Here is a 55576-nt window from a genome sequence, read left to right as displayed (position 1 = left end):
CCGCGCCCGTCGCGAGAAGACCATGACCGAGCGTCTGCTCAACGAGCTCCTCGACGCCAGCAACGGCCTCGGCGCCGCTGTGAAGAAGCGTGAGGACACGCACAAGATGGCCGAGTCCAACAAGGCCTTCGCGCACTACCGCTGGTAGTCGCAGACCCCATCGAGACCGAGAGAAGACTGAAGCCTTATGGCTACCACTTCGCTTGACCTGGCCAGGGTCCGCAACATCGGGATCATGGCCCACATCGACGCGGGCAAGACGACGACCACCGAGCGGATCCTGTTCTACACCGGCGTTTCCTACAAGATCGGTGAGGTCCACGACGGCGCTGCCACCATGGACTGGATGGAGCAGGAGCAGGAGCGTGGCATCACGATCACCTCTGCTGCCACCACCTGCCACTGGCCGCTGGAGGACGTCGACCACACCATCAACATCATCGACACGCCGGGTCACGTCGACTTCACCGTCGAGGTGGAGCGTTCCCTGCGCGTGCTCGACGGTGCCGTGACGGTGTTCGACGGCGTCGCCGGCGTCGAGCCCCAGTCCGAGACCGTGTGGCGTCAGGCGGACCGCTACGGCGTTCCGCGCATCTGTTTCGTCAACAAGCTCGACCGCACCGGTGCCGAGTTCCACCGCTGCGTCGACATGATCTCCGACCGCCTGGGTGCGCAGCCGCTGGTCATGCAGCTGCCCATCGGCGCGGAGGCCGACTTCAAGGGCGTCGTGGACCTGGTCCGCATGAAGGCGCTCGTGTGGTCCGCCGAGGCCGCCAAGGGTGAGATGTACGACGTCGTCGACATCCCGGACACCCACACCGAGGCTGCCGAGGAGTGGCGCGGCAAGCTGCTCGAGGCCGTCGCGGAGAACGACGAAGAGCTGATGGAGCTGTACCTCGAGGGCACCGAGCCCACCGAGGAGCAGCTGTACGCGGCGATCCGCCGTATCACCATCGCCTCCGGCAAGGGCGGCGGCACCACCGTCACCCCCGTGTTCTGCGGCACCGCGTTCAAGAACAAGGGTGTGCAGCCCCTGCTCGACGCCGTCGTGCGCTACCTGCCCTCCCCCCTGGACGTCGAGGCCATCGAGGGCCACGACCCCAAGGACGCGGAGAAGGTCGTCGCCCGCAAGCCGTCGGACGAGGAGCCCCTCGCCGCGCTCGCGTTCAAGATCATGAGCGACCCGCACCTCGGCAAGCTCACCTTCGTCCGTGTGTACTCCGGCCGTCTGGAGTCCGGCACCCAGGTGCTGAACTCCGTGAAGGGCAAGAAGGAGCGCATCGGCAAGATCTACCGCATGCACGCCAACAAGCGTGAGGAGATCGAGTCGGTGGGCGCCGGCGACATCGTCGCCGTCATGGGCCTGAAGCAGACCACCACCGGTGAGACGCTGTCCGACGACAAGAGCCCGGTCATCCTGGAGTCCATGGACTTCCCGGCGCCGGTCATCCAGGTCGCCATCGAGCCCAAGTCGAAGGGCGACCAGGAGAAGCTCGGCGTCGCGATCCAGCGGCTCGCCGAGGAGGACCCGTCGTTCCAGGTCCACTCGGACGAGGAGACCGGCCAGACCATCATCGGCGGTATGGGCGAGCTGCACCTCGAGGTGCTGGTCGACCGCATGCGCCGTGAGTTCAAGGTCGAGGCCAACGTCGGTAAGCCTCAGGTCGCGTACCGTGAGACGATCCGCAAGTCGGTCGAGAAGGTCGAGTACACCCACAAGAAGCAGACGGGTGGTACCGGCCAGTTCGCTCGCGTGATCATCGCGATCGAGCCGATCGAGGGCGGCGACGCCTCGTACGAGTTCGTCAACAAGGTGACCGGTGGCCGCGTGCCGAAGGAGTACATCCCTTCGGTGGACGCCGGTGCGCAGGAGGCCATGCAGTTCGGCATCCTCGCCGGCTACGAGATGACCGGCGTCCGCGTGACGCTGCTCGACGGCGCGTACCACGAGGTCGACTCGTCCGAGCTCGCGTTCAAGATCGCCGGCTCGCAGGCCTTCAAGGAGGCCGCGCGCAAGGCTTCGCCCGTGCTCCTGGAGCCGATGATGGCCGTCGAGGTCACCACGCCCGAGGACTACATGGGTGACGTCATCGGCGACATCAACTCCCGCCGTGGCCAGATCCAGGCCATGGAGGAGCGGGCCGGTGCCCGCGTCGTGAAGGGTCTCGTGCCCCTCTCGGAGATGTTCGGCTACGTCGGCGACCTGCGCAGCAAGACGTCCGGCCGTGCCAGCTACTCCATGCAGTTCGACTCCTACGCCGAGGTTCCGCGGAACGTCGCCGAGGAGATCATCGCGAAGGCCAAGGGCGAGTAAGGGGCTCCGTTTAACGGACTCCGTAACAACGCTTTAGGCTTGACCCCGGAGCCTGCAAGTGGTCATTCCACCGTCACCCGGTGGAATGACCCGGGCCCGGGTTTCCCAGCAAAGATCACCTGGCGCCGATGAAGTAAGGCGTACAGAACCACTCCACAGGAGGACCCCAGTGGCGAAGGCGAAGTTCGAGCGGACTAAGCCGCACGTCAACATCGGCACCATCGGTCACATCGACCACGGTAAGACGACCCTCACGGCCGCCATTACCAAGGTGCTGCACGACGCGTACCCGGACCTGAACGAGGCCTCGGCCTTCGACCAGATCGACAAGGCTCCCGAAGAGCGCCAGCGCGGTATCACCATCTCCATCGCGCACGTCGAGTACCAGACCGAGACGCGTCACTACGCCCACGTCGACTGCCCCGGTCACGCGGACTACATCAAGAACATGATCACGGGTGCGGCGCAGATGGACGGCGCCATCCTCGTGGTCGCCGCCACGGACGGCCCGATGCCGCAGACCAAGGAGCACGTGCTCCTGGCCCGCCAGGTCGGCGTTCCCTACATCGTCGTCGCCCTGAACAAGGCCGACATGGTCGACGACGAGGAGATCCTGGAGCTCGTCGAGCTCGAGGTGCGTGAGCTCCTCTCCGAGTACGAGTTCCCGGGCGACGACGTTCCGGTCGTCAAGGTCTCCGCCCTGAAGGCCCTCGAGGGCGACAAGGAGTGGGGCAACTCCGTCCTCGAGCTCATGAACGCCGTCGACACCGCGATTCCGGAGCCGGAGCGCGACGTCGACAAGCCGTTCCTCATGCCGATCGAGGACGTCTTCACGATCACCGGTCGCGGTACGGTCGTCACCGGCCGTATCGAGCGTGGTGTCCTGAAGGTCAACGAGACCGTCGACATCATCGGCATCAAGACCGAGAAGACCACCACCACGGTCACCGGCATCGAGATGTTCCGCAAGCTGCTCGACGAGGGCCAGGCCGGTGAGAACGTCGGTCTGCTGCTTCGCGGCATCAAGCGCGAGGACGTCGAGCGCGGCCAGGTCATCATCAAGCCGGGCTCGGTCACCCCGCACACCGAGTTCGAGGCCCAGGCCTACATCCTGTCGAAGGACGAGGGTGGCCGTCACACCCCGTTCTTCAACAACTACCGCCCGCAGTTCTACTTCCGCACGACGGACGTGACCGGCGTGGTGACCCTCCCCGAGGGCACCGAGATGGTCATGCCGGGTGACAACACCGAGATGAAGGTGGAGCTCATCCAGCCCGTCGCCATGGAGGAGGGCCTGAAGTTCGCCATCCGTGAGGGTGGCCGGACCGTGGGCGCCGGCCAGGTCACCAAGATCGTCAAGTGACGTTCTGACCTGGTAGCTCCTGCTGCGAGCACCTGAAGGGGCCCGCACGACTTCGGTCGTGCGGGCCCTTTCGTCATGCGGGCGGCGTCCTCCGGGAGGGCGAAGGCCCCGCCCGCGTGCGGTGGATCCCGAGCGGCAGCCCTCGTTCGAGGCGCGCGGCGAACGATGTCAGCGTCCGGCCGTAGCCTGCGGGCGTGAGTACAGAACTGATCCAGTCCTACGCCTATGCGGACGCTTCCGCACTGCGGGAATCCCCCTCCGGCCGCAGCCTCGCCCTGGAGACCTCGGGCGGTGCCACACCCGGCGGTGAGCCGGAGCGTCCCCGCTTCTTCGACGGCTTCCTGACCGCCCCGACGGCAGCGGCCGCCGCACTGCTCGTGGTCGCGGACGTCGCGGCCGGCCGCTACCACCGTCCCAGCTCCGCCGCCTCGCTCGACCCGGTGATCACCGCCAACGGGGACCGGTTACGGATGGAGTCCTTCTCCGGCTGCTGCGGTGTCCACGCGCGCCTCGACATCCTCGCCCCCGGTCTCGACGGGGACGACGTCGGACACGGCACGACCAACGTCGACATCAACATCCCGCTGCGCCGGGCGCTCGCCGGGCTCGGCGGCCTCGACCCGCTCCATCTGCGGGTGGGCCCCGAAGGGGTGGAGGCGACCACCTTCGAGGGCCGCTTCGTGGAGAAGAAGGTCCCTCTCCCGCAGCGCTGGCTGCGCGGCTTCGCCGAGTCCCAGGTCCTCGCGGCGGGCTTCGCGCTGCGCGCCGAGGTGCCGCCCGCGCAGGCGGCCGCCGTCGTGCGCTCCCTGCCTCGCCTCACCGGCGGCTCCGGTGCCCGCACCACGCGCTGGGTGGTGCCCGCCGGGGGCACCCTGCGACCGGTGAGCAGGCCGGTGCCCGGCGCGGTGTGCCTGCCCGGCGCCGAGCGCCTGACCGTCCTGACACCCGTGCTGCGGCACGCGACCGGCGTGCGGCTCTACGCCCCCGAGACCGCCGGACCCGCGGCCACGGCCGTGGCCTGGGAGGTCGGGCTGCCCGGCATGCGGCTGACGCTGCTGCTCTCGCCCAGCGCCTCGCGCGGGTTCTCCGGCGAGGGAGGCGTCCTCCACGACCTGGCCACCGAGCCCGCGGCGCGCGACGCCGAGCGGGTGGCGGAACTCCTCGCCTGGGAGCCGACGCTGGACGTCGCCGTACTGGCCGCCCAGGCCGGCCTCGCGCCCGAACGGGTCCGCGCGGCACTCACGGTGCTCGGAACCTCGGGGCAGATCGGTTACGACCTCGCCGAACAGGCGTACTTCCACCGCCACCTGCCCTGGGCGGCCGGCGACGCGGAGGCCCGCAATCCGCGGCTGCGCGGGGCGCGGGCCCTGGTCGCGGAGGGAGCCGTGCGGCTCGACGGAGCGCTTGCCTGGGTGGGGCAGGACTCCCACACCCACATGGTCCGCGTGGACGACGGCGGGCGGGCGAGCTGTACCTGCCTGTGGTGGGCCAGGTACCAGGGCGGACGCGGACCGTGCAAGCACGTGCTCGCGGCGGGCATGGTGCGCGGCGCCGGCACGCGCGAGGCAGCCGCACCCACGACGGAAGCCACACCCACCACTGACGCGACGACGGCGGTCACAGCATGAGCGGAGACAGCATGACGAGCCTGGTCCACCTCGCGGAAGCGGGCGATGTCGAGGGAGTGGTCAAGGCGCTCGCGGCCCTGACCCCGCAGGAGCGCGCGGCACAGGCCGTCGCCCTGGAGGAGCGGCGCGCGAGGATACGGGCCGGCTGGGGGGCCTGCTCCGACGAGCTGAGGAATGCCCAGATCGCCGCCGAACTCGGCTGTCTGACCGACCCCGAGGCCGCGGCCGACTGTCTCCTGCAGGGCGCCAACCTCTGGGCGCTGTCGTCCCGCAGCATCCCGTGGCTCCTCGACGTCGTGAATCTCCAGCCCGTCGCGTGGCGGGCCGAGCTGGTCACGCGGCTCGCCGAGCGGCTGAGACCCGAGGAGACCGTCAGGTTCGACTTCCTCGAGCATCTTCTGTACGACGCGGGCTGCCCCGTCCCGACCACCGACGGCTTCATCGCGAGCTGGCTCTGGTGGCGCCGAGGGAGCACCACGCCTCCCCTGCGTCTGCGCGACGGGTTCCTGCACGGCGACAGCTTCCTGGAACGGCTGCGCGCGGACGCGCTGACACCGGTGCTCCTCCCCGTGGCACTGCGTCGGCCGGCGGTCCCGCTCGGCCTCGTGGAGGTCTTCCGCTCGACCCTGAAGCGGCACGGCCTGCGGCACGTACTGGAGAACACCAACGTCGGCGCGCTCATCCTCCTCTCCACCGAGGACGAGCGCCTGGTGGACCGTGCGACGCTGGTCCGGCGCTTCTTCGCCGCCCACCTGGCCGCCGACCGGGTGTGGTGGCCCGACGCCGCCGTCGCGCTGACGTCGCTCGCCCTCACCCCCGAGGAACACGCCTCGGTGTCTCGCGAACGCCTCCTGCTCGCCGAGCCCATGATCGCGTCCCTGCTCCAGGACAACACGCATTCCCTCGCCTTCCTGCGGGCCCTCGCCCTCACCCCGGCCGAGAACGCGCCCCTGCTCCGTGACCACGTCGCGATGCTCGATCTGTCCTCCCAGGTGGCCGCCTACGGCCAGGACGTCCTCATCGGACTCGACGCGGCGGGGCTCCTGGAGGACGACGTCCTCACCGAGATCTGCGAACGCGTCCTGCTCCGACCGGAGAAGAAACTGGTGCGCGCCCAGCTCGCCTGGCTGGACCGGGCGGCCAAACGGGATGCCACACGCGCCGGCCGGATCGTGGGCGGGGCGGCGCTCACCTTCCAGCATTCCGACGTGGACCTACAGGAACGCGCTCTCAAGCTGGTGGCCCGCCATCTGCCCGCGGTGGCGGACGCGCAGGTGCTGTCCGGCCTGCGTGAGGCCGCGGCCTTCCTCAACCCGGCTCTGTCCGCGCGCGCCGACGAACTGTTCGGCCCGGCGGTGCGGGACACCGGCGGGCCGTCCGCGGGGCCGTCCGACGAGGCGCCGCCCGACCTCCTGCCGGAAGCGCCCGAGCCGGAACCGGTCCACGCGATCGCCTCGGCCGCCGAGGTCGCCCCCGAGCTCGCGGTGCTCCTCGCCGACAGTGAGAACGTCGTCGCCTTCGAGCGTGCCCTCGACGGCCTGGTCCGCCACGCGCGCCTCGACCGCGGCACCCTCTCCAAGGCGCTGGAGCCGGTCATGCGCATCCGGCCGGGGTTCGACTGCTGGTGCTCCAGGGCGGACGTGACACAGCGCGACCTGTACGACGTCGCGACCGCGGTGCGCGGCGACGAGCCGAGGGACTGGCACATCCACCGGCGCGACGAGCTGTTCGAGGCGCAGGGCGCCGACGGGAGGATCACCGAACCGGGCGCCATGCTCAAGGCGCGGCTCACCGAGGCCATCGGACTGGTCGAGTCCGGCGCTCAGCCCTACCTGCTGGCCCTGCCGACCCGGGCCAACGGGGCGGTGGACGCCGCCACCCTGGTGGAGCGGATCGCCGAGTTCGAGAGCCTGGGTGTCACCCCCGCGCCGATCGATCTGGCCCAGGCCCTGCTGCGGGTCACCCCCACGGACGACGAGCGCGTCCGGGAGGCGGCGGGCGCACTCCGCTCGGACGCCGGACGGCGACTGGCACGGTGGCTGCACCGGGGCGGCGCGCCCCACTGGGACACGACCCCCGACAAGTGGCCGGCCGGGGACCCGACCGGCGCGAGACCCGGCGAGTGGGCCCCCGCGAACCCCAGCACGGGGCACGACCTGCCCCTCCCGCCGGTCGCCGCGGCCCTCCTGGGCCCCTACGGCTGGAGTCACCCCCACCCCGGTACGTTCATGCTCGCGCAACTTCCGCACCACCGCGACGAGGTCGCCGCACGCTTCGGGGAGCAGACCAATCGCCTGCTGCTTCCGCGGCTGACGGAGGCGTACGGCATCGCGGGCTACGCGACGCACTGGCAGATCACGCGGCGGCTCGGCGACCCTAAGGAGGCGGACACGGCGGTGGACGCCCTGCTGGTCCTCGCCGCGCAGCGGCAGTTGGACGCCAGGCTGCTCGCCGGACAATGGCAGGCACTGACACGGTGCGGGCTGCTCATGCCCTCCCGGGTCACCGCCGCACTGCGCGCGGCGGCCGAGACCGGCGCCTGGGCGACCGTCTGGTCGATACTCGAAGCCGCCCTGCCCGCCCTGCTGCGCGACAGGCCGGTCAATGGAGCGGGGGCGCTCCTGGCGCTGGCCGTCGAGTGCGCCGTCCGTTCCGGGGCCAGGGGCTCCGTCCCCGAGGTCGACGAGCTGGCCGCGCGCAAGGGCTCGAGCCAGACCGTGAAGAACGCCAGGCTGCTGCGCGACGTTCTGCGGGGCTGAGACGGCGGGGGCCGCACCGACGTGATTCCCGGCGGCCGGCCGAGGGCCCGGCGGCCGCCGGGGATCAGCGGGTGCGGCAGAGGCCGTCGACCAGGACCCCGGCGAGCCGGCGGGCGTCGTAGTCGGGGTCGGCCTCCGCGCCGATGCAGAGGTTGCCCACGCCGCGCATCAGCGTGAGGGCGGGGATGTCCTCGCGGATCTCACCGGCCGCCCGCGCGGCGTCGAGCAGCTGGGTGCAGACGGGGACGAGGCGGTCGAGGAAGTACGCGTGCAGGCCCTCGAATCCCGACTGGTCGGAGCGCAGCACGGCGGCGAGGCCGTGCTTGGTGACCAGGAAGTCGACGAACAGGTCGATCCACTGCCGCAGGGCGTCGTGCGGGGTCGGGGCGGACTCCAGGAGGGCCGGGCCGGCCTCGGCACAGGCCTCCACCTGATGCCGGTAGACGGCGATGATCAGGTCCGCCCGGGTGGGGAAGTGCCGGTAGAGGGTGCCGAGGCCGACGCCGGCCCGGGAGGCGATGTCGCGCACCGGGGCGTCCACGCCGGACGTGACGAAGACCGCGGCGGCCGCCTCCAGCAGCGTCTCCTTGTTGCGCCGGGCGTCCTTGCGCCGTGACGCGGTGTCGCCCGCGTCGCCGTCCCTCTCGTTCACCGTGCCTTTTCCTCCGTCTCCCGCATGCCTCCGCATGGTCTCACGCACGCCGAGGGCGCCCCCGCACGGCCGAGTCTCCCGCCACGGCTAGCTAAACGGAACGTCGTTCCGTATCGTTGGCGGCGTAGCGGAACGTTGTTCCGTTTCCCTACCCGTGAGGAGACCAAGGCATGCAGTACCGCACCCTCGGCCGCACCGGCGTCCAGGTCAGCACCCTCGCTCTGGGCGCGATGAACTTCGGCGCCATCGGGCGCACCACGCAGGAGGAGGCCACCGCCGTCGTCGACGCGGCGCTGGAGGCCGGCGTCAATCTCATCGACACCGCCGACTGGTACGGCGAGGGCCAGTCGGAGGAGATGGTCGGCAAGGCCATCGCCGGCCGCCGCGACGACATCGTGCTGGCCACCAAGGCCACCATGCCGATGGGCGGGCGCAACCGCCAGGGCGGCTCGCGCCGCTGGCTGTTCACCGCCCTCGACGACAGCCTGCGCCGCCTCGGCGTCGACCACGTGGACCTCTACCAGATGCACCGCTGGGACCCGACGACCAGCGACGAGGAGACCCTGTCGGCCCTCACCGACCTCCAGCGCGCCGGCAAGATCCGTTACTTCGGCTCCTCGACCTTCCCCGCGTACCGCATCGTGCAGGCGCAGTGGGCCGCCCGCGAGCACCGGCTGAGCCGCTACGTGACCGAGCAGCCCAGCTACTCGATGCTGCAGCGCGGCATCGAGGCCCACGTCCTGCCGGTGACGGAGGAGTACGGCATGGGCGTGCTGGCGTGGTCCCCGCTGGCCTCGGGCTGGCTGTCGGGCGCGGTGCGCAAGGGCCGGGACGTGGCCACCCACCGCTCGGGGGTCCTGCCGGAGCGCTTCGACCCCTCGCTGCCGCACAACCAGGCCCGCTACGACGCGGTGGAGCGTCTGGCCGAGGTGGCCGACGAGGCCGGGCTCACGCTGATCCAGCTGGCGCTCGGCTTCGTCAACGCGCATCCCGCCGTGACGGCCGCGCTCATCGGCCCCCGCACGGTGGACCACCTCCGCTCACAGCTCGCCGCCGCGGACACCGTGCTGCCGGCCGACGTCCTCGACGCGATCGACGAGATCGTCGCCCCGGGCACCGACCTGGCTCCCGGCGAGAAGTTCGACACCCCGCCCGCGCTGCTCGACGCCTCGCTGCGCCGCCGTCGCTGACCACCGCCACCCGACCCGGAAGGGGCCTTGACCATGCTCGACACCGCACGTCGGACCGCCCGGCCGGGGCGGCCCAGCTTCGGCGTCATGACCGCGCCCTCGCAGGTCGCTTACGACGACATCGTCCGCGTCTGGCGCGAGGCGGACGAGGTCCCCGAGATCGAGCACGCCTGGCTGTTCGACCACCTCATGCCCATCTTCGGCGACCCCGACGGGCCGACGTTCGAGGGCTGGACGCTGCTGTCGGCCCTCGCGGCGCAGACGCGGCGGCTGCGGCTGGGCGTGATGGTCACCAGCAACCGGTTCCGGCCGCCCGCCCTGCTCGCGAAGATCGCGACGACCGTCGACGTCGTGTCGGGCGGACGGCTCGACTTCGGCATAGGCGTCGGCTCGCGCCCGCGTCCGCCCGAGGCGTGGCGCGAGTACCCGGCCCACGGGCTGCCGTTCCACGACCCGGCGCAGGCGGTGGCGAGCCTCGCAGAGGCCTGCGTGCTGATCAAGCGGCTGTGGACGGAGGAGAAGCCGTTCGACTTCCACGGCGAACACCACCGTCTGACGGGGGCCTTCGGCAACCCGAAGCCGGTGCAGCGCCCGCACCCGCCGATCCTCGTCGGCGGCCGGTCGTCGGCGACGCTGCGCGTGGCCGCGGCCCATGCCGACCTGTGGAACGTCCCGGGCGGCGACATCGACGACGTGGTGCGGCGCAGCGCCCTGCTGGACCGGTACTGCGCAGACATCGGCCGCGACCCCGCCTCGGTCGTCCGGTCGATCCACCTCCCGGTCGACACCGGCCGGCCCGACGCCGTACGGGACGCCGTGGGGGAGGCGCTGGAAGCGGGGTTCCGGCACGTCGTCCTCGGGCTGCCCGCGCCGTTCCCCGAGGGCATCGCCCGGTGGGTGGCGGAGGAGGTGATCCGCCCGTCGGTGGGGTGAGGCGGCTCGAAGGCCCGGTTCGTGCACGGGTATTGACGCGCCACTCGGCCGGATCGTACCGTCCGCCCATCCCTAATGTTTCGGCTATAGCTTCGAAACATTCGAGAACACGACGGGAATGAGAGCCCCCGCATGAGACCGTTCCGTTTCGCCACCGTGGCCCTCGCCACCGCAGCACTGGCCCTGCCGCTCCTCGGCGGTTCGGCGTCCGCCGCCTCGTCAGCCGGCCCTCGGCCGCCGCAGCACTCCCACGCCCAGTTCGACCGGCTGCGCGCGGCCGCCCCCGAAGGTTTCGTGATCGGCACCGCCGTGGCGGGCGGCGGCCACCACCTGGAGCAGGACTACCCGGACCCCTTCACGTACGACAAGGAGTACCGGAAGGTCCTGGGGCGGGAGTTCAGCTCGGTCTCGCCCGAGAACCAGATGAAGTGGGACTACATCCACCCCGAGCGCGACCGCTACGACTTCGGACAGGCGGACGCGATCGTCGAGTTCGCCCGGAAGAACCGCCAAGTGGTGCGCGGCCACACGCTGTTGTGGCACAGCCAGAACCCGGCATGGCTGGAGAACGGCGACTTCACCAAGGAGGAGCTGCGCGGCATCCTGCGCGAGCACATCACCACGGTGGTCGGCCGGTACAAGGGCAAGATCCAGCAGTGGGACGTGGCGAACGAGATCTTCGACGACCAGGGCAACCTGCGCACGCAGGACAACATCTGGATCCGCGAGCTCGGCCCGGGGATCGTCGCGGACGCGTTCCGCTGGGCGCACAAGGCGGACCCGAAGGCGAAGCTGTTCTTCAACGACTACAACGTCGAGAGCGTCAACGCGAAGAGCGACGCGTACTACGCCCTGGTGAAGGACCTGCGCGCACAGCGGGTGCCGGTGCACGGATTCTCCGTGCAGGGCCACCTGAGCACGCGCTACGGCTTCCCCGGCGACCTCGCCGACAACCTGCGCCGCTTCGACGCGCTCGGCCTGGAGACCGCGGTTACCGAGCTGGACGTCCGCATGGACGTGCCGGAGGGCTCGCTCCCGACCCCGGCCCAGGAGAAGCAGCAGGCGGAGTACTACCAGCGGATGCTGCAGGCGTGCCTGGAGGTCGACGGCTGCAACTCGTTCACCATCTGGGGCTTCACCGACAAGTACTCGTGGGTCCCGGTGTTCTTCGAGGGCGAGGGCTTCGCGACGGTCATGACGGACGACTTCGACCGTAAGCCGGCGTACTACGCGCTGCGCGACACCCTGAAGGACGCCCGCCACGACGACTGCGGGAAGGGCGGCCCGAAGGGCCCGAAGCACCGCAAGCACTGAGCGTTCTCCCGCATGTCCCCCACATCGCCGCCCCGGCCCGGTCGCCCGTCACCGGTCCGGGGCGGTTCCATGCTCAGGCGGGAGCAGCGAGGGCTTCCGTGCGGCAGTCGCGGCAGTGGGTCTCCGTTTCCGGGGCGCGGAAGGCGCGGTCGCAGCCGTCGCAGCAGGGAGGCACGGGGCAGTCGGTGTCGGCCGGGCGGCGGCGGTGGCCGGGCTGGTTGCAGGAGACGGTGCGGGTGATGATCCGGCCGGTGGCGGTGCGGACGCGTTCGCGGCGGAGGTAGCCGTGGGCCTCCAGCTCCCGCAGAGCGGCGGCGATACGGGTCGCGCCCTCCTTGAAGCGGGCGGCCAGCGACTTGATGTCGGTCGGGGCGCCGGTGGGGAGGGACTGGATGTGGCACCCGAGCCCGATGGCCAGCAGCGAGAGTTCCTTGTGCTGGGTGAGGTGGTTGCCGATCACGGTGAAGCGGGTGGTGTGGCGGGTGTTCTCGTGGATGACACCGCCGGTGTGGTGACGCGGACGGGTGGGATTGCCCTCGGCGGCTGACTGGGCGCGCAAGGGCGCGCTAGGGTTCTGAGTATCCATCGGGAAGGTGCTTCTTCCTTGGTGGTCAGGCCCTCGCACTGGGACGGCAATCCCGGCGGGGGCCGAAGCTTTTTTCGGGTTGTGTTGCGCTGAGCGTAGAGGTGCCAAGGGCTCGAAAAGCCAGCTGAGCAGCGAATGTTCACCCGCCCGAGTGATCACGCCCTGCGGGCGGGAGGGGTGGGGCTTGGTGGGGTGATTTCCCCCGAGTTCTTGCTTGGGGGACGGCTGGGGGCACCGGAGCATCAAAGTTCGCGTCACGGTGGCGCATTCACCGTTCGGCAGCCTGCACGGTCGAAGATCAGTTCGTCTGTCGTGATCGTCCACGAGTTGTCCAGTGCTGTCCACGCTGTCCGGCTCGTTGGCAGGGGGAGGTGCCGGTGTGTGCGGTGCCGCGGACGACACGGAGGGGTGGTGCGGGATGACGGTGGACGGTGAGGTCGTACGGGGTGCGGGGGAGGCGGACGAGCCCGGGTGGGAGGTGGACCCGGACGACGAGTGGGGCGTCGCCGTCATCACCACCGTGGGGCGGCAGTTGAGGCTGCGGCGTGAGGCCGTGGAGATGCGGGTGTGCGACTTCGCCCGGGCCGTCGGGTACGGGGAGGACCTCGTCTACAAGGTCGAGGCGGGCAAGCGGATTCCGCGGCGGGAGTATCTGGAGCGGGCCGACGAGGTGCTGAGGGCCGGCGGACTGCTCGCGGCGGCGTGGGAGGACGTCAGGCGCGTCCGCTATCCCAAAAGTGTGCGGGCTCTGACCGAACTGGAGGCCAAGTGCGTTGAGCTGGGTGTGTATGTCGGGCTGAGCATCCATGGCCTGTTGCAGACGCCCGAGCACGCGCGCGCCCTGTTCGACGCCTGGCAGCCGCCGTACACCGAGGAGGAGACCGAGAGCCTGGTGGCCGCGCGGATGGCACGCAAAGCGATTTTCGAACGGTGCCCCGCCCCGGCCCTCAGTTTCGTCCTGGAAGAGACGACCGTGCGCCGGCCGGTCGGAGGGACAATGGTGTGGCGTCGGCAGCTCGAACACCTGCTGGAGGTAGGGCAGTTGCGCAATGTGACGCTCCAGGTGATGCCCACGGGCGCCGGGGCCCATCCCGGACTGAACGGCAGGATCGAAATTCTGAAGTTCGCCGACGGTACGGCCGCGGGCCGGTCCGACGGCGCGTTCAACGGCCGACCGACCTTCGATCCGAAGCAGCTACGGATCCTGGACCTGCGTTATGGGACGATCCGGGCGCTGGCTCTCACACCGCGGGAGTCGCTGGACCTCATCGAGCACATGCTGGGAGAGACATGATCCACAAGGCATCGGCCGGGGACGTTTCCGAGCCGGTCTGGTTCAAGAGCAGCTACAGCGACGGGCCGGACGGCGATTCCTGCGTCGAGGTCGCCATAACCCCCCGCACCGTCCACGTCCGGGACTCCAAGACCCCCGCCGGCCCCCGTCTCGCCCTCACGCCGGCCGCGTGGACCCGCTTCGTCGCGCACGCCGCCGCGGATCACTGACGCGCGCGACGTCACGTCCACACTCCGTACACGGCGTCCAGATGGCGGACAATCCGACTCGCCCCTTGGTATCCGCTTAACGCAGGAGTAACACTGGAGGGGTTGGGCTGCCTGTCGTATACAAAACAGGCGTCCTACGTCCCGCGCGCGGCAACGGCGCCGAGCGCTCCTCACCGGTTCCCCGCCCGTGGATCTCGTGCGCGCCCGCGAACCGGTTGCCGGCCGTGCCAGAAAGGGACCCCGTGACCCCCGTGACCTCACGCCCCGACCCCAAGATCTCGCTCGAGCAGCTCCGCGCCGAGGTGGAGCGCCGCAACCCGGCGGAGCCGGAGTTCCACCAGGCGGCGCGTGAGGTGCTGGACACGCTCGCCCCCGTACTCGCCGCCCGTCCGGAGTACGCCGACCCCGGCCTCGTGGAGCGGCTGATCGAGCCCGAGCGGCAGATCATCTTCCGGGTGCCGTGGACGGACGACAACGGCCGCGTCCACGTCAACCGGGGCTTCCGCATCGAGTTCAACAGCGCCCTCGGCCCGTACAAGGGCGGCCTGCGCTTCCACCCCTCGGTGAACCTCGGGATCATCAAGTTCCTCGGCTTCGAGCAGATCTTCAAGAACGCCCTCACCGGGCTCGGCATCGGCGGCGGCAAGGGCGGCAGCGACTTCGATCCGCAGGGCCGCAGCGACGCCGAGGTCATGCGCTTCTGCCAGTCGTTCATGACGGAGCTGTACCGGCACATCGGCGAGTACACCGACATCCCCGCCGGTGACATCGGCGTCGGCGCCCGCGAGATCGGCTACCTCTTCGGCCAGTACCGGCGCATCACCAACCGCTGGGAGGGCGGCGTGCTCACCGGCAAGGCCGCAGGCTGGGGCGGCTCGCTGATCCGCCCGGAGGCGACCGGCTACGGCAACGTGCTGTTCGCCGAGGCCATGCTGCGCGCCCGCGGCGAGGACCTGGAGGGCCAGACGGCCGTCGTCTCCGGCTCCGGCAACGTCGCGATCTACACGATCCAGAAGCTCGCCGCCCTCGGCGCCACCCCCGTCACCTGCTCCGACTCCGGCGGCTACGTCGTCGACGAGAAGGGCATCGACCTGGAGCTGCTGCGCCAGATCAAGGAGGTCGAGCGCGGCCGGGTGAGCACGTACGCCGAGCGCCGCGGCGGCTCCGCGCGGTACGTGCCCGGCGGGCGCGTCTGGGAGGTCCCCGCTGACGTCGCCCTGCCGTCGGCCACGCAGAACGAGCTGAACGCCGTCGACGCCGCGACCCTCATCCGCAACGGCGTGAAGGCCGTCTCCGAGGGCGCGAACATGCCCACCACGCCCGAGGCCGTCGACCTGCTCCAGCAGGCCGGTGTCGCCTTCGGCCCCGGCAAGGCGGCCAACGCGGGCGGGGTCGCGGTCAGCGCGCTGGAGATGACGCAGAACGCGTCGCGCATGTCCTGGAAGGCGGACCACGTCGAGGCCGAGCTGGCCCGGATCATGACCGACATCCACACCACCTGCGCGGAGACCGCCGAGCGCTACGGCGTCCCCGGTGACTACGTCGCCGGCGCGAACATCGCCGGGTTCGAGCGGGTCGCGGACGCGATGCTGGCGCAGGGCATCATCTGACGCGTACGGCTTGCGGGCCGGGGGCATCGCGCCCTCGGCCCCGCCCGCGTTCAGGGCGTGGGGATGCCCGCCGGGCGGGCCGGGCGGCCGAAGCGGGCGGGGACGCCCGGCGAGTACAGCACGCTGACCGGCGCACCGGCCGGAGCGGGCAGCCCCGCCGCCGCGACCAGGTCCTCCGCGCACTCCAGCAGCTCGGCCCGGTACAGCGGCCAGCGCGGATGGGCGTTCGGCAGGTACACCGGCCGCCCGAAGAACACGCCGTGCATGCCCCAGCGGGCGGTGAGGAAGTGCTCCAGCTCCGTCGGCTCGGTCACCGCCTCGCCCCGCCGCACGGTGAGCCGTGTACCCGCGCCACGCGGCCCCGGCCAGCGCCGGGAGGCGGTGTACGTGACGGTGCGGTCGTCGACGTGCCGAACGCGCATCCGCGACCAGACGTACGGCATCCCGAAGCCGAGGCGGCCGACCAGCACCGGGAGCAGCCGGGCAGCGTCCAGGGACAGGAACACCACCCCGCGCCGGCCGTGGTCGTCCACGGAGTACAGGCGGACGTTGGTCTCCGGGAAGTTCCCCAGGTACGGCACGCCCGGCAGCCGCAGCCACCCCACACGGTGCATCCGGAACGCGACGAGACCGACGTACGTCACGCCGTCGAGGGTGTCGGGCCTGGCACCCGGCGGCAGCAACGGGGCCACGTCGGCCGGGTCCGCCGCCCAGTGCACGAACGTCAGGTCCAGCCAGGACTGCGTGAGCAGCGGACGCGGGATCGGCTCCGGCGGGTCGGGCGTGACGGGGTGCGGGGTGGAGGGCACGGCGCCAGTATCGCGGAGGGAGGGCCCGGCGCATGTGCGGCCGGTTTCCTCGCGTACGAACGCGGGCTGACGGGTGACCTCGACGACTGACGGGCCCGCGCCCCACGCGGTGACGGTGCGATGGCACGATGTCGGAACGTCATCGACCGAAGGGGGACGCCGGCGACATGGCCCGTTACATGGAAGCGCTGACCGTCGAACGGGGCGGTTTCCGGATCAAGGTGCCGGAGTCCTGGTGGGAGTTCGACGTCCGTCCCGAGTCGAGGGACGACGCGATCCACCGCATGGTGACCGAACGCCTGCGTGCCCACCCGGAGCTGGCCCCGCACCGCGACACGTACATCTCCTTCCTGCGCAAGGCGGCGGCGGACGCCTGGAAGTCGGGTGCGCTGTACTGCGGCTGCATGGCGGAGAGCTTCGGGGGCGACACCCCGATCACCGGCTCGGTCACGGTGTCGCTGGTCGGCGGCCGCACCAGCAAGGGCGACCCGCTCCCCACCGACCCGGAGGCGGTCACCGCGCAGCTCGCCGTCAAGGAGGCCAGGCGGGAGGGCGACTCCTGGCGCAAGGTGACCACGGTCGACATCCCGGGCGTGGGCCCGGCGGCCCGGACGTACGGCATCGAGGACGTACCGGTACCGGGGGACGAGCTGAACCGCACGATCCGGGCGGTGCTGATGCAGACGTTCATCCCGGTGCCGGGCCAGGAGGGCAAGGTCGCCCTGGTCGCGGGCAGCAGCCAGGTCCTGGACCTGGCGGACTCCTTCTTCGACATCTTCGACGCGATCACGTCGACGTTCCGGTTCGCGGACTGAACGGGGCGCTGACGCCGGAGCTGTACGAGGTGCTGCGCGCGGCGGGCCTCGGACGCAAGAGCATCGCCGTGAACGCCGTGGACGACACCCTGACCTTCGTACCGTTCCGCGACCTGCCGCCGTGGCTGAAGCGGTGGGCGGTCTACGTAACGGTCCGGGACAAGCTGGAAGGCTGGTGGTTGCAGGGGGAGGACGCGGTGCGTCGGGTGTGGCAGGTCGTGCGCCGTGGATGACGCGGCACTGGCGGAGGGGGAATCGAGAATGAGCTGGGTTTGAGGGGAGGGGGCTGGATGTGATTGTTCCTTCGAGACTGCTGGGGGACCTGCTCGAACAGATCGACCAGAAACGAGCGGCTCATCTAGCACTGGACTTCGCACAGCACGTGCTGGATCTGGTGCGGGACGAGATCGAGGAACCGGTCTCGGTGGCGTGCCTGGAGTACATGGACGCGGCTCATGAGGCGATCGGCCTCGGAGCGGCCTTGCCTCGTCTGCTGGAGGCGGAGGAGCGGCTGCGGGCGGTCGCCCTGCGGAGGGCGGGCAACCGCTTCCTCCTGGCCAGGGGCGCGGACTTCACCATGGACGCGGCGCGGGTCGGTGCCGGGGCGATGCTGGACAGGGCGCACGGGTGGGGCCCGTCCAGTCACCCGTCCTGCCTGTCCGTCGCCCGTCAGTTGCAGGCGGAGGCCGGCCGCTGGGCCGCGCGGCACCGTGACGACGATGTCGACGAGCGCACCGTCGCCCGCCGCGCCCGCTGGGAGGAAGCCCACTGGCAGGTGCGGCACGTCATCGCGTCGGAACCGAACCCGCACGGAGACGCGTGAGGGGGAGCGGCCCTGCGCATCGGCACGGGAGGTGAGTAACGCCCGACTGATGCCCCTGCGGCGAGAAAGGCCGCTCTTTCGGTCGAACTGCCGTGCCCGGTAGGTTCACGTGTGCATACGGGTGTTGACGAAGTGCGCGTGACGGGGGTTGCGGGATGGCGGGTCACCGGCCGACGGACTGGCATGTTCTCGACCTGGACAAGGACCCGACGCCCGGTGACCCGGAACGGGTGCGCCAACTCGCGAGGTTCCTGCACGACTTCGCCGACGACGTCTCCGAGGCGTTGCGTCTGGTGAAGGGGATGGCCGGTGAGGGGACGCTGGCGGAGTGGGCGGGCAAGTCGGCGAAGGTGTTCAAGGAGGAGTTCGCCGGCGTTCCGAAGAATCTGAGGAAGCTGGAGAAGTCGTACGCGATGTGCGGGGACGCGCTCGCGGACTACTGGCCGAAGCTGGAGCGGGCGCAGGCGCTGGCGGACAAGGCGCTGGCGAAGGCGCGGGAGGCGCAGGCGGATCTGACGTCGGCGAAGTCGAAGCTGGCGTCGGCGGAGTCGTGGGTGGGGCGGGCGACGAAGGAGGCCGACAAGTACAAGGACGACCCGACGGGGTCGAAGTCGGACGCGGACAAGCCGGACGAGGCGAAGGTGCGGGCCGCGACCCGGGACGTGCGGAGCGCCAAGAGCGCGCAGGAGAAGGCGCAGTCGGACGTGACGTCCGCGCAGAGCGCGCTGGACGCGGCGAAGAAGATGGCCGCGGACGCGCGGAAGATGCGCGAGGAGGCGGCGCGGGACGCGAAGTCGAAGATCGACGAGGCCTCCGACGCGGGGATCCAGAACCGGTCGTGGTGGGAGGAGATCGGCGACTGGTTCACCGACAACTGGGACAACATCGTCGCCGCCTGCAAGATCGTGGTCGCGGTCGTCGGCATCGTCGCGATGATCATCGGCGGGCCGATCCTCGGAGCGATCGTCCTCATCGCGGCCCTCGTCGTCCTCGCCGACACGCTCTACAAATACTCCAAAGGCCAGGCGTCCCTATGGGACGTGGGGCTGGCCGCGCTGGGTTGCATACCCGGCATGAAGGGACTGACCACCCTCGGCGGACTCGCCAGGGGTGCCAGAGCCCTGGGGCAGGGCGGCCTCAGGGGCATGGCGGCGGCCGTACGGGGTCTGGGCAAGAGCGCCCGCAGCATGGTCAGTGGTACCAAGGGGGCCTGGAACCGGCTGAGCAAGGTGGTCCGCTCCAAAGGCAGCGACCCCGTGGACATGGCCACGGGCGCGATGTACCTGCCGCAGTCGGACATCGAGTTGCCGGGTCTGCTGCCGCTCGTCTTCACACGACGCGTCGCCTCCGACTACCGGTGCGGCTGGTGGTTCGGTCCCACCTGGGCCTCGACCATCGACCAACGACTCGAGGTCGACACGGTCGGCATCGTGTACGTCTCCGACGACGGCCTGCTGATCGCGTACCCGCATCCGGTCGACGTACGGACACCAGTACTTCCCGTGGCAGGGCCCCGGTGGCCACTGACCCGCACCGAGGACGGCGGCTACCGGATCGACGATCCGGGGACCGGGCACACCCGTCACTTCGCCCGCCCCGACGGTCAGGGCGTCGCACTGATCACGGGTCTCAGTGACCGCAACCATCACACGATCACCTTCGACCACGACGAGCACGGCACTCCGCTCGCAATGCGTCACTCCGGCGGCTACCACCTCGTCTTCACCACCGAGGGTGGTCGGGTCACCGCCCTCAGCCTGGCCGGTGCCGCCGAGGACGGGTCGGACGTCGTCGTCAGGCGGTACGGCTACACCGAGGGCAGTCTCACCGAAGTGATCAACTCCTCAGGCCTGCCATTGCGTTTCACCTACGACCACCGTCTCCGCGTCACGTCCTGGACGGACAGGAACAACAGCCGTTACGCGTACACCTACGACGAGTACGACCGCTGTGTCGCCGAGGGCGGCGAGGCCGGCCACATCACCGTCACCCTCGACTACGACGGTACCGACTCCCGGTGGCCCGACTGTCGCGTCACCACTCTCACCACGGCCGAAGGCGCGGTCAGTCGTTTCGTCGTCAACGCCGGCAGCCAGGTCGTCGCCGAGATCGATCCCCTCGGTGGGATCACGCACACCGCCTACGACGACCACCATCACGTCGTCTCTCACACTGATGAACTCGGCCACACCACCGACTACGCGAACGACGAACTCGGACGCCCTCTCCTCATCCGCCATCCGGACGGGACCCGGACGACGATCGCGTACGACGAGCTGGGCCTGCCCGTCGAGACGGTGATGCCGGACGGAGGACGGTGGCTGCGCACGTACGACGCACGCGGCAACGGTCTCACCCTCACCGACCCCACGGGAGCGACGAGCCGTTTCCGCTACGACGAGAAGGGCGGTCTCGTGGAGTTCACGGACGCCCTCGGAGCGGTCACCCGCCTCGTGAACAACGACGCGGGCCTCATCGTGGAGGCCACGGACCCGCTCGGCGGGCGCACACTGCTGAAACGTGACGCCTTCGGCCGGAGGCTCTCGGAGACCGGCCCACTGGGCGCAGTGACCCGCTGGCGCTGGAACACGGAAGGCGAGCTGCTCGGCCTCACCCGCCCCGACGGGTCCACCGAGTCCTGGACGTACGACGCGGAGGGCAACTGCACACGCCACACCGACGCGATGGGCGCCGAGACCCACTGGTCCTACACCCACTTCGACCTGCCCAGCGCCCGCACCAACCCCGACGGGACGGAGTACCGCTTCGCGTACGACCCCTCACTCCGGCTGACCCGGGTGACCGGTCCGACGGGCCGTACCTGGGACTACACCTACGACGCCGCAGGGCGTCCGACCGAGGAGTCGGACTTCGAGAACCGGGTCGTCCGTTATGCGTACGACGCGGCCGGCCGGCTCACCGCACGGACCAGCGCGGCCGGCGAGGTCATCCGTCACACCCGGGACGCGATGGGACGGCTGGTGCGGACCGAGGCCGGTGGCGAGGCCACGGACTTCACCTACGACGCGTCCGGCCGCCTCACGGAGGCCGTATGGCCGGGCGGGCGGCTGTCCCGCTCGTACGACGCCTCGGGGCAGCTGACGGAGGAGACGGTCAACGGGCACACACTGCACCTCGCGTACGACCCGGCGGGGCAGCTCGTCCGGCGCCGCACCCCCTCTGGCGCCGACACGACGTACGCCTTCGACGCCGCCGGCCGGAGGACCGGACTGACCTCGGGTGCACACACCGTGGTATCGGCCCATGACGCGGAAGGCCGGGAGACGAGCCGGATATGGGACCAGGCCCTTCACCTGGCGCAGGCGTGGGACTCCGCCGGCAGGCTGGTCGGCAGCCGGGTGAGTGTGCCCGACGGCTCGGTGGTGTCTTCGCACGAGTACCGGTGGAGGCCGGACGGTGCACCATCCGGAGCCGGGTCACGGACTTACAGCCTCGACACCGCCGGGAGGGTCGTCCAGGTACACGCGGCCGGCTGGACCGAGACGTACGTCTACGACCGAGAGGGCAACCAGGCGGAGGCCCACTGGCCCCGGACGCACCCCGGTACCGAGGCTTCAGGGCCGCGCGAGTACGCCGGAGCGCGGCTTGTCGCCGCAGGGCGGACGCGGTACGAGCACGACGCGGGCGGGCGGCTCACCGTACGGCGCCGCACCCGCCTGTCCCGCAAGCCGGACGTGTGGCGTTACACCTGGGACGCGCAGGACCGGTTGTCGGAGGTCACCACCCCCGACGGGACCGTCTGGCGCTACCACTACGACCCGCTCGGGCGCCGCACGGCCAAACAACGCCTTGGCGGTGACGGGCGGACCGTGCTGGAGGAGACCCGGTTCACCTGGCACGAGGGGATTCTGGTCGAGCAGTGCACGACCATGGCCGGAGTGCCCGTTGCCCAGACCATGACCTGGGAGTTCGACGAGAGCGGTATGGAGCCGTTGGCGCAGGCGGAGCGGTACACGCGTGTCGAAGGCCTGCCGCAGGAGGAGGTGGACAGCCGCTTCTACGCCATCGTCACCGACTCCATCGGGCTCCCCAGTGAGTTGCTCGACGAGCACGGCACCGTCGTCTGGCGCCGTACCTCGACCTTGTGGGGGGTGACCACATGGAACCCCGACGCGACGGCGTACACGCCCCTGCGCTTCCCGGGTCAGTACCACGATGCCGAGACGGGGCACCACTACAACCTGCACCGCCACTACGACCCCGAGACGGGCCGGTACCTCAGTCCGGATCCTCTGGGCCTGACCGCGGCCCCCAACCCGGACACGTACGTCCACAACCCCCTGACGTGGCTCGACCCCTACGGGCTCTCCCCGTATCCGCCGATCCGGGTGAGGCCGGGACAGCAGGTGAAGAAGGGCACGCCGTACGAGATGAGCCCGCCGGAACGGGAGTTCGTCGAGAAACTTCTGGAGAAACGAACGAACTTGCGCGTTTACCGTACTCACGGAAAGCAGGCAGAGGGAGATTTCGTGATCGTAGACATGACCAACAAGAACCATAAGGTCGGGTGGGTGGTCGACCATAAGATGAATGCCGATAAGGTCACCAAGGGTAACCAATTCACAAATGCGGCTCGAGCGGCGAAGAGTCTCGGTCTCGAGAAGTACGAGATTGCCACGGGTGACACCGGAAAATTGTTGAGCATTCTCAGTCGTGGTCGCGGCGCGTGGGGCGGAAGCTGATCATGATTGTATTTCCCAGGCTCCTCAGTGATCTGCTGGACGAGATGGACGGTCCACGAGCGGGCCATCTGGCGTTGGACTTCGCATGGCATGTGCTGGATCTGGAGCGGGAAGGAATCGAGGAACCGGTACTGTCCGCGTGTCTGGAGTACATCGAGGCGGCTCATGAGGCGATTGACCTAGGAGAGGCCGTGCCTCGCTTGCTGGAAGTCAGGGCACGCCTGGATGCGGTTGCCGAGCGGAGGGTTTCCAACATGTTTTTCCTCGCCGGCGAAGCGCAGTTCACGGTGGATGCGGCGCGTGTCGGTGTTGGATTGATGCTGGACAAGGCGTACGAGCGGGGTCCGTTCAGTCACCCTTCCTGCCTGTCCGTCGCCCGCCAGCTGCAGGCGGAGGTCGGCCGCTGGGCCGTCCAACATAGTGAGGGCGGCGCTGACGAGCGTCTTGTAGCTCGCCGGGCTCGTTGGGAAGAAGCCCGTTGGCAGGTGTTGCACATCCTCAGGACGGAGCCCAATCCGCACAGTGACGCCGGATAACCACTGTGCCGCCCGCGTCGTACCACCCCGGCCGGCACGGTCAGTCGTACGTGTACGACGCCTGCAACCCCGTGGAAATGGGCGCCGCCCGGCGCGAGGCCAACGGTCTGAACAGCATCCGCACCCGCTGCTCCCTCTCGCGGTCCGCATCCTCCGGGACGCGGCTCCGTCCCATTCACTCTGGGCCCGGACGGCCCATAGCTCGTGACCGCCTGGCCGGCATTCGCCCCTTGTCCTTCGGTGGAGTGGAGCCAGTATCTACGGAGGAGATCCCTCAGATCCTGGACTTCCTCTCACCCCTGAGATGATCACAAATGGTGAGATTCCGACTCCCAGCGGTGGGACAATCCCGCCTGCGAACAGGATCGGCCCCTGACCAGGAGTGGCCATGCATGTCGGCACTGGAGTCGTCCACGTCCGTCCGGGAAGCGGAATACTCAGCACGCCGCGATTCGTCATCTCGGGATCGCTCGTGATCGTTGGGCCCTATGCGGGCCCTGACGAGCACGAGAGACATCTGCTCGTCACCGAAGGTGCTGGGAACTGGCAGGACTCCGGTGAGGACGAGTTCCGCTTCGACGCGAACGACGGTCGGCTGGTGAGCCTTCTCCTGCAAGTGCCGGACGGGGCGTCCACGGCGGACGCGAGTGGTGACGGTTGGGCGATGACCTCCGTGGAGGCGGGCGGGCTGCAACTGGCGCAGGCGGAAGGCATATCCGTTCCGCGGTGCGTCAGCAGTCGGGTCACCGCGCCCGGAGACATCTTGCTGTGCACGACCGAGGTCGGGTCCACAGCTAAGGCAGACGGCAGGCGGCGCCTCCGTGTCGCCCCTGACGTGGATCTCCTCTTCTCGGGGTCCGTCTACGCGGGGTGGATGCTGTACAACCCCAGCGCCTACCTGTCGGCGGGATGGGACGTGACCACCCCCTCTCGCCCGGACCCCGAACTCGCGGAGCGCCTCGCGGAGTATCTGACGCTGGGCGATGGCCGTCTGCTGGAAGCGCTCGAGGATGGTGATAGCGCGGTCGTGGATGCCCTGCGCGCGCTCACGGCCCGGATCCCGGCCGATCGCGGCAACGAGCGGGGGCGCCGCATCCTGCGGGACTGCATCGACGAGTTCCTGGACTTCTGGCAGTGACCGGGGCCTCGCAGACTGACGCATATCGTGGCGTGCGAGGTGAAGGCCCGGGCGCTCCATGCTTACCGCAACCTCGGAGGCGGTGCCGCGGGGGCATGGCCACGCCGTCCGTGGCGGCGCCCGCCACTTCTCGTCGAGTTCGGTGTCCTGGGCATTCTTCACCGCAAGCCTGCGGACTTGAGGCCGTGGATGCAGTTCTGACCGGGCAGGTCCGGGGCGCGGGCCTGAGAGGTTTGCCCTTCGCCCCCCTGGGGGTACTCTCTTCCGCTCGATTGGCCAGCCCGCCGCCCTCTGTGGCAGACTGTCCGAGTTGCTCGGTCGAGTGTTGATGCTGCGCGCCTCCCGCCGGGAGGACTGGAAGCGAGTCCCACAGTACTCGTCGTCCCTGATCAGGGGCGGACGTACGGGAATCTTCCGGGAAGTGTGGTGCGGCGCCGGCCAGGCGCCCGGTGGGCCTTTCGCCCCCGGTCCGCGGTTCTGGTAGGGCCGTGTCAATCCCGCAGGGATGTTCGAACAAGGGACATCTGTGTCAGCGGGAGTGCGACACGCCCGACCGCGTGGGTCGGAGGTGAGGGGAAGCCGCTCCGGGTTCCAGAGCGTAATGAGAGACAGGACTACGAAGTAGCCATGGCGGGACAGAAGATCCGCATCCGGCTCAAGGCCTACGACCACGAGGTCATCGACTCTTCGGCGAAGAAGATCGTCGAGACGGTGACGCGCACTGGTGCGTCGGTCGCGGGCCCGGTGCCGCTGCCCACTGAGAAGAACGTGTACTGCGTCATCAAGTCGCCGCACAAGTACAAGGACTCGCGCGAGCACTTCGAGATGCGCACGCACAAGCGCCTGATCGACATCCTCGACCCGACCCCCAAGACCGTTGACTCTCTGATGCGACTCGACCTCCCGGCCGGTGTCGACATCGAGATCAAGCTCTGAGGCCGGTGATCTGAAGAGATGGCTAAGCAGATCAAGGGCATCCTGGGCGAGAAGCTCGGCATGACGCAGGTGTGGGACGCGAACAACCGCGTCGTCCCGGTCACCGTCGTCAAGGCCGGCCCCAACGTCGTCACCCAGGTCCGCACGAACGACGTCGACGGCTACGAGTCCGTCCAGATCGCCTTCGGCGAGATCGACCCGCGCAAGGTGAACAAGCCCCTCAAGGGTCACTTCGCCAAGGCCGACGTCACCCCCCGTCGTCACCTCGTCGAGATCCGCACGTCGGACGCCTCCGAGTACACGCTGGGCCAGGAGATCACCGCTGAGGTGTTCGAGGCCGGCGTGAAGGTCGACGTGACCGGCAAGAGCAAGGGCAAGGGCTTCGCCGGTGTCATGAAGCGCCACAACTTCCGTGGCCTCGGCGCCGGGCACGGCACCCAGCGCAAGCACCGCTCGCCCGGTTCCATCGGTGGCTGCGCCACCCCGGGTCGTGTGTTCAAGGGCCTCCGCATGGCGGGTCGCATGGGCAACGAGCGGGTCACCACCCAGAACCTGACCGTCCACGCCGTTGACGCGGAGAAGGGTCTGCTGCTCATCAAGGGCGCGGTTCCCGGTCCGAACGGCGGCCTCGTCCTGGTCCGCACCGCGGCCAAGGGGGCCTGAGGTAACCGATGAGCACTGTTGACATCCTTTCGCCGGCGGGCGACAAGGCCGGTACCGTCGAGCTCCCCGCGGAGATCTTCGACGTCGAGAAGGTCAGCGTTCCGCTGATCCACCAGGTCGTCGTCGCGCAGCTGGCCGCTGCCCGCCAGGGCACGCACAAGACGAAGACCCGTGGCGAGGTCCGTGGTGGCGGCAAGAAGCCGTACCGCCAGAAGGGCACCGGCCGCGCCCGTCAGGGCTCGACCCGCGCGCCGCAGTTCGCCGGTGGTGGCGTCGTGCACGGTCCCGTGCCGCGCGACTACTCGCAGCGCACGCCCAAGAAGATGAAGGCTGCCGCCCTGCGTCACGCCCTCACCGACCGGGCGCGCCACAACCGCATCCACGTCGTCACCGGCGTGGTCGAGGGTGAGACCCCGTCCACCAAGGCCGCCAAGACGCTGTTCGGCAAGATCTCGGAGCGCAAGAACCTGCTCCTGGTCGCCGACCGCGCCGACGAGGCCGCGTGGCTGTCCGCCCGCAACCTGCCCCAGGTCCACATCCTGGAGCCGGGCCAGCTGAACACGTACGACGTTCTCGTCTCGGACGACGTGGTCTTCACCAAGGCCGCTTTCGAGTCCTTCGTCGCCGGCCCGAACAAGGCCAACGACAACGAAGGGAGCGAGGTCTGATGGCTGCCCGTCACCCCTCGATCGCCTCGAAGGCCGCCAAGGCGGCCAAGGCTGCGCGCGTCGCCAAGGCGCGCCGTCACGCCTCCGAGGGCAAGAACACCGTCGTCACCCCGGCGAGCAAGGCGTACACGGACCCCCGTGACGTCCTGCTGAAGCCGGTCGTGTCCGAGAAGAGCTACGCGCTCATCGACGAGAACAAGTACACGTTCCTCGTCGACCCGCGTGCCAACAAGACCCAGATCAAGGAGGCCGTCCAGGCGGTCTTCGAGGTCAAGGTCACCGGGGTCAACACGATCAACCGCGTGGGCAAGCGCAAGCGCACCCGCACCGGCTTCGGCCAGCGTGCCGCCACCAAGCGCGCGATCGTGACCCTCGCCGAGGGCGACCGTATCGACATCTTCGGCGGTCCGACCGCGTAAGCGGGCGGGATCGTCCAGATTTCGGAATAGCTTCCGAGGACTGAGAGACAATGGGTATCCGCAAGTACAAGCCGACGACTCCGGGCCGTCGTGGCTCCAGCGTCGCCGACTTCGTCGAGGTCACGCGGTCCACGCCGGAGAAGTCGCTGGTCCGTCCCCTGCACAGCAAGGGCGGCCGTAACAATTCCGGTCGTGTGACCGTCCGCCACCAGGGCGGTGGCCACAAGCGCGCCTACCGAGTGATCGACTTCCGTCGTCACGACAAGGACGGCGTGCCGGCGAAGGTCGCGCACATCGAGTACGACCCCAACCGCACCGCGCGCATCGCGCTGCTTCACTACGCGGACGGCGAGAAGCGCTACATCCTCGCGCCGCGTGGCCTGAACCAGGGCGACCGCATCGAGAACGGTCCCGGGGCCGACATCAAGCCGGGCAACAACCTTGCCCTGCGCAACATCCCCGTGGGTACGACGCTGCACGCCATCGAGCTGCGTCCCGGCGGCGGCGCCAAGTTCGCCCGCTCCGCCGGCGCCTCGGTGCAGCTGCTCGCGAAGGAGGGCACGATGGCCCACCTCCGCATGCCCTCCGGTGAGATCCGCCTGGTCGACCAGCGCTGCCGCGCCACGGTCGGCGAGGTCGGCAACGCCGAGCAGAGCAACATCAACTGGGGCAAGGCGGGCCGCAAGCGGTGGCTGGGCGTCCGCCCGACCGTCCGCGGTGTCGTCATGAACCCGGTGGACCACCCGCACGGTGGTGGTGAGGGCCGGACCTCCGGTGGCCGTCACCCCGTGTCCCCCTGGGGCAAGAAGGAAGGCCGTACTCGTTCGCCCAAGAAGGCGTCGAACAAGTACATCGTCCGCCGCCGCAAGACGAACAAGAAGCGCTAAGGACGGGTTGAGATGCCTCGTAGCTTGAAGAAGGGACCCTTCGTCGACGACCACCTGATCAAGAAGGTGGACGCGCAGAACGAAGCCGGTACCAAGAACGTCATCAAGACCTGGTCCCGTCGCTCGATGATCGTCCCGGCGATGCTGGGCCACACGATCGCGGTGCACAACGGCAAGACCCACATCCCGGTGTTCGTCACCGAGTCGATGGTCGGTCACAAGCTCGGCGAGTTCTCGCCGACGCGGACCTTCCGGGGTCACGTCAAGGAAGACCGGAAGTCGAAGCGCCGCTAGGGCGCGGATCGCAACAGACACGTAAGTAACTGGAAGGACAACCATGGAAGCCAGGGCCCAGGCGCGGTACATCCGCGTCACGCCCATGAAGGCCCGCCGCGTGGTGGACCTCATCCGTGGCATGGACGCCACGGAGGCCCAGGCCGTCCTGCGATTCGCTCCGCAGGCAGCCTCGGTTCCGGTGGGCAAGGTGCTGGACAGCGCCATTGCCAACGCCGCGCACAACTACGACCACACCGACGTCGACAGCCTCTTCATTTCCGAGGCCTACGTCGACGAGGGCCCGACCCTGAAGCGGTTCCGTCCGCGCGCCCAGGGCCGCGCCTACCGGATCCGCAAGCGGACCAGCCACATCACCGTGGTCGTCAGCAGCAAGGAAGGAACCCGGTAATGGGCCAGAAGGTAAACCCGCACGGGTTCCGGCTCGGTGTCACGACCGACTTCAAGTCGCGTTGGTACGCCGACAAGCTGTACAAGGACTACGTCAAGGAAGACGTCGCCATCCGTCGGATGATGACGTCCGGCATGGAGCGCGCCGGCATCTCCAAGGTCGAGATCGAGCGCACCCGTGACCGTGTGCGTGTGGACATCCACACCGCGCGTCCGGGCATCGTGATCGGCCGCCGTGGCGCCGAGGCCGACCGCATCCGCGGTGACCTCGAGAAGCTCACCGGCAAGCAGGTCCAGCTGAACATCCTCGAGGTCAAGAACCCCGAGACCGACGCTCAGCTGGTCGCGCAGGCCGTCGCCGAGCAGCTCTCCTCCCGCGTCTCCTTCCGCCGCGCCATGCGCAAGAGCATGCAGTCGGCGATGAAGGCGGGCGCCAAGGGCATCAAGATCCAGTGCGGCGGCCGCCTCGGCGGCGCCGAGATGTCCCGCTCGGAGTTCTACCGCGAGGGCCGCGTGCCCCTGCACACGCTCCGCGCGAACGTGGACTACGGCTTCTTCGAGGCCAAGACGACCTTCGGCCGCATCGGCGTGAAGGTCTGGATCTACAAGGGCGACGTCAAGAACATCGCCGAGGTCCGCGCCGAGAACGCCGCTGCCCGCGCCGGCAACCGCCCGGCCCGTGGCGGTGCCGACCGCCCGGCCCGTGGTGGCCGCGGTGGCGAGCGTGGCGGTCGCGGTCGCAAGCCGCAGCAGGCTCCCGCTGCCGAGGCCCCCAAGGCCGAGGCTCCGGCGGCCGCTCCGGCTGAGAGCACCGGAACGGAGGCCTGACCACCATGCTGATCCCCCGTAGGGTCAAGCACCGCAAGCAGCACCACCCGAAGCGCAACGGCATGTCGAAGGGTGGCACGCAGGTTGCGTTCGGCGAGTACGGCATCCAGGCGCTCACCCCGGCGTACGTGACGAACCGCCAGATCGAAGCGGCTCGTATCGCCATGACCCGCCACATCAAGCGTGGCGGCAAGGTCTGGATCAACATCTACCCGGACCGCCCCCTCACCAAGAAGCCGGCCGAGACCCGCATGGGTTCCGGTAAGGGCTCCCCGGAGTGGTGGGTGGCCAACGTCAAGCCCGGACGCGTCATGTTCGAGCTGTCGTACCCCAACGAGAAGATCGCGCGCGAGGCCCTGACCCGTGCGGCTCACAAGCTGCCGATGAAGTGCAAGATCGTCAAGCGCGAGGCAGGTGAAGCGTGATGTCGGCCGGTACCAAGGCGTCAGAGCTGCGCGAGCTGGGCAACGAGGAGCTTCTGGCGAAGCTCCGCGAGGCCAAGGAAGAGCTGTTCAACCTCCGCTTCCAGGCGGCCACGGGTCAGCTCGAGAACCACGGTCGGCTCAAGGCCGTCCGCAAGGACATCGCGCGGATCTACACCCTGATGCGTGAGCGCGAGCTGGGCATCGAGACGGTGGAGAGCGCATGAGCGAGAACAACGTGACTGAAGAGACGAAGGCCGCCCGCGGTTTCCGCAAGACCCGTGAGGGTCTGGTCGTCAGCGACAAGATGGACAAGACCGTCGTCGTCGCCGTCGAGGACCGCGTGAAGCACGCGCTGTACGGCAAGGTCATCCGCCGTACGAACAAGCTCAAGGCGCACGACGAGCAGAACGCCGCGGGTGTCGGCGACCGCGTCCTCCTCATGGAGACCCGGCCGCTGTCCGCGACGAAGCGCTGGCGCGTCGTCGAGATCCTCGAGAAGGCCAAGTAATTCCTGCGGGCAAACCCGCAGGACAGTTCCGCCAGGCTCCGGGAGCCGCTCGCTGAGCGGCTCCCGGGGAACCGGCAGACATTCAGGAGATAGACGTGATCCAGCAGGAGTCGCGACTGCGTGTCGCCGACAACACGGGTGCGAAGGAGATCCTCTGCATCCGTGTGCTCGGTGGCTCCGGTCGCCGCTACGCGGGTATCGGTGACGTCATCGTCGCCACCGTCAAGGACGCGATCCCCGGTGGCAACGTGAAGAAGGGTGACGTCGTCAAGGCGGTCATCGTTCGCACCGTCAAGGAGCGCCGCCGTCCGGACGGCTCGTACATCCGCTTCGACGAGAACGCCGCCGTCATTCTCAAGAACGACGGCGACCCTCGTGGCACCCGTATCTTCGGCCCGGTGGGCCGTGAGCTGCGCGAGAAGAAGTTCATGAAGATCATCTCCCTCGCGCCGGAGGTGCTGTGAGCATGAAGATCAAGAAGGGCGACCTGGTCCAGGTCATCACCGGCAAGGACAAGGGCAAGCAGGGCAAGGTCATTGCCGCTTTCCCGCGCGAGCAGCGCGTCCTGGTCGAGGGTGTCAACCGGGTCAAGAAGCACACCAAGGCCGGTCCGACGGCTCGCGGTTCCCAGGCCGGCGGCATCGTCACCACCGAGGCCCCGATCCACGTCTCCAACGTCCAGCTGGTCGTGGAGAAGGACGGCAAGAAGGTCGTGACCCGCGTCGGCTACCGCTTCGACGAAGAGGGCAACAAGATCCGCGTTGCCAAGCGGACGGGTGAGGACATCTGATGACGACCACCACCACTCCGCGCCTGAAGACGAAGTACCGCGAGGAGATCGTCGGCAAGCTGCGTGACGAGTTCAAGTACGAGAACGTCATGCAGGTGCCGGGCCTCGTCAAGATCGTGGTCAACATGGGTGTGGGCGACGCCGCCCGCGACTCCAAGCTGATCGAGGGCGCCATCCGCGACCTCACCACGATCACCGGTCAGAAGCCGGCCGTCACCAAGGCCCGCAAGTCCATCGCGCAGTTCAAGCTGCGTGAGGGTCAGCCGATCGGTGCCCACGTCACGCTCCGTGGCGACCGCATGTGGGAGTTCCTGGACCGCACCCTGTCGCTCGCGCTGCCGCGCATCCGCGACTTCCGCGGCCTGTCCCCCAAGCAGTTCGACGGCCGTGGCAACTACACCTTCGGTCTCACGGAGCAGGTCATGTTCCACGAGATCGACCAGGACAAGATCGACCGCGTCCGGGGTATGGACATCACCGTGGTGACCACGGCGACCAACGACGAAGAGGGCCGTGCCCTTCTCCGTCACCTCGGCTTCCCGTTCAAGGAGGCGTGAGCGAGATGGCGAAGAAGGCTCTCATCGCGAAGGCTGCTCGCAAGCCCAAGTTCGGTGTGCGTGGCTACACCCGCTGCCAGCGCTGCGGCCGTCCCCACTCCGTGTACCGCAAGTTCGGCCTGTGCCGCGTGTGCCTTCGTGAGATGGCTCACCGTGGCGAGCTGCCGGGCGTGACCAAGAGCTCCTGGTAATCCGGTAGTTCCGGACTCCCAGGGCTCTCGGTAAGCAATGGGAACGGCAGGAGCCCCGCTCCGCATGGCTTAGGCTTGTGGGGTTGGGCACCTGCCGTGCCCGTACGACTTACTACGCCGTAGGTCCACCGCGCCGCACCCGTCCCGTCTCGGATCGGGGAGAGGGATGGCGCACCAGGAAACCCCGGCGAGAGAGGCCGAAGGCCAATTCATGACCATGACTGATCCGATCGCAGACATGCTTACGCGTCTGCGGAACGCGAACTCGGCATACCACGACACCGTGTCGATGCCGCACTCGAAGATCAAGTCGCACATCGCGGAGATCCTCCAGCAGGAGGGCTTCATCACGGGCTGGAAGGTCGAGGACGCCGAGGTCGGCAAGAACCTCGTCCTGGAGCTGAAGTTCGGCCCCAACCGTGAGCGCTCCATCGCGGGCATCAAGCGGATCTCCAAGCCCGGTCTCCGGGTGTACGCGAAGTCCACCAACCTGCCGAAGGTGCTCGGCGGCCTCGGCGTGGCGATCATCTCCACGTCGCACGGGCTCCTCACCGACAAGCAGGCCGGCAAGAAGGGCGTGGGTGGGGAAGTCCTCGCCTACGTCTGGTAGCAGAAGGGAACGGAGGAAACAGCTATGTCGCGCATCGGCAAGCTCCCCATCGCGGTTCCCGCCGGCGTGGACGTCACCATCGACGGCCGCACGGTCGCGGTCAAGGGCCCCAAGGGCACGCTGACCCACACCGTCGTGGCGCCGATCGAGATCGCCAAGGGTGAGGACGGCGTCCTGAACGTCACCCGCCCCAACGACGAGCGTCAGAACAAGGCCCTGCACGGCCTGTCCCGCACGCTGGTGGCGAACATGATCACCGGCGTGACCCAGGGTTACGTGAAGAAGCTCGAGATCAGCGGTGTCGGTTACCGCGTTGTCGCCAAGGGTTCGAACCTGGAGTTCTCCCTCGGCTACAGCCACCCGATCACGGTCGAGGCCCCGGAAGGCATCACCTTCAAGGTGGAGTCCCCGACCCGGTTCTCGGTCGAGGGCATCGACAAGCAGAAGGTCGGCGAGGTTGCGGCCAACATCCGCAAGCTGCGCAAGCCCGACCCGTACAAGGCCAAGGGCGTCAAGTACGAGGGCGAAGTCATCCGCCGCAAGGTCGGAAAGGCGGGTAAGTAAGCCATGGCATACGGGCAGAAGATCCTCAAGGGCGACGCGTACAAGCGTGCTGCTATCAAGCGTCGTCACATCCGGATCCGCAAGAAGGTCGCCGGCACCGCCGAGCGTCCTCGCCTGGTCGTGACCCGTTCCAACCGCCACATCGTGGCGCAGGTGATCGACGACCTGAAGGGTCACACCCTGGCGTCGGCGTCCACCCTGGACGCGTCGATCCGCGGCGGCGAGGGCGACAAGTCCGCGCAGGCCAAGCAGGTCGGCGCCCTGGTCGCCGAGCGTGCCAAGGCCGCCGGTGTCGAGGCCGTCGTGTTCGACCGTGGTGGCAACCAGTACGCCGGGCGCATCGCCGCCCTGGCGGACGCCGCCCGCGAAGCCGGGCTCAAGTTCTGAGCCGCTTGTAGCTAGCGGAAAGAGAGAGGTAATCCAATGGCTGGACCCCAGCGCCGCGGTGGCGGCGCCGGTGGCGGCGAGCGGCGGGACCGGAAGGGCCGTGACGGCGGCGCTGCTGCCGCCGAGAAGACCGCGTACGTCGAGCGCGTCGTCGCGATCAACCGTGTCGCCAAGGTTGTGAAGGGTGGTCGTCGCTTCAGCTTCACCGCGCTGGTCGTGGTGGGCGACGGTGACGGCACCGTGGGTGTCGGATACGGCAAGGCCAAGGAGGTGCCGGCCGCCATCGCCAAGGGCGTTGAGGAGGCCAAGAAGCACTTCTTCAAGGTCCCCCGCATCCAGGGCACCATCCCGCACCCCATCCAGGGTGAGAAGGCTGCCGGCGTCGTGCTGCTCAAGCCCGCGTCCCCGGGTACCGGTGTGATCGCCGGTGGTCCGGTGCGTGCCGTGCTCGAGTGCGCCGGTATCCACGACGTGCTGTCGAAGTCGCTCGGCTCCGACAACGCCATCAACATCGTGCACGCGACCGTGGAGGCCCTGAAGGGCCTGCAGCGTCCCGAGGAGATCGCGGCCCGCCGTGGTCTGCCGCTCGAGGACGTCGCTCCCGCGGCTCTGCTGCGTGCGCGTGCCGGGGCGGGTGTGTGATCATGGCGCAGCTCAAGATCACGCAGGTGAAGTCCTACATCGGCAGCAAGCAGAACCACCGTGACACCCTGCGCTCCCTTGGTCTCAAGGGCATCAACACGCAGGTCGTCAAGGAGGACCGCCCCGAGTTCCGCGGCATGGTGCACACCGTCCGCCACCTCGTGACGGTCGAGGAGGTCGACTGATCATGGCGGAGAACAACCCGCTCAAGATCCACAACCTCCGTCCGGCCCCGGGCGCCAAGACCGCCAAGACCCGTGTGGGTCGTGGTGAGGCGTCGAAGGGTAAGACGGCCGGTCGTGGTACGAAGGGCACCAAGGCCCGCTACCAGGTTCCGGAGCGCTTCGAGGGTGGCCAGATGCCCCTCCACATGCGTCTCCCGAAGCTGAAGGGCTTCAAGAACCCGTTCAAGACCGAGTACCAGGTCGTGAACCTGGACAAGCTCGCCTCCCTCTACCCCGAGGGCGGAGAGGTCACGGTCGAGGACCTGGTCGCCAAGGGTGCCGTGCGCAAGAACAGCCTCGTCAAGGTCCTGGGCCAGGGCGAGATCTCCGTGGCGCTGCAGGTGACGGTCGACGCCGTCTCCGGCTCCGCCAAGGAGAAGATCACCGCCGCCGGCGGTACCGTCACCGAGCTCGTCTGACTCCGTCAGGTGTCTCGATGACATAGAGCGATCCCGACCGGGGATACCCCACAAATGGGGTATCCCCGGTTGGTCGTTCCTAGGGCGGTGGTGTCGCCGGTAAGGTGGCCTGCGCTGCCCATTCACCCCGGGAGCCCCTCGCGGGGCACTCAGGGCGGCAGTTGACCGTTAAGAATTCGTCCTCAGTCGGAATCTCAGACCATCACCCTTGACGCAGTTGCGCGGGGGGTCGCAGGAGGCACCGTGCTCACCGCGTTCGCCCGGGCGTTCAAGACGCCCGACCTGCGCAAGAAGCTGCTCTTCACGCTCGGCATCATCGTGGTGTACCGCGTCGGTACGCACATCCCCATCCCGGGTGTCGACTACCGGAACGTCCAGACCTGTATCGACGCCGCCCAGGCGAACCAGGGCCTGTTCGGTCTGGTGAACATGTTCAGCGGCGGCGCGCTGCTCCAGATCACGGTCTTCGCGCTCGGGATCATGCCGTACATCACGGCGAGCATCATTCTGCAGCTGCTGACCGTGGTGATCCCGCGCCTGGAAGCCCTGAAGAAGGAGGGGCAGGCCGGCACGGCGAAGATCACGCAGTACACCCGTTACCTGACGATCGCGCTCGCCGTCCTCCAGGGCACGGGCCTGGTGGCCACCGCCCGCAGCGGCGCCCTCTTCCAGGGCTGCCCGGTCGCGAGCCAGATCGTCCCCGACCAGTCGATCTTCGTGACCATCACCATGGTCATCACCATGACCGCCGGCACGGCCGCCGTCATGTGGCTCGGTGAGCTCATCACCGACCGCGGCATCGGCAACGGCATGTCGATCCTGATGTTCATCTCGATCGCCGCCACCTTCCCCTCCGCCCTGTGGGCCATCAAGGAGCAGGGCAGCCTGGCGGACGGCTGGATCGAGTTCGGCACCGTCATCGCCGTCGGTCTGGTCATGGTCGGTCTGGTCGTCTTCGTCGAGCAGGCCCAGCGCAGGATCCCCGTCCAGTACGCGAAGCGCATGATCGGCCGCCGGTCCTACGGCGGCACGTCGACCTACATCCCGCTGAAGGTCAACCAGGCGGGTGTGATCCCGGTCATCTTCGCCTCGTCGCTGCTGTACATCCCGGCGCTGATCGCGCAGTTCTCCAGCGGCACCTCGGGCTGGAAGACCTGGATCGAGGGGCACCTCGTCCGCGGTGACCACCCGATCTACGTGACGCTGTACTTCTTGCTCATCGTCTTCTTCGCGTTCTTCTACGTGGCCATCTCGTTCAACCCCGAGGAAGTCGCGGACAACATGAAGAAGTATGGTGGCTTCATCCCGGGCATCCGGGCTGGCCGACCGACCGCTGAGTACCTGAGCTACGTACTCAACCGGATCACCTGGCCGGGTTCGCTGTACTTGGGTCTGATCGCTCTCGTACCGACGATGGCGTTGGTTGGTTTCGGGGCAAACCAGAACTTCCCGTTCGGCGGGACGAGCATCCTGATCATCGTGGGTGTCGGTCTCGAGACGGTGAAGCAGATCGAGAGCCAGCTCCAGCAGCGCAATTACGAAGGGTTCCTCCGCTGATGCGAATCGTCCTCGTCGGGCCGCCGGGTGCTGGGAAGGGCACACAGGCAACCCGCCTTGCCGAGAAACTGCGCATCCCGCACATCTCCACGGGCGACCTGTTCCGCGCCAACATCAGCCGGCAGACCGAGCTGGGAAAGCTCGCCAAGTCCTACATGGACGCCGGTGACCTCGTCCCCGACGAGGTCACCATCGCCATGGCCAAGGACCGCATGGCGCAGCCGGACGCCGAGAACGGCTTCCTGCTGGACGGCTTCCCGCGCAACGTGTCGCAGGCCGAGGCGCTGGACGAGCTGCTCAAGAGCGAGGGCATCAAGCTGGACGCGGTGCTCGACCTCGAGGCCCCCGAGGACGAGGTCGTGAAGCGGATCGCCGGACGGCGCGTCTGCCGCAAGGACTCCGCGCACGTCTTCCACGTGACGTACAGCCCGCCGAAGCAGGAGGGCGTCTGCGACGTCTGCGGCGGCGAGCTGTACCAGCGCGACGACGACTCCGAGGAGACCGTCCGCACGCGCCTGGAGGTCTACCACACGCAGACCGAGCCGATCATCGACTACTACCGGGCCCAGGGCCTGGTGGTGACCATCTCCGCGATGGGTCCCGTCGACGAGGTCACCGGTCGGGCGCTGGAGGCGCTGAAGAGCGGCCAGTGATCCGTCCCGCCGCCTGCACAGCCGCGGTTCCCCCCGAGGGGCCGCGGCTGTGGCGTGGGCGGGGTCCGTGCAGCCGCCCGCGCGGCACCCGGGCGGCTCGCGCCCGTATCGTTGGAAGCGTCCGTACTCCTCCACTGGTCCAGAAAGGCCGTCGTCCCCATGGTGCAGATCAAAAGCCCTGAGCAGATCGCCAAGATGCGCGAGGCGGGGCTGGTCGTCGCCGCCATCCACGCGGCCACCCGCGAGGCCGCGGTGCCCGGGGCCTCCACCAAGGATCTGGACCAGGTCGCCCGCAAGGTGCTCGCCGAGCACGACGCCAAGCCGAACTTCCTCGGCTACGGCGGCTTCCCCGCCACCATCTGCACCTCGGTGAACGAGGTCGTGGTCCACGGCATCCCGTCCGACGACGTGATCCTCAAGGACGGGGACATCATCTCCGTCGACTGCGGCGCCATCGTCGACGGCTGGCACGGCGACGCCGCCTACACCGCCTTCGTCGGCTCCGGTCACTCCCCGGAACTGGTCGAGCTCTCCCGGGTCACCGAGGAGTCGATGTGGGCCGGCATCGCGGCCATGAAGCAGGGCAACCGGCTGGTCGACATCTCCCGCGCGATCGAGACGTACATCCGCCGCCAGCCGAAGCCCGGCGGCGGCAAGTACGGGATCATCGAGGACTACGGCGGCCACGGCATCGGCACCGAGATGCACATGGACCCGCACCTGCTGAACTACGTCGACCGCAAGCGCGGCAAGGGTCCGAAGCTGGTGCCCGGCTTCTGCCTGGCGATCGAGCCGATGGTCTCCCTCGGCACCCCGCGCACCGAGGTCCTCTCCGACGACTGGACGGTCATCACGACCGACGGCACCTGGTCCTCCCACTGGGAGCACTCGGTCGCCCTCACCGAACAGGGCCCCCTGGTCCTGACCGCCCCCGACGGCGGCAAGGCCAAGCTGGCGGAGATGGGCATCACGGCGGCGCCGGACCCGCTGGCCTGACGACGGCCCTGCCCCCGCCCGTCCGCCGGAGTCGACCGTTGGGTTAGGGATCTCCCGCGGAGGGCAGGATCTCTCGATTCGTGTTTCCGGGTGCGCTGACGTAGACTGACTCGTCGGCTCTGGTGCACCCGCATGTCCGCATGTGGTCACGGTGCACTGAAGAGTCGATCAAGGTAGTCGATTCGAAGGGCGAAGCGTGGCCAAGAAGCAAGGTGCCATCGAGATCGAGGGCACTGTCGTCGAGTCTCTGCCGAACGCCATGTTCAGGGTCGAGCTCCAGAACGGCCACCAGGTCCTGGCACACATCAGCGGCAAGATGCGCATGCACTACATCCGCATCCTCCCTGACGACCGGGTCGTGGTGGAGCTGTCTCCGTACGACCTCACGCGTGGCCGGATCGTCTACCGGTACAAGTAGATCTTGCCCGCTCCCCGGCCCGCCGGGGTGATGGCACTGACCCGGAGAACCTCACACCCATGAAGGTCAAGCCGAGCGTCAAGAAGATCTGCGACAAGTGCAGGGTGATCCGCCGTCACGGTCGGGTCATGGTCATCTGCGACAACCCGCGCCACAAGCAGCGCCAGGGCTGACCGCAGCACTGATCCACCCTCTGCGCCTCCCGCAGACTTCGCGCGACGCGAGCAACACACGTTCATACGCAGGACCCGAGCCGCACGGCTCGACACCCCCGGCTCGGAGGCCGGGGACCCGGCCCGTACCTGGTACGGCGGGCGGGGAGCCGGTTCTGTGGAAGACCTCCGACAACCAACTGGAGCCATTGAATGGCACGCGTTTCCGGTGTTGACATCCCGCGCGACAAGCGCGTGGAGATCGCCCTCACCTACGTGTTCGGCATCGGCCGGACCCTTTCGCAGCAGACGCTGGCCGCGACCGGCGTCGACCCGAACACCCGCGTCCGCGACCTGACCGAAGAGCAGCTGGTCGCGATCCGCGAGTACGTCGACAACAACATCAAGACCGAGGGTGACCTCCGTCGCGAGATCCAGGCCGACATCCGCCGCAAGGTCGAGATCGGCACCTACCAGGGTCTGCGTCACCGTCGCGGTCTGCCCGTCCGCGGTCAGCGCACCAGCACCAACGCGCGTACCCGCAAGGGCCCGCGTCGCGCCATCGCCGGCAAGAAGAAGCCGGGCAAGAAGTAGTCCTCAGCGGACTTCGCCGTCCAGCGGTCTTCGCTGTAGGACCGACCACCTCCCGTAGGAGTACAGATGCCCCCCAAGGGTCGTCAGGGCGCTGCCAAGAAGGTGCGCCGCAAGGAAAAGAAGAACGTCGCTCACGGCCACGCGCACATCAAGAGCACGTTCAACAACACGATCGTCTCGATCACGGACCCGTCCGGCAACGTGATCTCCTGGGCCTCCGCCGGCCACGTCGGCTTCAAGGGTTCCCGGAAGTCCACGCCGTTCGCCGCGCAGATGGCCGCCGAGTCGGCCGCCCGCCGCGCCCAGGAGCACGGCATGCGCAAGGTCGACGTGTTCGTCAAGGGCCCGGGTTCCGGTCGTGAGACCGCCATCCGCTCCCTGCAGGCCACGGGCCTCGAGGTCGGCTCCATCCAGGACGTCACCCCGACCCCGCACAACGGCTGCCGCCCGCCGAAGCGCCGCCGCGTCTGACGCAGCGGCCGGCCGGTCGGTCGGTTCCGGTTCCGGGCGGTACGGCTCGCAAGCGCCGTATCGCCCGTACCCTTGCAGTACCCGCACTTGTCACCGGGTGCGGTTTCCGTCGGACGTCAAATAGCGGGCGTCCACGAAAGAAGGATCTGATCCACTCATGCTGATCGCTCAGCGTCCCTCGTTGACCGAAGAGGTCGTCGACGAATTCCGGTCCCGGTTCGTGATCGAGCCGCTGGAGCCGGGCTTCGGCTACACCCTCGGCAACTCCCTCCGCCGCACCCTCCTGTCGTCGATCCCCGGTGCCGCTGTCACCAGCATCCGCATCGACGGCGTCCTGCACGAGTTCACCACCGTGCCGGGCGTCAAGGAGGACGTCACCGACCTGATCCTCAACATCAAGCAGCTGGTCGTCTCCTCGGAGCACGACGAGCCGGTCGTGATGTACCTGCGCAAGCAGGGCCCGGGTCTGGTCACCGCCGCCGACATCGCGCCCCCGGCCGGTGTCGAGGTGCACAACCCGGACCTCGTCCTCGCCACGCTCAACGGCAAGGGCAAGCTGGAGATGGAGCTGACCGTCGAGCGCGGTCGCGGCTACGTCTCCGCCGTGCAGAACAAGCAGGTCGGCCAGGAGATCGGCCGGATCCCGGTCGACTCGATCTACAGCCCCGTGCTGAAGGTCACCTACAAGGTCGAGGCGACCCGAGTCGAGCAGCGCACCGACTTCGACAAGCTCATCGTCGATGTCGAGACCAAGCAGGCGATGCGTCCGCGTGACGCCATGGCCTCCGCCGGCAAGACCCTGGTCGAGCTGTTCGGTCTCGCCCGCGAGCTGAACATCGACGCCGAGGGCATCGACATGGGTCCGTCCCCGACGGACGCCGCCCTCGCCGCCGACCTGGCGCTGCCGATCGAGGAGCTGGAGCTCACGGTCCGGTCGTACAACTGCCTCAAGCGTGAGGGCATCCACTCCGTGGGTGAGCTCGTCGCGCGGTCCGAGGCGGACCTGCTCGACATCCGGAACTTCGGTGCGAAGTCCATCGACGAGGTCAAGGCCAAGCTGGCCGGCATGGGCCTCGCGCTCAAGGACTCGCCTCCCGGGTTCGACCCCACCGCTGCCGCGGACGCCTTCGGGGCGGACGACGACGCGGACGCGGGTTTCGTGGAGACCGAGCAGTACTGAGCTCGGGACCTGCGGTCCGCTGCTGACGGCCGGCCCGTTCCGGCCGGCCGCGCGGTTCCCCGCGCCCCTTCGGGGGCGCGGGTCCTCCGGGACGTCTGCGAAGGCGGCCCGGATCTCCGACAGGCGACCGCCTGCTCGGATACTGACTCCGGTACCTGATACGGCCGGGGCAGACACACAGGAGAGTCACTATGCCGAGGCCCACCAAGGGTGCCCGTCTGGGCGGCAGCGCCGCGCACGAGAAGCTCATGCTCGCGAACCTCGCGAAGGCGCTTTTCGAGCACGGCCGCATCACCACCACCGAGGCGAAGGCGCGCAAGCTGCGTCCCTACGCCGAGCGTCTGGTCACCAAGGCGAAGAAGGGCGACCTTCACAACCGCCGTCAGGTGCTCCAGGTGATCACGGACAAGAGCATCGTCCACACGCTCTTCACCGAGATCGGCCCGCGGTACGAGAACCGTCCCGGTGGCTACACCCGCATCACCAAGATCGGTAACCGTCGTGGCGACAACGCGCCCATGGCCGTCATCGAGCTGGTCGAGGCGCTGACGGTGCAGCAGGCCGCGGTCGGCGAGGCCGAGGCAGCGACCAAGCGGTCCGCGAAGGACGCCGAGGCCGAGGCCGTGGAGACCAAGGTCGACACGACCAAGGGCGACGACGAGGCTGCGGCCGAGGAGTCGAAGGACGCGTAAGCGTTTTTGCGGGGACTGGGTGATCGCCTTGGCCGCGGCTTGCGTCGTGGCTGGTCGCGCAGTTCCCCGCGCCCCTTCGGGGCGTACCGGTGGGCCCGCTTCTTTCGAAGGAGCGGGCCCGCTTCGTTGTGGAAGGGAGATGTCCGGGTGAGTGGTGTGGTGCGGGTTCGGCTGGATCTTTCCTACGACGGGACCGAGTTCTCCGGGTGGGCCAGGCAGGCCGGGGGACGGCGGACCGTGCAGGGGGAGATCGAGGACGCGCTGCGGACCGTGACGCGGTCCGCGACGACGTACGAGCTGACCGTGGCCGGGCGGACCGACGCCGGTGTGCACGCGCGAGGTCAGGTCGCCCACGTGGACCTGCCGCGCGAGGTGTGGGCCGAGCACCGGCCGAAGCTGCTGAAGCGGCTCGCCGGGCGGCTGCCGAAGGATGTGCGGGTGTGGGCGCTGAGGGAGGCGCCGACGGGCTTCGACGCCCGCTTCTCGGCGATCTGGCGGCGCTACGCCTACCGCGTCACCGACAACCCCGGCGGCGTCGACCCGCTGCTCCGCAACCATGTGCTGTGGCACGACTGGCCGCTCGACGTGGACGCCATGAACGAGGCCGCCCGCGGACTGCTCGGCGAGCACGACTTCGCCGCCTACTGCAAGCGGCGCGAGGGCGCGACGACCATCCGCACCCTCCAGGAGCTGAGCCTGGTGCGCGGCGACGACGGGATCATCACGGCCACCGTGCGGGCCGACGCCTTCTGCCACAACATGGTGCGCTCGCTGATCGGCGCGCTGCTGTTCGTCGGCGACGGACACCGCACGCCGGACTGGCCCGCGAAGGTCCTGGCGGCAGGCGTACGGGACTCGGCGGTCCATGTCGTACGCCCGCACGGTCTGACCCTGGAGGAGGTCGGCTACCCGGCCGACGAGCTCCTGGCGGCCCGCAGCGTCGAGGCACGCAACAAGCGGACGCTCCCGACGGCCGGCTGCTGCTGACCCGCTCCGGGCGGCGGGGTCAGCCGGCCGCCGCCGCCGACGCCTGGGCCTCGCCCCTGCGGCGGATCTGACGGTACGTGAACTCCTGGAGGTCGTCACCGGTCTTGAAGACGGCCTTGTCCTTCTCCGTCACGTCCTTGCCGCTGGTGAAGCCGGACAGCGTGAAGTAGGCGTAGCGGCCGTAGGCGTTGGTGGTGGAGCGGCAGACCGCGCCGACGCAGAAGTCCTTCACCCCGCCGCCGGACAGCGACTTGACGATGCTCTTCTCGTCCGCCTGCTGCTTGGCCTTCGTCGCCTGCGCCTCGGTCGCGAAGACCGCCACGCCGACCGTCACCGCCACGCCGTCCCGGCTGTAGGTGACACGGATCAGCCGCGTGCACCTGTTGTCGGTGAGGACCTTGGGGAGCGTGGCCTTCGCCGCGGACGCGCAGTTCCTCGTGTCCGCCGTCGGGCCCTTCTTGTAGACCGTGTCGCCCATGGTCAGCTGCGTGCCCGGGAACAGGATGTCGGGGCTCAGCGGCGCCTTGTCCTTCTGGTCGCTGGCGACGAAGTCCTTCGGGTCCAGCGGGGGCGGAGCGCTCGTCGGCTCGAACGACGGCACCGTGCCCGTGGCGCTCGGCAGGTCGGAGATGCCGGGCAGCTGGGACTCGGCGCCCGGGGAGGCCTGGTTGGAGCCGCCCGCCGACACGACGGCGACCGCCACCGCGGTGCCTATCGCCACGGCGGCGAGTGCGCCGCCGCCTATGAACAGCAGCCGGCGCCGCTTGGCGCGCGCCTCGGACGCGTCGGCGAGCGCCGCCCAGTCGGGTGACCCGCCGGCGCTGCCGCCGTTCCACGGCTGCTGCGAATTCGGTTTCCAGGGATCCCACTGCTGCGAGGACCCCCCCTGCCCAAAGCTCATGGGGCGCATCTTAGACGGGGCAAGGGGTGTGCTGGTCCGCCTCAACGGGCCTCCGAGGCCCTAGCGTTGCGTCCATGGTGACGGGCAAAAGCGACATCTCCGGGTGGTTGGTGCGCCCCGCGGGCATCGGCTGGTGGGCCGGACTCGTGGCGGTGCTGGCCGCCCTGACGACCCATACGGTGCTGGTGACCTCGGACGGAGGCATGGACAACGGCATCGTCGTGGACGCGGCGCGCACCTGGCTGGACGGCGGATCGCCGTACGACGACGCACACTTCCTCTATTTCCCGAGCGCGGTCGTCGCGGCCGCCCCGCAGGCGCTGCTGCCGCGGTCCCTGCTCGACGTCCTGGTGCCGGTCCTGGTCGTCCTCGCGCTCGTGGCGGGCTGGGTGTGTGCGCTGCTGCTGCACCGGGTGCCGCTGCGCAGCAGGCTCGCCGTCCTCGGGCTGTTCGGGCTGGCGGCCGCCTTCGCGCCGTTCGCGCAGCTGGTGCGGCTGGGCAACTGGACGGTGACGGCCGTGCTGGCGCTGCCGCTGTGCCTGTTGCTCGCGAGCCGCGGGCGGTGGGTCGCGGCGGGGGCGGTGATCGGGGTGGCGGTGGCGCTGAAGCCGCTGCTCGCGCCGATGGCGCTGCTGTTCCTCTTCGCCCGAAGGTGGGGGGCGCTCGCGCCGGTGGTGCTGGTGCCGGCGGTCTCCTCGGTGGTGGCCGCCTTCTTCCTGCCCGACCCCACCGGCTTCCTCACCCGGACCCTTCCTTTCCTCTTCACCGCCGACGACGCCTTCCTCCGGCTCTACGAGGCGGGTCCGGCGGCGGTGCTGCCCCGGCTGGGGGTGCCGCAGGCCCTGGCCCAGGCCCTGGCGGTGGCGGCCGCCGCGGTCGGGGTGGTGTGCGCCGGCCGGCGGTGGCGGGGGCCGGGGCCCGAGCCGCTGCGGCTCGCGGAGACGTCCGCCGGGCTGATGCTGTCCGCGTTCCTGGTGTCGCGGCCCTCCTACAACCACTACCTGCTCGTCGTGCTGCCGCTGCTGCTCGCGGGGCTGCCGTACGCGGGGTCGGTGACCCGGCGGCCGTGGTTCTGGCTGGCGCTGGTGCCGCAGCTGCCGGGGGTGACCTGGCCGTGGCTGGAGTCGGGGAAGCGGCGGGCGTTCCGGGACGCGGTCACGCTGTGCGTGCTGGCGGGGACGGTGGCGTACCACGCCGTCCGGGGGGCGCGGGACGCCCGGGAGGAGAAAGGGGCTGGTCGGGCGGCGGAGGAGTGGCGTGCGGCCACGGGGGGTGCCGTACGGCCGTAAAATGGGGCGTGCCCACGGGCGGCGGGCTCGTTTTGACCCGTCCGGCCGAGCACGGGTATTCTGCGTCTCTGTTGTGTGTAGTGGCTTACTCATTCTCACGTGAGGGGCCCTTACACCGGTCCACCGGGCCGATGACCAGCGACCAGCACGCGGTTTGCGTCACCGCTGTGCGGTCAGGGCTGTCGTGATCGTCTTCGGTGACCTTGTCAGGACCATTCACTGAAGAAGCGAAGGCTACGAACCGTGCGTACGTACAGCCCCAAGCCCGGCGATGTGACGCGCCAGTGGCACGTCATCGACGCTCAGGACGTCGTCCTGGGCCGTCTGGCCTCCACTGCCGCCTCCATCCTGCGTGGCAAGCACAAGCCGATCTACGCGCCCCACGTCGACACCGGTGACTTCGTCATCATCATCAACGCCGACAAGGTGCACCTCTCCGGCAACAAGCGGACCCAGAAGATGGCGTACCGCCACTCGGGCTACCCGGGCGGTCTGCGCTCCGTCCGCTACGACGAGCTGCTTGCCAAGAACCCCGAGAAGGCCATCGAGAAGGCCGTCAAGGGCATGCTCCCCAAGAACACCCTGGGCCGTCAGATGCTCTCGAAGCTGAAGGTCTACTCGGGCGACCAGCACCCGCACGCTGCTCAGCAGCCGGTGCCGTTCGAGATCACCCAGGTCGCGCAGTAAGTCCGGCCACCCCCTAAGACCGAAGAGAATCTGAGGAGAATCGTGGCCGAGACCACTGCCGAGCAGCCGCTCGAAGAGCTTGACATCGACAGCTACACCACCGAGTCCGAGGCCCCCGTCGAGGGCGAGTACACCTCGGAGTCCATGGCGTCCCGCTTCGGTGAGCCCCAGCCGGCCGCCGGCCTGGGCCGTCGCAAGAACGCCATCGCCCGCGTCCGGATCGTCCCGGGCACCGGCAAGTGGAAGATCAACGGTCGCACCCTCGAGGACTACTTCCCGAACAAGGTGCACCAGCAGGAAGTGAACGAGCCCTTCAAGGTGCTCGAGCTCGAGGGCCGCTACGACGTCGTCGCCCGCATCGCGGGTGGCGGTGTCTCCGGTCAGGCCGGTGCGCTCCGTCTCGGTGTCGCCCGTGCGCTGAACGAGGCGGACGTCGACAACAACCGCGGTCCGCTGAAGAAGGCCGGCTTCCTGCGCCGCGACGACCGTGCGGTCGAGCGGAAGAAGGCCGGTCTGAAGAAGGCCCGCAAGGCTCCGCAGTACAGCAAGCGCTAATCGCAGGGCGCTCGCGCGTACTCCGAACGCCCCGGCGGCACGCCATCGTGCTGCCGGGGCGTTCGTTTATTCACTGGCGTGGGCGTATAACGGCACAAGGCGCTCAAACGCTAATGTGATCGGATGGTCGGGCGGTGACGTCGTGGTGTGCGCCCGGTGAAGCCGTGGTGCGCGTTCATGCGGCGTGGGGCCGCGGACGTTCCGAGACCGTCGAACATCAGAAGCATCGACGAACAGCAGAAGCTCAGCTTTGTCAGTGGCACAGCCGTCGGCCGTACGGGCCGGTCCAACGCCTCGGCGGGACCTTGGTGGCGGGGCCCTGGAGGGCTGCCGATACTGACGCATCCTCAGGAGGACAAGTGGGACGACTCTTCGGCACGGACGGCGTGCGCGGTGTCGCCAACGCGGATCTCACGGCGGAGATGGCGCTCGGCCTGTCCGTCGCCGCCGCGCACGTACTGGCCGAGGCGGGCACGTTCGAAGGGCACCGGCCCACCGCCGTGGTCGGGCGTGACCCGCGCGCGTCCGGGGAGTTCCTGGAGGCCGCCGTGGTCGCCGGGCTCGCCAGCGCGGGCGTGGACGTCCTGCGGGTCGGCGTGCTGCCGACGCCGGCCGTCGCCCACCTCACCGGTGCGCTCGGCGCCGACCTCGGCGTGATGCTCTCCGCCAGCCACAACGCCATGCCCGACAACGGGATCAAGTTCTTCGCACGCGGCGGGCACAAGCTCGCCGACGAGCTGGAGGACCGGATCGAGGCGGTCTACGAGGAGCACCGGACCGGTGCGCCGTGGGACCGGCCCACCGGAGCCGGGGTCGGGCGCGTGCGGGACTACGAGGAGGGCTTCGACACGTATGTCGCCCACCTCGTGGGTGTGCTGCCGAACCGGCTCGACGGACTGAAGATCGTGCTGGACGAGGCGCACGGGGCGGCGTCGCAGGTGTCGCCCGAGGCGTTCCGGCGGGCCGGGGCCGAGGTTGTCACCATCGGTGCTGAGCCGGACGGGCTGAACATCAACGACGGGTGCGGCTCCACGCACCTTGCGCAGCTGAAGGCCGCTGTCGTCGAGCACGGGGCCGCGCTGGGGATCGCGCACGACGGGGACGCCGACCGGTGTCTTGCCGTCGACCACACGGGTGAGGAGGTCGACGGGGACCAGATCCTCGCCGTGCTGGCACTCGCCATGCGGGAGCGGTCCGCGTTGCGGTCCGAGACGGTGGTCGCCACGGTGATGTCGAACCTCGGGTTCAAGCTCGCCATGGAGCGGGAGGGGATCCGGCTCGTCCAGACGGCGGTGGGAGACCGGTACGTGCTGGAGGAGATGAAGCAGCACGGGTTCGCCCTGGGCGGCGAGCAGTCCGGGCACGTGATCATCCTCGACCACGCCACGACGGGGGACGGGACGCTCACGGGGCTGCTGCTGGCGGCGCGGGTCGCTCAGACGGGGCGGCCGCTGCGGGAGCTGGCGTCGGTGATGGAGCGGTTGCCGCAGGTCCTGATCAACGTGCCTGACGTGGACAAGTCGCGGGTGAAGACGTCCGCGGAACTGGCGACGGCCGTGGGCGAGGCCGAGCGTGAGCTGGGAGAGACCGGGCGCGTGCTGCTGCGTCCCTCGGGCACCGAGCCGCTGGTGCGGGTCATGGTCGAGGCGGCCGACATCGACCAGGCCCGGTCGGTGGCGGGGCGGCTCGCGGATGCGGTGAAGTCCGCGCTGGGCTGAGACCGTGGGCCTGCGGCGCAGGGGTCTGCCCGGTGGGGTTGAGGTGTGACGCCAGCGGCGCAGGGGTCTGCCCGGTGGGGTTGAGGTGTGACGCCTGCGGCGCAGGGGTCTGCCCGGTGGGGGTTCATGGAGCGCCCACGGTGGGTGGTGGTGCGGGGCCGCGGTGGGGGTGGTCGTCCTCGGTCCGGCGCGAGGCGCGTCTTGACGGGTGAACGGCGTCGGCGCGCCGGCCGCTGCGGGCGCCCACCCCCACCCCGTCCCCTCCCCGCCGCGGCGGGCCAGCACGGTCTCAGGCGGCCGCGCGCCTTCGCAGCCGCGCGTGCTGCTTCCGCCACAGCCGCTTCTGTGCGAGCAGCGTCAGTGTTCCCGCCAGCGTGATCCCGAACAGGTTGAGCAGCAGCTGCTCGGTGGAACCCCACGTCTGGACGGTGTCCCCGTAGCTCAGGGCCACCGCCGCGTTCGCCGCGGCCGGCACCGTCGTCACCGAGATGGCGACTCCCACCAGGGCTCCGGACTTCGCGGACGTGAGCGACAGCGTGCCCGCCGTCCCGGCCAGCACCGCCACCACGAAGGAGAACCAGTCGGGGGCGTACACGAAGCCGGTCTGCGGCCGTTCCCCCTCCAGCTGCTCCTTGCTGAACAGCCCCACCGCGTCCATGAACAGGCTGAACCCCACCGTCAGCGCCATCGCCACCGCGAAGCCCACCAGCAGGGCGATCAGCGACCTCATCGCGAGACGCGGACGGCGCTGCACCGTCGCCGTGGAGATGCCGGCCAGCGGGCCGAACTCCGGGCCCACCGCCATCGCCCCCACGATCAGGACCGCGTTGTCCAGCACCACACCGCAGGCCGCGATCATGGTCGCCAGGGTGAGGAACGAGAGATAGGTGACCGAGAGGGTCGACTCCTCGTGGGTGGCCTCGGTGAGGTGCTCCCACAGCACCGCGTCCGCACCCTCCCCCGGCGCCTCCTTCTCGGCACGGTCCGCGCGCTCCGACAGCGACAGGTCGACGTTCTCCACGGCGATGGACCCGGTGGTGTCCAGCCCCAGCCGCTGCAAGCCGCTCAGCAGGTCGTCGGCGGCCTCCCGGGCCACGTCGCACAGCACGACGTCCCCGGCGGGGTCGCGGGCGGCACCCGTCAGCACGCACAGATGCGTGGTCCCTCTCGTCCCCTCGATCAGGCGGACCGCTTCCTCGGTCCGCCCGGCGGGTGTGATCAGACGCAGATGCAGCATGGCGGCAGGGTAGCCGCCGGTGGCGGGTGGACCGGGAGGTTCACAGCTTGCGGAGGCTCAGGCGCTGGACCTTGTGGTCGGGGCCTTTGCGGAGGACCAGGGTGGCCCGGCCCCGCGTAGGGGCGATGTTCTCCACGAGGTTCGGCTTGTTGATGGTCCGCCACATCGTGCGGGCGTAGTCCAGTGCCTCCTCCTCCGACACCTGTGTGTACTTCCGGAAGTACGAGGACGGATCCTGGAACGCCGTCTGCCGCAGCTTGCGGAAGCGCTTCAGGTACCACTGCTCGATGTCTTCCGCACGCGCATCGACGTACACGCTGAAGTCGAAGTAGTCGGCGAGGCCGACCCGGGTGCGGCCGTCCTTGCCGGGGAGTGCGGGCTGAAGGACGTTGAGGCCCTCCACGATCAGAATGTCCGGTCGCCGCACCGTGAGCTTCTCGCCCGGGACGATGTCGTAGATCAAGTGGGAGTAGACGGGGGCGGTCACTTCTGACTTGCCGGCCTTGATGTCGGCCACGAAGCGCGTCAGCGCCCGGCGGTCGTAGGACTCGGGGAAACCTTTCCGCGACATCAGGCCGCGCGCCTGGAGCTCCCGCGTGGGCAGCAGGAAGCCGTCCGTCGTGACGAGTTCCACGCGGGGGTGCTCGGGCCAGCGGGAGAGCAGGGCCTGCAGAAGGCGCGCCACCGTCGACTTGCCCACGGCGACGGAGCCGGCGACCCCTATGACGAAGGGCGTGCCCGACTGGGAGCCCTTCTCGCCGAGAAAGGTGTTGAGCGCTCCGCGCAGCCCGTCGGTGGCGCCGACGTAGAGGTTGAGCAGCCGGGACAGCGGCAGATAGATGTCCCGTACCTCGTCGAGATCGATGACGTCGCCGAGGCCGCGCAGCTGCTCCACCTCCTCCGCCGTCAGCGGCAGCGGCGTCTTGTCGCGCAGCGCGCTCCACTCGGAACGGGTGAGGTCGACGTAGGGAGTCGCCTCCGGCCGCTGCCGGTGGGCGCTCCGGGGCATCGAGGAGACCGGAGAGATCACAGTCCATTGTTAACGGAGTTCGAACGCGGCGACAGGTGGGCTGTGTCACGCCACGAATTTGTGGGGACCCTGATGATCAACTGTGGAGCGGCTGTGTCTACAGTGCGCGCACGTGATGCGGATCATCCCTCCGCACCTTCCAGAAAGAGTTTCTCCGTGAGAACCAGTTCCGTCCGTCGTACCGCGCTCGCCGCCTCCGCCGCCGCGCTTGCCCTGCTCGTCACCGCCTGCGGCGGCTCCGGCGACGACCAGGACAAGGCCGACGAGGGCAAGGGCAAGGCCGCGCCCAGCACCTCCGCCGCAGCGCCGGCGAAGACGCTCACCGCCGCCGAGCTGGAGAAGGCCGCCCTCGCGCAGCCGGACGTCAAGGGCGGCAAGGTCGTCACCAAGCTCCCCGCGACGGACGACATCGCCGCGGACCAGGTGAAGAGCGAGGACGCCGCCTGTCTGCCGCTGGCGCACGCCCAGGCCGGTGTGGCGCAGGGTGAACCGGCCGCGACCGTGAAGCGGTCCTTCACGAGCGCCCCGGTGAAGCCGTCCGCGGACTCGAAGCCGGAGGACGCCCTCCTGGCCGCGCTGAACATGGAGAAGGTGCTGATCAATCTCGCCTCCTACGAGGGCGGCGGCGCCGAGCAGGCCGTGAAGGGTGTCCTCGCGGCGGCCGAGAAGTGCGCGGGCGGGTTCAAGGCCACCGTCGTCGGCGAGCCGCTGGACGTGGTGAAGGCGGCCACGGGCGACGCGCCCGAGGGCGGCGACGAGGGCGCCGCTGTCACGCTGACCGTCGCCGCGGACGAGGGCGTCGAGGCGCCCGCCAAGATCGTTCTGGTGCGCAAGGGCTCCACCGTGGTCACCTTCAGCGCCGTGAACCTCGCGTCCATGGCCACCGGCAAGGACTTCGACGTCCCTGCCGACGTCGTCGCCGCGCAGGTCGCCAAGCTCGGCTGATGCGGAACCCCTCCCACCGGCGCCTCGTGCACCGGTGGGAATTTCCGATTTCGGGCACGCGGAGGCCGTTTCCGGCGGCTGACGGACCGTAGGCTGCCCGTCATGTGCGGAATCGTGGGTTACGTAGGGCCGCAGTCGGCGCTTGACGTCGTGACGGCCGGACTGAAGCGACTGGAGTACCGGGGCTACGACTCGGCGGGCGTCGCCGTGCAGGCCGACGGCGGCCTGGCCACGGCGAAGAGGGCCGGGAAGCTGGTCAACCTGGAGAAGGAGCTGGGTGAGCGGCCCCTGCCGGCCGGGACGACCGCGATCGGGCACACCCGGTGGGCCACGCACGGCGGGCCGACCGACGCCAACGCCCATCCGCACATGGACAACGCGGGCCGGGTCGCCGTCGTCCACAACGGCATCATCGAGAACTTCGCCGCCCTGCGCGAGGAGTTGACCGGGCGCGGGCACGAACTGGCGTCCGAGACCGACACCGAGGTCGTCGCCCATCTGCTCGCCGAGGAGTACTCGGCCTGCGCCGACCTCGCCGAGGCGATGCGGCTGGTGTGCCGGCGGCTGGAGGGCGCGTTCACCCTCGTCGCCGTGCACGCCGACGAGCCCGACGTGGTCGTCGGCGCCCGCCGCAACTCGCCGCTGGTCGTGGGCGTCGGGGAGGGTGAGTCGTTCCTCGCCTCGGATGTCGCCGCGTTCATCGCGCACACCCGCGAGGCGATCGAGCTGGGCCAGGACCAGGTGGTCGAGCTGCGCCGGGACGCGGTGACGGTGACCGACTTCGACGGGGCGCCGGCCGACGTCCGCGAGTACCACGTCGACTGGGACGCCTCCGCCGCCGAGAAGGGCGGCTACGACTACTTCATGCTCAAGGAGATCGCCGAGCAGCCGAAGGCGGTCGCCGACACCCTGCTGGGCCGCATCGACGGGTCGGGTTCGCTGACGCTGGACGAGGTGCGGATCCCGGCGAACGTGCTGCGTGAGGTCGACAAGGTCGTCATCGTCGCCTGCGGCACGGCCTTCCATGCCGGGCTCATCGCGAAGTACGCCATCGAGCACTGGACGCGCGTGCCGTGCGAGGTGGAGCTGGCGAGCGAGTTCCGCTACCGCGACCCGATCCTGGACCAGCAGACGCTCGTCGTCGCCATCTCCCAGTCCGGCGAGACCATGGACACGCTGATGGCGCTGCGGCACGCGCGGGAGCAGGGCGCCAAGGTGCTGGCCATCTGCAACACCAACGGGTCGACCATCCCGCGGGAGTCGGACGCCGTTCTCTACACGCATGCCGGTCCCGAGGTCGCGGTCGCGTCGACGAAGGCATTCCTGACGCAGCTGGTCGCGTGTTACCTGGTCGCCCTGTATCTGGGGCAGGTGCGCGGCACCAAGTACGCCGACGAGATCCGCGCGGTGGTGCGTGACCTCGCGTCCATCTCCGGGGCGGTCGAGCGGGTGCTGGACACCATGGAGCCTGTGCGGGAGCTCGCCCGCTCGTTGGCGGAGAAGAACACGGTTCTCTTCCTGGGGCGGCACGTCGGTTATCCGGTGGCGCTGGAGGGCGCGCTGAAGCTGAAGGAGCTCGCGTACATGCACGCGGAGGGCTTCGCGGCGGGGGAGCTGAAGCACGGCCCCATCGCGTTGATCGAGGACGATGTGCCCGTGGTCGTGGTGGTGCCGTCGCCGCGTGGGCGGTCCGTCCTGCACGACAAGATCGTGTCCAACATCCAGGAGATCCGCGCGCGCGGTGCCCGGACCATCGTGGTCGCGGAGGAGGGCGACGACGCGGTCGTCCCGTACGCCGACCATCTGATCCGCGTCCCGGTCACGCCGACGCTGCTCCAGCCGCTGGTCGCGACCGTGCCGCTGCAGGTGTTCGCCTGCGAGCTGGCCACCGCCCGCGGCAACGAGGTGGACCAGCCGCGGAACCTCGCCAAGTCCGTGACCGTGGAGTAGGGGGCCGGAGGTCCTGCGGATTTAGGGTGCCCGCATGAGCATCATCGGAGTCGGGATCGACGTCGCCGAGATCGAGCGGTTCGCCGCGTCGCTGGAACGCACGCCCGGACTGGCGCGGCGGCTCTTCGTGGAGAGCGAGCTGCTGCTGCCCAGCGGGGAGCGGCGCGGCATCGCCTCCCTGGCGGCGCGGTTCGCCGCCAAGGAGGCCCTGGCCAAGGCGCTCGGGGCGCCCGCGGGGCTGTACTGGACCGACGCCGAGGTGTGGTGCGAGGACAGCGGGCAGCCGCGGCTGCGGGTCAAGGGGACCGTCGCCGCCCGCGCGGCGGAACTCGGCGTGCGCTCCTGGCACGTCTCGCTCAGCCACGACGCCGGGGTGGCCTCGGCGGTCGTCGTCGCGGAGGGGTGAGTCGTCGTGGTCTCCGCATGGCCCGGGGTGGCGGTCGAGCTTCCCGTCTGGGGTGATGCGCTCCTTCTCGTCGCCGCCGTCGTGACCGTCGTTCTCGCCCTCGTACGCCTTCTGAGAAAAATTCGTCGATGAAGGTGCGTGTATCGCGGAAGTGGGGGTACAGGCAGGGAGCCGGTATCGGAGCGGGGGCATCTATGAGGGAGGGCTTTACTGTGACGTCGACAATGGCACGGACGGACCAGGCGCAGAGCGTGACCGAGCTGCCGGAGGTCGCGAATCCCGGCCAGGTCGCGCCGCAGGACGCGCGTGAACTGTCCCGGCAGTTCTTCCGGCGGCTGACGGAGCTGGAGGAAGGTACTCACGAGTACCAGTACGCGCGCAACACGCTGATCGAGATGAACATGTCGCTGGTCCGCTACGCGGCCGGCCGGTTCCGCAGCCGCGGCCCGGAGGAGATGGAGGACATCGTCCAGGTCGGCATGATCGGTCTGATCAAGGCCATCGACCGGTTCGAGCTGTCCCGCGAGGTCGAGTTCACCTCCTTCGCGATCCCCTACATCGTCGGCGAGATCAAGCGCTTCTTCCGTGACACCTCGTGGTCCGTGCACGTGCCGCGCCGGCTCCAGGAGGCCCGGGTGCAGCTCGCCCGCGCCACCGAGGAACTGCGCAGCCGGCTGGGCCGCACGCCCACGACCGCCGAGCTCGCCACGCTGATGAGCCTCACCGAGGCCGAGGTCAACGAGGCCCGGCTGGCCGCCAACGGCTACAACTCCGCCTCCCTCGACGCCGCCATCGGCAGCGAGCCGGACGGCGAATCCGTCCTCGCCGACTTCATCGGCGCCGAGGACGCCGCGCTGGAGCTGGTCGAGGACTTCCACGCCCTCGCCCCGATGATCGCCGAGCTGGACGAGCGCGAGCGGAAGATCGTCCACTGGCGGTTCGTGGAGGAGCTGACCCAGGCGGAGATCGGCGAGCGGCTGGGATGCTCCCAGATGCACGTGTCGCGACTGCTGTCGCGGACCCTCAAGCGGCTGCGGGCGGGGATGCTCAGCACCAACTGAGGTGCTGGTCGCCTCTGGCTGCGGGAACGGGTGGAGCGGGGTGCGGTGCCTGCGGGCGCCGCACCCCGCTCTTTCGTGCGGGCGCCTAGCAGACCGACTGTGTGCTGTTCACCAGGCGGTTGTTGCGGAACGTGATGTTCTCGCCGCAGGGGCTCTCGCGGATCGACGAGTTCGTCACCGTGAGGTTCTGGACCGTGATGTCCCTGTTGTTCGGGAACTCCGAACGGGCCGCCAGACGGATCTCGCCGCCGCCGGTGACCGTGCCGCTCTGCGCCGCGAGGTTCACGTTGTAGCAGTTCTCGATCAGGATCGCGTTGTTCCCGGTGTTCGAGAGCGTGATCCGGTCGATCGTCGCCCCGCCGCTCTCCGAGACGCAGAACACGCCGCGTCCGCCGCCGCGCGCGATCACCTCGCCGACGCGGATGTTCGTCGCGTAGCCGCTGCCGATCCGGCCGTTGCGGTTGGCCATGCGGAACGCCGCGTAGCCGGTGCCCGTGCCGGCGTTCTCCGCGTCCACCTTCGTCACCGTCGCGTTGACGGTCTGGTTGAGGAGGAGACCGGACTCGCCCACGTTGCGGGCGGTCACCGTGCCGACGGTCAGGCCGTCCACGCCGTACGTCTCCACGGCGTGGCTCGACGCGCCGGACACGTACACGTCGTCGATCCGGACGTTGCGCGTCCACTGGCTGGTGTCGCCGCGGTTGTCGATGCGGACGCCGAGGCCGCGGGAGAGGCGCATGTCGATCTGGCCCAGGACCACGTTCTGCACGTTGCGCAGGAAGATGCCGTAGAGGGGGGCGCCGGTGACGTTGAGGTGCTGCACCTCGATGTCGTGGGTGCCGCGTGAGTAGACCGGCGCCTGGTCGCCCGAGCCGGTGCCGGTGACGTCGATCGTGCCGCAGACGTCCAGGACCGTGTAGCTGGGGAGCGAGATGCGGGAGCCGGCCGAGACGGAACCGGAGCCGCGGACCACCACGCGTTCCTTGCTGGTGCGGTTCGCCGTGAGGGCGCCGATCGCC

62 protein-coding genes and 1 pseudogene (2 of these 63 cut by a window edge) are annotated in these 55576 nt (G+C 69.3%); 56 read left to right on the top strand and 7 right to left on the bottom strand.

All coding sequences use genetic code 11. The features are described from left to right. The 5 genes from rpsG to ELQ39_RS12495 all read left to right on the top strand — a co-directional run. Nucleotides 1–148, top strand: partial view of a 30S ribosomal protein S7 gene (gene rpsG / locus ELQ39_RS12515; RefSeq protein ID WP_003998848.1) — the 3' end only. The gene continues 323 nt to the left of window position 1, outside the view; only the last 148 of its 471 coding nucleotides appear in the window; the start codon falls outside the window, past its left edge; it ends in the stop codon at nucleotides 146–148. Nucleotides 149–187: 39 nt separating this feature from the next. Continuing rightward, complete coding sequence (fusA, locus tag ELQ39_RS12510) at nucleotides 188–2314, top strand: elongation factor G (protein ID WP_190004973.1); 2127 nt, start codon at nucleotides 188–190, stop codon at nucleotides 2312–2314. A 169-nt stretch (nucleotides 2315–2483) separates the two neighbouring features. Beyond that, on the top strand, nucleotides 2484–3677 hold the full coding sequence (tuf, locus tag ELQ39_RS12505; protein ID WP_048458061.1) for an elongation factor Tu: 1194 nt from the start codon (nucleotides 2484–2486) through the stop codon (nucleotides 3675–3677). Between the two features lie 194 nt (nucleotides 3678–3871). Further along, a complete protein-coding gene (locus tag ELQ39_RS12500) occupies nucleotides 3872–5305 on the top strand; it encodes an SWIM zinc finger family protein (protein WP_443334337.1) in 1434 nt (477 codons plus the stop codon). 11 nt (nucleotides 5306–5316) lie between these two features. Next, a complete protein-coding gene (locus ELQ39_RS12495) occupies nucleotides 5317–8064 on the top strand; it encodes a DUF7824 domain-containing protein (RefSeq protein ID WP_242591920.1) in 2748 nt (915 codons plus the stop codon). 64 nt (nucleotides 8065–8128) lie between these two features. Here ELQ39_RS12495 and ELQ39_RS12490 read toward each other — a convergent pair whose 3' ends face one another. After that, nucleotides 8129–8716: a TetR/AcrR family transcriptional regulator gene (locus tag ELQ39_RS12490; RefSeq protein ID WP_190004971.1), complete on the bottom strand. Its 588-nt coding sequence runs from the start codon at nucleotides 8714–8716 to the stop codon at nucleotides 8129–8131. A 170-nt stretch (nucleotides 8717–8886) separates the two neighbouring features. On the opposite strand from ELQ39_RS12490, the gene ELQ39_RS12485 reads away from it, so the two are divergent. The 3 genes from ELQ39_RS12485 (at nucleotide 8887) to ELQ39_RS12475 (ending at nucleotide 12153) form a co-directional block, all read left to right on the top strand. Then, entirely contained in the window at nucleotides 8887–9906 is a 1020-nt protein-coding gene (locus ELQ39_RS12485) for an aldo/keto reductase (protein WP_242591919.1), read from the top strand. A 33-nt stretch (nucleotides 9907–9939) separates the two neighbouring features. Further along, entirely contained in the window at nucleotides 9940–10839 is a 900-nt protein-coding gene (locus ELQ39_RS12480) for an LLM class flavin-dependent oxidoreductase (protein ID WP_242591918.1), read from the top strand. A 132-nt stretch (nucleotides 10840–10971) separates the two neighbouring features. Continuing rightward, nucleotides 10972–12153 (top strand): endo-1,4-beta-xylanase, encoded by a 1182-nt coding sequence (locus ELQ39_RS12475; protein ID WP_190004968.1) that lies wholly within the window; start codon nucleotides 10972–10974, stop codon nucleotides 12151–12153. A 175-nt stretch (nucleotides 12154–12328) separates the two neighbouring features. Here the strand turns inward: ELQ39_RS12475 and ELQ39_RS12470 are convergent. Further along, nucleotides 12329–12739 (bottom strand): annotated as a pseudogene (locus ELQ39_RS12470) (helix-turn-helix domain-containing protein); the annotation flags it as partial. Nucleotides 12740–13157: 418 nt separating this feature from the next. Here ELQ39_RS12470 and ELQ39_RS12465 point away from each other — a divergent pair. The 3 genes from ELQ39_RS12465 (at nucleotide 13158) to gdhA (ending at nucleotide 15852) form a co-directional block, all read left to right on the top strand. Further along, nucleotides 13158–14033 carry a helix-turn-helix domain-containing protein gene (locus ELQ39_RS12465; protein WP_242591916.1) on the top strand — a complete coding sequence of 292 codons (876 nt, stop codon included), beginning with the start codon at nucleotides 13158–13160 and terminating at the stop codon, nucleotides 14031–14033. Then, nucleotides 14030–14242, top strand: coding sequence for a DUF397 domain-containing protein (locus ELQ39_RS12460; RefSeq protein ID WP_242591915.1), 213 nt, complete (start codon nucleotides 14030–14032; stop codon nucleotides 14240–14242). The genes ELQ39_RS12465 and ELQ39_RS12460 overlap by 4 nt, the downstream gene beginning before the upstream one ends. 251 nt (nucleotides 14243–14493) lie before the next feature. Next, on the top strand, nucleotides 14494–15852 hold the full coding sequence (gene gdhA / locus ELQ39_RS12455; RefSeq protein WP_190005021.1) for an NADP-specific glutamate dehydrogenase: 1359 nt from the start codon (nucleotides 14494–14496) through the stop codon (nucleotides 15850–15852). Nucleotides 15853–15902: 50 nt separating this feature from the next. On the opposite strand, the gene ELQ39_RS12450 is transcribed toward gdhA, so the two are convergent. Beyond that, nucleotides 15903–16661 carry a YqjF family protein gene (locus tag ELQ39_RS12450; protein ID WP_242591914.1) on the bottom strand — a complete coding sequence of 253 codons (759 nt, stop codon included), beginning with the start codon at nucleotides 16659–16661 and terminating at the stop codon, nucleotides 15903–15905. A gap of 167 nt (nucleotides 16662–16828) precedes the next feature. Between ELQ39_RS12450 and ELQ39_RS12445 the strand changes: the two genes are divergently transcribed. The 37 genes from ELQ39_RS12445 to truA all read left to right on the top strand — a co-directional run bounded on the left by ELQ39_RS12445 (nucleotide 16829) and on the right by truA (nucleotide 42778). After that, entirely contained in the window at nucleotides 16829–17476 is a 648-nt protein-coding gene (locus tag ELQ39_RS12445) for a hypothetical protein (protein ID WP_190004963.1), read from the top strand. A gap of 29 nt (nucleotides 17477–17505) precedes the next feature. After that, entirely contained in the window at nucleotides 17506–17709 is a 204-nt protein-coding gene (locus tag ELQ39_RS12440; RefSeq protein WP_242591913.1) for a hypothetical protein, read from the top strand. Between the two features lie 59 nt (nucleotides 17710–17768). After that, a complete protein-coding gene (locus ELQ39_RS12435) occupies nucleotides 17769–18299 on the top strand; it encodes a hypothetical protein (RefSeq protein WP_242591912.1) in 531 nt (176 codons plus the stop codon). Nucleotides 18300–18454: 155 nt separating this feature from the next. Then, the gene (locus tag ELQ39_RS12430) at nucleotides 18455–23002 is read left to right on the top strand and encodes an RHS repeat-associated core domain-containing protein (protein ID WP_242591911.1); all 4548 of its coding nucleotides are present in this window, start codon (nucleotides 18455–18457) and stop codon (nucleotides 23000–23002) included. 2 nt (nucleotides 23003–23004) lie between these two features. After that, nucleotides 23005–23538 carry a hypothetical protein gene (locus ELQ39_RS12425; protein ID WP_242591910.1) on the top strand — a complete coding sequence of 178 codons (534 nt, stop codon included), beginning with the start codon at nucleotides 23005–23007 and terminating at the stop codon, nucleotides 23536–23538. A 388-nt stretch (nucleotides 23539–23926) separates the two neighbouring features. Beyond that, on the top strand, nucleotides 23927–24676 hold the full coding sequence (locus tag ELQ39_RS12420; protein ID WP_225627252.1) for a hypothetical protein: 750 nt from the start codon (nucleotides 23927–23929) through the stop codon (nucleotides 24674–24676). Nucleotides 24677–25303: 627 nt separating this feature from the next. Continuing rightward, nucleotides 25304–25612, top strand: coding sequence for a 30S ribosomal protein S10 (gene rpsJ, locus ELQ39_RS12415; protein ID WP_003948644.1), 309 nt, complete (start codon nucleotides 25304–25306; stop codon nucleotides 25610–25612). 18 nt (nucleotides 25613–25630) lie between these two features. Further along, nucleotides 25631–26275: a 50S ribosomal protein L3 gene (gene rplC / locus ELQ39_RS12410; RefSeq protein WP_019526946.1), complete on the top strand. Its 645-nt coding sequence runs from the start codon at nucleotides 25631–25633 to the stop codon at nucleotides 26273–26275. Nucleotides 26276–26283: 8 nt separating this feature from the next. Beyond that, on the top strand, nucleotides 26284–26943 hold the full coding sequence (rplD, locus tag ELQ39_RS12405) for a 50S ribosomal protein L4 (RefSeq protein ID WP_242591909.1): 660 nt from the start codon (nucleotides 26284–26286) through the stop codon (nucleotides 26941–26943). After that, the gene (gene rplW / locus ELQ39_RS12400) at nucleotides 26943–27362 is read left to right on the top strand and encodes a 50S ribosomal protein L23 (protein ID WP_019526948.1); all 420 of its coding nucleotides are present in this window, start codon (nucleotides 26943–26945) and stop codon (nucleotides 27360–27362) included. Before rplD ends, rplW begins: the two co-directional genes overlap by 1 nt. Nucleotides 27363–27412: 50 nt before the next feature. Beyond that, entirely contained in the window at nucleotides 27413–28249 is an 837-nt protein-coding gene (gene rplB / locus ELQ39_RS12395; protein ID WP_189898872.1) for a 50S ribosomal protein L2, read from the top strand. Nucleotides 28250–28261: 12 nt separating this feature from the next. Further along, a complete protein-coding gene (gene rpsS, locus ELQ39_RS12390) occupies nucleotides 28262–28543 on the top strand; it encodes a 30S ribosomal protein S19 (RefSeq protein ID WP_004984529.1) in 282 nt (93 codons plus the stop codon). A gap of 43 nt (nucleotides 28544–28586) precedes the next feature. Then, a complete protein-coding gene (gene rplV / locus ELQ39_RS12385; protein WP_006130776.1) occupies nucleotides 28587–28934 on the top strand; it encodes a 50S ribosomal protein L22 in 348 nt (115 codons plus the stop codon). Then, nucleotides 28934–29761 (top strand): 30S ribosomal protein S3, encoded by an 828-nt coding sequence (gene rpsC / locus ELQ39_RS12380; protein ID WP_004927271.1) that lies wholly within the window; start codon nucleotides 28934–28936, stop codon nucleotides 29759–29761. The genes rplV and rpsC overlap by 1 nt, the downstream gene beginning before the upstream one ends. Before the next feature lie 5 nt (nucleotides 29762–29766). Next, the gene (gene rplP, locus ELQ39_RS12375) at nucleotides 29767–30186 is read left to right on the top strand and encodes a 50S ribosomal protein L16 (RefSeq protein ID WP_004984526.1); all 420 of its coding nucleotides are present in this window, start codon (nucleotides 29767–29769) and stop codon (nucleotides 30184–30186) included. Next, a complete protein-coding gene (rpmC, locus tag ELQ39_RS12370) occupies nucleotides 30186–30410 on the top strand; it encodes a 50S ribosomal protein L29 (RefSeq protein ID WP_003974259.1) in 225 nt (74 codons plus the stop codon). Before rplP ends, rpmC begins: the two co-directional genes overlap by 1 nt. After that, nucleotides 30407–30694 carry a 30S ribosomal protein S17 gene (rpsQ, locus tag ELQ39_RS12365; RefSeq protein ID WP_019526950.1) on the top strand — a complete coding sequence of 96 codons (288 nt, stop codon included), beginning with the start codon at nucleotides 30407–30409 and terminating at the stop codon, nucleotides 30692–30694. Before rpmC ends, rpsQ begins: the two co-directional genes overlap by 4 nt. 95 nt (nucleotides 30695–30789) lie before the next feature. Continuing rightward, complete coding sequence (gene rplN / locus ELQ39_RS12360) at nucleotides 30790–31158, top strand: 50S ribosomal protein L14 (protein WP_003998823.1); 369 nt, start codon at nucleotides 30790–30792, stop codon at nucleotides 31156–31158. Between the two features lie 2 nt (nucleotides 31159–31160). Beyond that, nucleotides 31161–31484, top strand: coding sequence for a 50S ribosomal protein L24 (gene rplX / locus ELQ39_RS12355; RefSeq protein ID WP_026244146.1), 324 nt, complete (start codon nucleotides 31161–31163; stop codon nucleotides 31482–31484). After that, on the top strand, nucleotides 31484–32041 hold the full coding sequence (gene rplE, locus ELQ39_RS12350; RefSeq protein ID WP_190004953.1) for a 50S ribosomal protein L5: 558 nt from the start codon (nucleotides 31484–31486) through the stop codon (nucleotides 32039–32041). The genes rplX and rplE overlap by 1 nt, the downstream gene beginning before the upstream one ends. 5 nt (nucleotides 32042–32046) lie before the next feature. Next, complete coding sequence (locus tag ELQ39_RS12345; RefSeq protein ID WP_003948630.1) at nucleotides 32047–32232, top strand: type Z 30S ribosomal protein S14; 186 nt, start codon at nucleotides 32047–32049, stop codon at nucleotides 32230–32232. 211 nt (nucleotides 32233–32443) lie between these two features. Continuing rightward, nucleotides 32444–32842, top strand: a complete 399-nt coding sequence (gene rpsH / locus ELQ39_RS12340) for a 30S ribosomal protein S8 (protein ID WP_006130772.1) — start codon at nucleotides 32444–32446, stop codon at nucleotides 32840–32842. 24 nt (nucleotides 32843–32866) lie between these two features. After that, nucleotides 32867–33406: a 50S ribosomal protein L6 gene (rplF, locus tag ELQ39_RS12335; protein WP_019526954.1), complete on the top strand. Its 540-nt coding sequence runs from the start codon at nucleotides 32867–32869 to the stop codon at nucleotides 33404–33406. Between the two features lie 3 nt (nucleotides 33407–33409). Continuing rightward, nucleotides 33410–33793, top strand: coding sequence for a 50S ribosomal protein L18 (gene rplR / locus ELQ39_RS12330; RefSeq protein WP_004984518.1), 384 nt, complete (start codon nucleotides 33410–33412; stop codon nucleotides 33791–33793). Between the two features lie 36 nt (nucleotides 33794–33829). Then, entirely contained in the window at nucleotides 33830–34435 is a 606-nt protein-coding gene (rpsE, locus tag ELQ39_RS12325) for a 30S ribosomal protein S5 (protein WP_004984517.1), read from the top strand. Between the two features lie 2 nt (nucleotides 34436–34437). Next, nucleotides 34438–34620 carry a 50S ribosomal protein L30 gene (gene rpmD / locus ELQ39_RS12320; RefSeq protein ID WP_003974250.1) on the top strand — a complete coding sequence of 61 codons (183 nt, stop codon included), beginning with the start codon at nucleotides 34438–34440 and terminating at the stop codon, nucleotides 34618–34620. A 2-nt stretch (nucleotides 34621–34622) separates the two neighbouring features. Further along, nucleotides 34623–35078: a 50S ribosomal protein L15 gene (rplO, locus tag ELQ39_RS12315; RefSeq protein WP_006130771.1), complete on the top strand. Its 456-nt coding sequence runs from the start codon at nucleotides 34623–34625 to the stop codon at nucleotides 35076–35078. A gap of 243 nt (nucleotides 35079–35321) precedes the next feature. After that, a complete protein-coding gene (gene secY / locus ELQ39_RS12310) occupies nucleotides 35322–36635 on the top strand; it encodes a preprotein translocase subunit SecY (protein WP_190004952.1) in 1314 nt (437 codons plus the stop codon). Continuing rightward, nucleotides 36635–37288 carry an adenylate kinase gene (locus ELQ39_RS12305; protein WP_190004951.1) on the top strand — a complete coding sequence of 218 codons (654 nt, stop codon included), beginning with the start codon at nucleotides 36635–36637 and terminating at the stop codon, nucleotides 37286–37288. Before secY ends, ELQ39_RS12305 begins: the two co-directional genes overlap by 1 nt. Before the next feature lie 159 nt (nucleotides 37289–37447). Then, a complete protein-coding gene (gene map / locus ELQ39_RS12300; protein ID WP_242591908.1) occupies nucleotides 37448–38284 on the top strand; it encodes a type I methionyl aminopeptidase in 837 nt (278 codons plus the stop codon). Between the two features lie 196 nt (nucleotides 38285–38480). Continuing rightward, nucleotides 38481–38702 (top strand): translation initiation factor IF-1, encoded by a 222-nt coding sequence (gene infA, locus ELQ39_RS12295; RefSeq protein ID WP_004927214.1) that lies wholly within the window; start codon nucleotides 38481–38483, stop codon nucleotides 38700–38702. Between the two features lie 59 nt (nucleotides 38703–38761). Then, entirely contained in the window at nucleotides 38762–38875 is a 114-nt protein-coding gene (rpmJ, locus tag ELQ39_RS12290; RefSeq protein WP_003974245.1) for a 50S ribosomal protein L36, read from the top strand. Between the two features lie 192 nt (nucleotides 38876–39067). Then, on the top strand, nucleotides 39068–39448 hold the full coding sequence (gene rpsM, locus ELQ39_RS12285; protein ID WP_019526959.1) for a 30S ribosomal protein S13: 381 nt from the start codon (nucleotides 39068–39070) through the stop codon (nucleotides 39446–39448). A 66-nt stretch (nucleotides 39449–39514) separates the two neighbouring features. Further along, nucleotides 39515–39919 carry a 30S ribosomal protein S11 gene (gene rpsK / locus ELQ39_RS12280; protein ID WP_003956432.1) on the top strand — a complete coding sequence of 135 codons (405 nt, stop codon included), beginning with the start codon at nucleotides 39515–39517 and terminating at the stop codon, nucleotides 39917–39919. A gap of 157 nt (nucleotides 39920–40076) precedes the next feature. Then, entirely contained in the window at nucleotides 40077–41099 is a 1023-nt protein-coding gene (locus ELQ39_RS12275; protein ID WP_003966937.1) for a DNA-directed RNA polymerase subunit alpha, read from the top strand. 191 nt (nucleotides 41100–41290) lie between these two features. Further along, complete coding sequence (gene rplQ / locus ELQ39_RS12270) at nucleotides 41291–41791, top strand: 50S ribosomal protein L17 (protein ID WP_190004949.1); 501 nt, start codon at nucleotides 41291–41293, stop codon at nucleotides 41789–41791. A gap of 147 nt (nucleotides 41792–41938) precedes the next feature. Further along, a complete protein-coding gene (gene truA / locus ELQ39_RS12265) occupies nucleotides 41939–42778 on the top strand; it encodes a tRNA pseudouridine(38-40) synthase TruA (protein ID WP_443334336.1) in 840 nt (279 codons plus the stop codon). Nucleotides 42779–42797: 19 nt separating this feature from the next. On the opposite strand, the gene ELQ39_RS12260 is transcribed toward truA, so the two are convergent. Then, nucleotides 42798–43679 carry a hypothetical protein gene (locus ELQ39_RS12260; protein WP_242591907.1) on the bottom strand — a complete coding sequence of 294 codons (882 nt, stop codon included), beginning with the start codon at nucleotides 43677–43679 and terminating at the stop codon, nucleotides 42798–42800. A gap of 74 nt (nucleotides 43680–43753) precedes the next feature. Here ELQ39_RS12260 and ELQ39_RS12255 point away from each other — a divergent pair, with 74 nt between their 5' ends. The 4 genes from ELQ39_RS12255 (at nucleotide 43754) to glmM (ending at nucleotide 47928) form a co-directional block, all read left to right on the top strand. After that, entirely contained in the window at nucleotides 43754–44968 is a 1215-nt protein-coding gene (locus ELQ39_RS12255; RefSeq protein ID WP_242591906.1) for a glycosyltransferase family 87 protein, read from the top strand. A gap of 243 nt (nucleotides 44969–45211) precedes the next feature. Further along, entirely contained in the window at nucleotides 45212–45655 is a 444-nt protein-coding gene (gene rplM / locus ELQ39_RS12250; protein WP_019526965.1) for a 50S ribosomal protein L13, read from the top strand. 42 nt (nucleotides 45656–45697) lie between these two features. After that, nucleotides 45698–46210: a 30S ribosomal protein S9 gene (gene rpsI / locus ELQ39_RS12245; RefSeq protein ID WP_190004946.1), complete on the top strand. Its 513-nt coding sequence runs from the start codon at nucleotides 45698–45700 to the stop codon at nucleotides 46208–46210. A gap of 359 nt (nucleotides 46211–46569) precedes the next feature. Then, on the top strand, nucleotides 46570–47928 hold the full coding sequence (glmM, locus tag ELQ39_RS12240) for a phosphoglucosamine mutase (RefSeq protein ID WP_242591905.1): 1359 nt from the start codon (nucleotides 46570–46572) through the stop codon (nucleotides 47926–47928). A gap of 289 nt (nucleotides 47929–48217) precedes the next feature. Here the strand turns inward: glmM and ELQ39_RS12235 are convergent, their stop codons facing one another. Both ELQ39_RS12235 and coaA read right to left on the bottom strand, forming a co-directional pair. Then, nucleotides 48218–49165: a DUF389 domain-containing protein gene (locus ELQ39_RS12235; protein ID WP_190004944.1), complete on the bottom strand. Its 948-nt coding sequence runs from the start codon at nucleotides 49163–49165 to the stop codon at nucleotides 48218–48220. Nucleotides 49166–49205: 40 nt separating this feature from the next. Further along, nucleotides 49206–50174: a type I pantothenate kinase gene (gene coaA, locus ELQ39_RS12230; protein WP_242591904.1), complete on the bottom strand. Its 969-nt coding sequence runs from the start codon at nucleotides 50172–50174 to the stop codon at nucleotides 49206–49208. A 177-nt stretch (nucleotides 50175–50351) separates the two neighbouring features. Here coaA and ELQ39_RS12225 point away from each other — a divergent pair, with 177 nt between their 5' ends. From ELQ39_RS12225 to ELQ39_RS12210, 4 genes are all read left to right on the top strand, one after another. Then, complete coding sequence (locus ELQ39_RS12225) at nucleotides 50352–51140, top strand: hypothetical protein (protein ID WP_190004942.1); 789 nt, start codon at nucleotides 50352–50354, stop codon at nucleotides 51138–51140. 102 nt (nucleotides 51141–51242) lie between these two features. Next, the gene (glmS, locus tag ELQ39_RS12220) at nucleotides 51243–53090 is read left to right on the top strand and encodes a glutamine--fructose-6-phosphate transaminase (isomerizing) (protein ID WP_225627246.1); all 1848 of its coding nucleotides are present in this window, start codon (nucleotides 51243–51245) and stop codon (nucleotides 53088–53090) included. 34 nt (nucleotides 53091–53124) lie between these two features. After that, nucleotides 53125–53496 (top strand): holo-ACP synthase, encoded by a 372-nt coding sequence (locus ELQ39_RS12215; RefSeq protein ID WP_242591903.1) that lies wholly within the window; start codon nucleotides 53125–53127, stop codon nucleotides 53494–53496. Nucleotides 53497–53720: 224 nt separating this feature from the next. Further along, entirely contained in the window at nucleotides 53721–54557 is an 837-nt protein-coding gene (locus ELQ39_RS12210; RefSeq protein ID WP_175448147.1) for an RNA polymerase sigma factor SigF, read from the top strand. A gap of 85 nt (nucleotides 54558–54642) precedes the next feature. Here ELQ39_RS12210 and ELQ39_RS12205 read toward each other — a convergent pair whose 3' ends face one another. Next, nucleotides 54643–55576 carry the 3' portion of a hypothetical protein gene (locus tag ELQ39_RS12205; protein ID WP_242591902.1) on the bottom strand. The gene runs 245 nt beyond the window's last position, so only the last 934 of its 1179 coding nucleotides appear in the window; its start codon lies beyond the right edge, outside the window; the stop codon is at nucleotides 54643–54645.

The sequence above is a fragment of the Streptomyces sp. GB4-14 genome (assembly GCF_022696125.1).
Classification (GTDB): Bacteria; Actinomycetota; Actinomycetes; order Streptomycetales; family Streptomycetaceae; genus Streptomyces; species Streptomyces werraensis.
Note: the sequence above shows the minus strand (reverse complement) of the source record. Positions and strands in the feature narration are given on the sequence as shown.

Coding starts and splice junctions, on each gene's coding strand:
- ELQ39_RS12275 (WP_003966937.1), top strand. CDS start 40,077: ATGCTGATCGCTCAGCGTCCCTCGTTGACCGAAGAGGTCGTCGACGAA.
- rplC (WP_019526946.1), top strand. CDS start 25,631: ATGGCTAAGCAGATCAAGGGCATCCTGGGCGAGAAGCTCGGCATGACG.
- rpsQ (WP_019526950.1), top strand. CDS start 30,407: ATGAGCGAGAACAACGTGACTGAAGAGACGAAGGCCGCCCGCGGTTTC.
- rplO (WP_006130771.1), top strand. CDS start 34,623: ATGGCGGAGAACAACCCGCTCAAGATCCACAACCTCCGTCCGGCCCCG.
- rplE (WP_190004953.1), top strand. CDS start 31,484: ATGACGACCACCACCACTCCGCGCCTGAAGACGAAGTACCGCGAGGAG.
- ELQ39_RS12475 (WP_190004968.1), top strand. CDS start 10,972: ATGAGACCGTTCCGTTTCGCCACCGTGGCCCTCGCCACCGCAGCACTG.
- ELQ39_RS12210 (WP_175448147.1), top strand. CDS start 53,721: ATGGCACGGACGGACCAGGCGCAGAGCGTGACCGAGCTGCCGGAGGTC.
- ELQ39_RS12420 (WP_225627252.1), top strand. CDS start 23,927: ATGCATGTCGGCACTGGAGTCGTCCACGTCCGTCCGGGAAGCGGAATA.
- rplD (WP_242591909.1), top strand. CDS start 26,284: ATGAGCACTGTTGACATCCTTTCGCCGGCGGGCGACAAGGCCGGTACC.
- rpmD (WP_003974250.1), top strand. CDS start 34,438: ATGGCGCAGCTCAAGATCACGCAGGTGAAGTCCTACATCGGCAGCAAG.
- rpmC (WP_003974259.1), top strand. CDS start 30,186: ATGTCGGCCGGTACCAAGGCGTCAGAGCTGCGCGAGCTGGGCAACGAG.
- ELQ39_RS12255 (WP_242591906.1), top strand. CDS start 43,754: ATGGTGACGGGCAAAAGCGACATCTCCGGGTGGTTGGTGCGCCCCGCG.
- ELQ39_RS12425 (WP_242591910.1), top strand. CDS start 23,005: ATGATTGTATTTCCCAGGCTCCTCAGTGATCTGCTGGACGAGATGGAC.
- rplR (WP_004984518.1), top strand. CDS start 33,410: ATGGCATACGGGCAGAAGATCCTCAAGGGCGACGCGTACAAGCGTGCT.
- rpmJ (WP_003974245.1), top strand. CDS start 38,762: ATGAAGGTCAAGCCGAGCGTCAAGAAGATCTGCGACAAGTGCAGGGTG.
- ELQ39_RS12235 (WP_190004944.1), bottom strand. CDS start 49,165: ATGCTGCATCTGCGTCTGATCACACCCGCCGGGCGGACCGAGGAAGCG.
- ELQ39_RS12465 (WP_242591916.1), top strand. CDS start 13,158: ATGACGGTGGACGGTGAGGTCGTACGGGGTGCGGGGGAGGCGGACGAG.
- ELQ39_RS12305 (WP_190004951.1), top strand. CDS start 36,635: ATGCGAATCGTCCTCGTCGGGCCGCCGGGTGCTGGGAAGGGCACACAG.
- ELQ39_RS12480 (WP_242591918.1), top strand. CDS start 9,940: ATGCTCGACACCGCACGTCGGACCGCCCGGCCGGGGCGGCCCAGCTTC.
- coaA (WP_242591904.1), bottom strand. CDS start 50,174: ATGCCCCGGAGCGCCCACCGGCAGCGGCCGGAGGCGACTCCCTACGTC.
- fusA (WP_190004973.1), top strand. CDS start 188: ATGGCTACCACTTCGCTTGACCTGGCCAGGGTCCGCAACATCGGGATC.
- rpsH (WP_006130772.1), top strand. CDS start 32,444: ATGACCATGACTGATCCGATCGCAGACATGCTTACGCGTCTGCGGAAC.
- rpsC (WP_004927271.1), top strand. CDS start 28,934: ATGGGCCAGAAGGTAAACCCGCACGGGTTCCGGCTCGGTGTCACGACC.
- rpsK (WP_003956432.1), top strand. CDS start 39,515: ATGCCCCCCAAGGGTCGTCAGGGCGCTGCCAAGAAGGTGCGCCGCAAG.
- ELQ39_RS12485 (WP_242591919.1), top strand. CDS start 8,887: ATGCAGTACCGCACCCTCGGCCGCACCGGCGTCCAGGTCAGCACCCTC.
- rpsJ (WP_003948644.1), top strand. CDS start 25,304: ATGGCGGGACAGAAGATCCGCATCCGGCTCAAGGCCTACGACCACGAG.
- rplQ (WP_190004949.1), top strand. CDS start 41,291: ATGCCGAGGCCCACCAAGGGTGCCCGTCTGGGCGGCAGCGCCGCGCAC.
- rplW (WP_019526948.1), top strand. CDS start 26,943: ATGGCTGCCCGTCACCCCTCGATCGCCTCGAAGGCCGCCAAGGCGGCC.
- ELQ39_RS12345 (WP_003948630.1), top strand. CDS start 32,047: ATGGCGAAGAAGGCTCTCATCGCGAAGGCTGCTCGCAAGCCCAAGTTC.
- ELQ39_RS12215 (WP_242591903.1), top strand. CDS start 53,125: ATGAGCATCATCGGAGTCGGGATCGACGTCGCCGAGATCGAGCGGTTC.
- rpsS (WP_004984529.1), top strand. CDS start 28,262: ATGCCTCGTAGCTTGAAGAAGGGACCCTTCGTCGACGACCACCTGATC.
- glmS (WP_225627246.1), top strand. CDS start 51,243: ATGTGCGGAATCGTGGGTTACGTAGGGCCGCAGTCGGCGCTTGACGTC.
- ELQ39_RS12260 (WP_242591907.1), bottom strand. CDS start 43,679: ATGAGCTTTGGGCAGGGGGGGTCCTCGCAGCAGTGGGATCCCTGGAAA.
- rplP (WP_004984526.1), top strand. CDS start 29,767: ATGCTGATCCCCCGTAGGGTCAAGCACCGCAAGCAGCACCACCCGAAG.
- ELQ39_RS12460 (WP_242591915.1), top strand. CDS start 14,030: ATGATCCACAAGGCATCGGCCGGGGACGTTTCCGAGCCGGTCTGGTTC.
- rplX (WP_026244146.1), top strand. CDS start 31,161: ATGAAGATCAAGAAGGGCGACCTGGTCCAGGTCATCACCGGCAAGGAC.
- ELQ39_RS12445 (WP_190004963.1), top strand. CDS start 16,829: ATGGCCCGTTACATGGAAGCGCTGACCGTCGAACGGGGCGGTTTCCGG.
- map (WP_242591908.1), top strand. CDS start 37,448: ATGGTGCAGATCAAAAGCCCTGAGCAGATCGCCAAGATGCGCGAGGCG.
- ELQ39_RS12495 (WP_242591920.1), top strand. CDS start 5,317: ATGACGAGCCTGGTCCACCTCGCGGAAGCGGGCGATGTCGAGGGAGTG.
- rplV (WP_006130776.1), top strand. CDS start 28,587: ATGGAAGCCAGGGCCCAGGCGCGGTACATCCGCGTCACGCCCATGAAG.
- rplF (WP_019526954.1), top strand. CDS start 32,867: ATGTCGCGCATCGGCAAGCTCCCCATCGCGGTTCCCGCCGGCGTGGAC.
- rpsM (WP_019526959.1), top strand. CDS start 39,068: ATGGCACGCGTTTCCGGTGTTGACATCCCGCGCGACAAGCGCGTGGAG.
- rpsE (WP_004984517.1), top strand. CDS start 33,830: ATGGCTGGACCCCAGCGCCGCGGTGGCGGCGCCGGTGGCGGCGAGCGG.
- rplB (WP_189898872.1), top strand. CDS start 27,413: ATGGGTATCCGCAAGTACAAGCCGACGACTCCGGGCCGTCGTGGCTCC.
- ELQ39_RS12430 (WP_242591911.1), top strand. CDS start 18,455: ATGGCGGGTCACCGGCCGACGGACTGGCATGTTCTCGACCTGGACAAG.